Source organism: Rhizobium sp. WYCCWR 11146 (genome assembly GCF_013591995.1).
Classification (GTDB): Bacteria; Pseudomonadota; Alphaproteobacteria; order Rhizobiales; family Rhizobiaceae; genus Rhizobium; species Rhizobium indicum.
The window spans coordinates 177,661-222,794 of record NZ_JACCEY010000037.1 but is presented as its reverse complement, the minus strand read 5'-3'; the positions used below and the strand labels follow the sequence as shown (position 1 = coordinate 222,794).

48 protein-coding genes, 1 tRNA gene and 2 pseudogenes (1 of these 51 running past the window's edge) are annotated in these 45,134 nt (G+C 60.7%); 21 read left to right on the top strand and 30 right to left on the bottom strand.

Features of this window, described 5'->3' with window-relative positions:
• Window positions 1–144 precede the first annotated feature (144 nt).
• On the bottom strand, window positions 145–1,143 hold the full coding sequence (locus tag HX899_RS28730) for an AraC family transcriptional regulator (protein ID WP_246697195.1): 999 nt from the start codon (window positions 1,141–1,143) through the stop codon (window positions 145–147).
• Window positions 1,144–1,311: 168 nt separating this feature from the next.
• Here HX899_RS28730 and HX899_RS28725 point away from each other — a divergent pair, with 168 nt between their 5' ends.
• Window positions 1,312–2,082: an alpha/beta fold hydrolase gene (locus HX899_RS28725; RefSeq protein WP_181293966.1), complete on the top strand. Its 771-nt coding sequence runs from the start codon at window positions 1,312–1,314 to the stop codon at window positions 2,080–2,082.
• Between the two features lie 155 nt (window positions 2,083–2,237).
• Here HX899_RS28725 and HX899_RS28720 read toward each other — a convergent pair.
• From HX899_RS28720 to HX899_RS28690, 7 genes and pseudogenes are all read right to left on the bottom strand, one after another.
• Window positions 2,238–2,691, bottom strand: a pseudogene (locus tag HX899_RS28720) (GFA family protein).
• Between the two features lie 86 nt (window positions 2,692–2,777).
• Entirely contained in the window at window positions 2,778–3,545 is a 768-nt protein-coding gene (locus tag HX899_RS28715) for a S9 family peptidase (RefSeq protein ID WP_181293965.1), read from the bottom strand.
• A gap of 147 nt (window positions 3,546–3,692) precedes the next feature.
• Complete coding sequence (locus tag HX899_RS28710; RefSeq protein ID WP_181293964.1) at window positions 3,693–4,289, bottom strand: hypothetical protein; 597 nt, start codon at window positions 4,287–4,289, stop codon at window positions 3,693–3,695.
• A 346-nt stretch (window positions 4,290–4,635) separates the two neighbouring features.
• On the bottom strand, window positions 4,636–5,709 hold the full coding sequence (locus HX899_RS28705; RefSeq protein WP_181293963.1) for an ABC transporter ATP-binding protein: 1,074 nt from the start codon (window positions 5,707–5,709) through the stop codon (window positions 4,636–4,638).
• A 22-nt stretch (window positions 5,710–5,731) separates the two neighbouring features.
• Window positions 5,732–6,580, bottom strand: coding sequence for a carbohydrate ABC transporter permease (locus HX899_RS28700; protein WP_003539503.1), 849 nt, complete (start codon window positions 6,578–6,580; stop codon window positions 5,732–5,734).
• Window positions 6,573–7,511, bottom strand: a complete 939-nt coding sequence (locus HX899_RS28695) for a carbohydrate ABC transporter permease (RefSeq protein WP_181293962.1) — start codon at window positions 7,509–7,511, stop codon at window positions 6,573–6,575. The genes HX899_RS28700 and HX899_RS28695 overlap by 8 nt, the downstream gene beginning before the upstream one ends.
• A gap of 82 nt (window positions 7,512–7,593) precedes the next feature.
• Window positions 7,594–8,898, bottom strand: coding sequence for an ABC transporter substrate-binding protein (locus HX899_RS28690; RefSeq protein WP_180194223.1), 1,305 nt, complete (start codon window positions 8,896–8,898; stop codon window positions 7,594–7,596).
• A 202-nt stretch (window positions 8,899–9,100) separates the two neighbouring features.
• Between HX899_RS28690 and HX899_RS28685 the strand changes: the two genes are divergently transcribed.
• The 3 genes from HX899_RS28685 to HX899_RS28675 are packed head-to-tail and all read left to right on the top strand — an operon-like array spanning window position 9,101 to window position 12,095.
• On the top strand, window positions 9,101–10,300 hold the full coding sequence (locus HX899_RS28685) for an ROK family transcriptional regulator (RefSeq protein WP_003539497.1): 1,200 nt from the start codon (window positions 9,101–9,103) through the stop codon (window positions 10,298–10,300).
• A 34-nt stretch (window positions 10,301–10,334) separates the two neighbouring features.
• On the top strand, window positions 10,335–11,435 hold the full coding sequence (locus HX899_RS28680; RefSeq protein WP_181293961.1) for a Gfo/Idh/MocA family protein: 1,101 nt from the start codon (window positions 10,335–10,337) through the stop codon (window positions 11,433–11,435).
• Window positions 11,436–11,453: 18 nt separating this feature from the next.
• Window positions 11,454–12,095 carry a ThuA domain-containing protein gene (locus tag HX899_RS28675; RefSeq protein ID WP_003539493.1) on the top strand — a complete coding sequence of 214 codons (642 nt, stop codon included), beginning with the start codon at window positions 11,454–11,456 and terminating at the stop codon, window positions 12,093–12,095.
• 213 nt (window positions 12,096–12,308) lie between these two features.
• Here the strand turns inward: HX899_RS28675 and HX899_RS28670 are convergent, their stop codons facing one another.
• Together HX899_RS28670 and HX899_RS28665 are read right to left on the bottom strand one after the other, a co-directional pair.
• Entirely contained in the window at window positions 12,309–12,785 is a 477-nt protein-coding gene (locus HX899_RS28670) for a DUF2938 domain-containing protein (protein ID WP_138329529.1), read from the bottom strand.
• A 111-nt stretch (window positions 12,786–12,896) separates the two neighbouring features.
• The gene (locus HX899_RS28665; RefSeq protein WP_181293960.1) at window positions 12,897–13,421 is read right to left on the bottom strand and encodes a MarR family winged helix-turn-helix transcriptional regulator; all 525 of its coding nucleotides are present in this window, start codon (window positions 13,419–13,421) and stop codon (window positions 12,897–12,899) included.
• A 44-nt stretch (window positions 13,422–13,465) separates the two neighbouring features.
• Between HX899_RS28665 and HX899_RS28660 the strand changes: the two are divergent.
• Window positions 13,466–14,963 (top strand): annotated as a pseudogene (locus HX899_RS28660) (FAD-dependent oxidoreductase).
• 173 nt (window positions 14,964–15,136) lie between these two features.
• Here the strand turns inward: HX899_RS28660 and HX899_RS28655 are convergent.
• The 3 genes from HX899_RS28655 to HX899_RS28645 form a co-directional block, all read right to left on the bottom strand.
• Window positions 15,137–15,403 carry a hypothetical protein gene (locus HX899_RS28655; protein WP_138389242.1) on the bottom strand — a complete coding sequence of 89 codons (267 nt, stop codon included), beginning with the start codon at window positions 15,401–15,403 and terminating at the stop codon, window positions 15,137–15,139.
• Window positions 15,403–15,573 (bottom strand): hypothetical protein, encoded by a 171-nt coding sequence (locus tag HX899_RS28650; RefSeq protein WP_162039352.1) that lies wholly within the window; start codon window positions 15,571–15,573, stop codon window positions 15,403–15,405. The genes HX899_RS28655 and HX899_RS28650 overlap by 1 nt, the downstream gene beginning before the upstream one ends.
• Window positions 15,574–15,680: 107 nt before the next feature.
• Window positions 15,681–15,938: a DUF982 domain-containing protein gene (locus tag HX899_RS28645; RefSeq protein ID WP_011651896.1), complete on the bottom strand. Its 258-nt coding sequence runs from the start codon at window positions 15,936–15,938 to the stop codon at window positions 15,681–15,683.
• A 548-nt stretch (window positions 15,939–16,486) separates the two neighbouring features.
• Between HX899_RS28645 and HX899_RS28640 the strand changes: the two genes are divergently transcribed.
• Window positions 16,487–17,314, top strand: a complete 828-nt coding sequence (locus tag HX899_RS28640; RefSeq protein WP_181293959.1) for a nickel-binding protein — start codon at window positions 16,487–16,489, stop codon at window positions 17,312–17,314.
• A gap of 184 nt (window positions 17,315–17,498) precedes the next feature.
• Here HX899_RS28640 and HX899_RS28635 read toward each other — a convergent pair whose 3' ends face one another.
• Window positions 17,499–17,789, bottom strand: coding sequence for a DUF982 domain-containing protein (locus HX899_RS28635; protein WP_012757379.1), 291 nt, complete (start codon window positions 17,787–17,789; stop codon window positions 17,499–17,501).
• 1,049 nt (window positions 17,790–18,838) lie between these two features.
• Between HX899_RS28635 and HX899_RS28630 the strand changes: the two genes are divergently transcribed.
• Window positions 18,839–19,576, top strand: a complete 738-nt coding sequence (locus tag HX899_RS28630; protein WP_181294015.1) for a hypothetical protein — start codon at window positions 18,839–18,841, stop codon at window positions 19,574–19,576.
• A gap of 18 nt (window positions 19,577–19,594) precedes the next feature.
• Here the strand turns inward: HX899_RS28630 and HX899_RS28625 are convergent, their stop codons facing one another.
• Both HX899_RS28625 and HX899_RS28620 read right to left on the bottom strand, forming a co-directional pair.
• Window positions 19,595–21,088, bottom strand: coding sequence for an FAD-dependent monooxygenase (locus HX899_RS28625; protein ID WP_181293958.1), 1,494 nt, complete (start codon window positions 21,086–21,088; stop codon window positions 19,595–19,597).
• A 332-nt stretch (window positions 21,089–21,420) separates the two neighbouring features.
• Window positions 21,421–21,591, bottom strand: coding sequence for a hypothetical protein (locus HX899_RS28620; RefSeq protein ID WP_181293957.1), 171 nt, complete (start codon window positions 21,589–21,591; stop codon window positions 21,421–21,423).
• A 146-nt stretch (window positions 21,592–21,737) separates the two neighbouring features.
• Here HX899_RS28620 and HX899_RS28615 point away from each other — a divergent pair, with 146 nt between their 5' ends.
• Window positions 21,738–21,965 (top strand): hypothetical protein, encoded by a 228-nt coding sequence (locus HX899_RS28615; RefSeq protein ID WP_181293956.1) that lies wholly within the window; start codon window positions 21,738–21,740, stop codon window positions 21,963–21,965.
• An 88-nt stretch (window positions 21,966–22,053) separates the two neighbouring features.
• Here the strand turns inward: HX899_RS28615 and HX899_RS28610 are convergent, their stop codons facing one another.
• The gene (locus HX899_RS28610) at window positions 22,054–22,257 is read right to left on the bottom strand and encodes a CsbD family protein (protein ID WP_012757373.1); all 204 of its coding nucleotides are present in this window, start codon (window positions 22,255–22,257) and stop codon (window positions 22,054–22,056) included.
• Window positions 22,258–22,511: 254 nt separating this feature from the next.
• Here HX899_RS28610 and HX899_RS28605 point away from each other — a divergent pair, with 254 nt between their 5' ends.
• The 3 genes from HX899_RS28605 (at window position 22,512) to HX899_RS28600 (ending at window position 23,580) form a co-directional block, all read left to right on the top strand.
• The gene (locus HX899_RS28605) at window positions 22,512–22,706 is read left to right on the top strand and encodes a hypothetical protein (RefSeq protein WP_138329540.1); all 195 of its coding nucleotides are present in this window, start codon (window positions 22,512–22,514) and stop codon (window positions 22,704–22,706) included.
• Window positions 22,707–22,833: 127 nt separating this feature from the next.
• The gene (locus HX899_RS35290; protein ID WP_138329542.1) at window positions 22,834–23,034 is read left to right on the top strand and encodes a hypothetical protein; all 201 of its coding nucleotides are present in this window, start codon (window positions 22,834–22,836) and stop codon (window positions 23,032–23,034) included.
• A gap of 240 nt (window positions 23,035–23,274) precedes the next feature.
• Window positions 23,275–23,580, top strand: coding sequence for an ATPase inhibitor subunit zeta (locus tag HX899_RS28600; RefSeq protein ID WP_138329544.1), 306 nt, complete (start codon window positions 23,275–23,277; stop codon window positions 23,578–23,580).
• A gap of 189 nt (window positions 23,581–23,769) precedes the next feature.
• On the opposite strand, the gene HX899_RS28595 is transcribed toward HX899_RS28600, so the two are convergent.
• Window positions 23,770–23,845 (bottom strand) — tRNA-Lys (locus HX899_RS28595).
• Window positions 23,846–24,098: 253 nt separating this feature from the next.
• Here HX899_RS28595 and HX899_RS28590 point away from each other — a divergent pair.
• From HX899_RS28590 to HX899_RS28555, 8 genes are all read left to right on the top strand, one after another.
• Window positions 24,099–24,848, top strand: a complete 750-nt coding sequence (locus tag HX899_RS28590; RefSeq protein ID WP_181293955.1) for a cytochrome c biogenesis CcdA family protein — start codon at window positions 24,099–24,101, stop codon at window positions 24,846–24,848.
• A 238-nt stretch (window positions 24,849–25,086) separates the two neighbouring features.
• Complete coding sequence (locus tag HX899_RS28585; protein ID WP_181293954.1) at window positions 25,087–25,857, top strand: SDR family NAD(P)-dependent oxidoreductase; 771 nt, start codon at window positions 25,087–25,089, stop codon at window positions 25,855–25,857.
• A gap of 251 nt (window positions 25,858–26,108) precedes the next feature.
• Window positions 26,109–26,903, top strand: coding sequence for a potassium channel family protein (locus tag HX899_RS28580; protein WP_138329548.1), 795 nt, complete (start codon window positions 26,109–26,111; stop codon window positions 26,901–26,903).
• Window positions 26,904–27,246: 343 nt separating this feature from the next.
• Complete coding sequence (locus HX899_RS28575) at window positions 27,247–28,038, top strand: SDR family NAD(P)-dependent oxidoreductase (RefSeq protein WP_181293953.1); 792 nt, start codon at window positions 27,247–27,249, stop codon at window positions 28,036–28,038.
• A gap of 141 nt (window positions 28,039–28,179) precedes the next feature.
• Window positions 28,180–28,401 (top strand): hypothetical protein, encoded by a 222-nt coding sequence (locus HX899_RS28570; protein ID WP_180193656.1) that lies wholly within the window; start codon window positions 28,180–28,182, stop codon window positions 28,399–28,401.
• Window positions 28,402–28,522: 121 nt separating this feature from the next.
• Window positions 28,523–29,011: a cupin gene (locus tag HX899_RS28565; protein WP_181293952.1), complete on the top strand. Its 489-nt coding sequence runs from the start codon at window positions 28,523–28,525 to the stop codon at window positions 29,009–29,011.
• A gap of 210 nt (window positions 29,012–29,221) precedes the next feature.
• On the top strand, window positions 29,222–30,157 hold the full coding sequence (locus HX899_RS28560; protein WP_181293951.1) for an MBL fold metallo-hydrolase: 936 nt from the start codon (window positions 29,222–29,224) through the stop codon (window positions 30,155–30,157).
• A gap of 220 nt (window positions 30,158–30,377) precedes the next feature.
• Window positions 30,378–31,340 (top strand): AEC family transporter, encoded by a 963-nt coding sequence (locus HX899_RS28555; protein ID WP_181293950.1) that lies wholly within the window; start codon window positions 30,378–30,380, stop codon window positions 31,338–31,340.
• On the opposite strand, the gene HX899_RS28550 is transcribed toward HX899_RS28555, so the two are convergent.
• Genes HX899_RS28550 through HX899_RS28525 form a run of 6 tightly spaced genes read right to left on the bottom strand, consistent with a single transcriptional unit; the run spans window position 31,308 to window position 36,733 of the window.
• Window positions 31,308–32,519, bottom strand: coding sequence for a UbiH/UbiF family hydroxylase (locus tag HX899_RS28550; protein WP_181293949.1), 1,212 nt, complete (start codon window positions 32,517–32,519; stop codon window positions 31,308–31,310). The genes HX899_RS28555 and HX899_RS28550 overlap by 33 nt on opposite strands.
• 38 nt (window positions 32,520–32,557) lie before the next feature.
• Window positions 32,558–33,070 (bottom strand): DUF934 domain-containing protein, encoded by a 513-nt coding sequence (locus HX899_RS28545; RefSeq protein ID WP_138329556.1) that lies wholly within the window; start codon window positions 33,068–33,070, stop codon window positions 32,558–32,560.
• Window positions 33,071–33,080: 10 nt separating this feature from the next.
• Window positions 33,081–34,751 (bottom strand): nitrite/sulfite reductase, encoded by a 1,671-nt coding sequence (locus HX899_RS28540; protein ID WP_181293948.1) that lies wholly within the window; start codon window positions 34,749–34,751, stop codon window positions 33,081–33,083.
• 8 nt (window positions 34,752–34,759) lie between these two features.
• Window positions 34,760–35,074, bottom strand: coding sequence for a DUF2849 domain-containing protein (locus HX899_RS28535; RefSeq protein ID WP_181293947.1), 315 nt, complete (start codon window positions 35,072–35,074; stop codon window positions 34,760–34,762).
• A 2-nt stretch (window positions 35,075–35,076) separates the two neighbouring features.
• Window positions 35,077–36,513 carry a siroheme synthase CysG gene (gene cysG, locus HX899_RS28530; protein ID WP_138329560.1) on the bottom strand — a complete coding sequence of 479 codons (1,437 nt, stop codon included), beginning with the start codon at window positions 36,511–36,513 and terminating at the stop codon, window positions 35,077–35,079.
• Window positions 36,497–36,733 (bottom strand): hypothetical protein, encoded by a 237-nt coding sequence (locus HX899_RS28525; RefSeq protein ID WP_181293946.1) that lies wholly within the window; start codon window positions 36,731–36,733, stop codon window positions 36,497–36,499. Before HX899_RS28525 ends, cysG begins: the two co-directional genes overlap by 17 nt.
• A 49-nt stretch (window positions 36,734–36,782) precedes the next feature.
• On the opposite strand from HX899_RS28525, the gene HX899_RS28520 reads away from it, so the two are divergent.
• Both HX899_RS28520 and mazG read left to right on the top strand, forming a co-directional pair.
• Window positions 36,783–37,370: a deaminase gene (locus tag HX899_RS28520; protein ID WP_138329564.1), complete on the top strand. Its 588-nt coding sequence runs from the start codon at window positions 36,783–36,785 to the stop codon at window positions 37,368–37,370.
• A 49-nt stretch (window positions 37,371–37,419) separates the two neighbouring features.
• Window positions 37,420–38,265 (top strand): nucleoside triphosphate pyrophosphohydrolase, encoded by an 846-nt coding sequence (gene mazG, locus HX899_RS28515; RefSeq protein ID WP_171598829.1) that lies wholly within the window; start codon window positions 37,420–37,422, stop codon window positions 38,263–38,265.
• Between the two features lie 181 nt (window positions 38,266–38,446).
• Here the strand turns inward: mazG and hflX are convergent, their stop codons facing one another.
• The 6 genes from hflX to HX899_RS28485 form a co-directional block, all read right to left on the bottom strand.
• Window positions 38,447–39,772 (bottom strand): GTPase HflX, encoded by a 1,326-nt coding sequence (gene hflX / locus HX899_RS28510; RefSeq protein ID WP_012757348.1) that lies wholly within the window; start codon window positions 39,770–39,772, stop codon window positions 38,447–38,449.
• Between the two features lie 77 nt (window positions 39,773–39,849).
• Window positions 39,850–40,092 (bottom strand): RNA chaperone Hfq, encoded by a 243-nt coding sequence (gene hfq / locus HX899_RS28505; RefSeq protein WP_003539403.1) that lies wholly within the window; start codon window positions 40,090–40,092, stop codon window positions 39,850–39,852.
• A 112-nt stretch (window positions 40,093–40,204) separates the two neighbouring features.
• Window positions 40,205–41,068, bottom strand: coding sequence for a D-amino-acid transaminase (locus HX899_RS28500; protein ID WP_138329568.1), 864 nt, complete (start codon window positions 41,066–41,068; stop codon window positions 40,205–40,207).
• 64 nt (window positions 41,069–41,132) lie between these two features.
• Window positions 41,133–42,497, bottom strand: a complete 1,365-nt coding sequence (locus tag HX899_RS28495; RefSeq protein WP_003559163.1) for a sigma-54 dependent transcriptional regulator — start codon at window positions 42,495–42,497, stop codon at window positions 41,133–41,135.
• Window positions 42,487–44,757, bottom strand: a complete 2,271-nt coding sequence (locus HX899_RS28490) for a PAS domain-containing sensor histidine kinase (protein ID WP_138329570.1) — start codon at window positions 44,755–44,757, stop codon at window positions 42,487–42,489. The genes HX899_RS28495 and HX899_RS28490 overlap by 11 nt, the downstream gene beginning before the upstream one ends.
• Window positions 44,758–45,070: 313 nt before the next feature.
• A protein-coding gene (locus HX899_RS28485; protein WP_138389253.1) for an aldo/keto reductase crosses the window boundary here: on the bottom strand, window positions 45,071–45,134 show its end. 926 nt of this gene lie beyond the right edge of the window; 64 of the gene's 990 nt are visible here — the last part of the coding sequence; the start codon falls outside the window, past its right edge; it ends in the stop codon at window positions 45,071–45,073.

Genomic DNA, 45,134 nt, shown 5'->3' with positions numbered 1-45,134 from the left:
GGCCGCCCGCCGGGGTGGCCCGGCGGCTGCCCGGTTCGCACCAACAACGGACATCGGCTCGGCTTGGATAGACGACCGCTACGGGGCCGGAAGCGACGCGTCTGTTATCGGGGCGAGTTCATGCATTGCGCCGGATCTACACCATCATCGATCCTGAATAGTTGTCGATTTGGCATTCATGGGCGCAAAACCAAACTGTGCCTTGAAAGCTCGGCTGAAGGCTGCTTCGGAATCATAGCCGACTTGCCTGGCGACCGACCCAACCTTGGCATCAGGCTGGCGCATCAAGCCCAAGGCGAGCGTCAGCCGCCAGCGGCTGTGGTAGGAAAGTGGCGCTTCTTTCACCAATGCTGTAAATCGCGCCGCGAAGCCGGACCGGGACAGGCCCGCCACCCGAGCCAGATCGAGCACGGTCCAGCGCCGATAAGGTTCGTCGTGGATGGCCTTGAGCGCGCGGCTGATGCGCGCATCCCCGAGCGCTCCAAGCCAGCCGACATTGCCGCCCCGCTCGATCCGCACCCAGCTACGCAGGATACTGATCACCAGCACGTCGATCAGCCGTGAAATCATGATGGACGCGCCGGGATACACCTCCTGGGCTTCCTTCATCATGAAGTAGCCAAGGCCCTCGGCCCATCCGGCGGTCTCGCCGCTGGCTTTTGGAATGTGAATGACCGACGGCAGTGCCGATACGAGCCAGGGCACGGAAGCGCTTTCGAACCGAAAGGCTCCGGCGATAAGCTTGGTCTGTTGGCCGCCTCCGCCGTAGGAGACATTGAGTTTTTCGGCGGTAACCTGCGCCGCCATCAGGGCTGCCAAGTCAGCCTCAGATGCACACTCGCCATCGCTCAAGCCGTGCCCAAGGCCTCGCGGCAGCATGATCAGATCGCCAGTTGCCACCTGCAAGGCATGGCCCTGATCGTTTACAACCGTCAGGCCCCCTTCGAGCACGATGAAGAAATAAGCCGCTCCTGGATGAAAGCGTAGCGCCCATGGTTGGCTGAGCTCGACTGTAAAGACGATTTCGCCATGCAGGCTGACCATGGCCAAAATCTGGGAGAGCAGATCCACACGAGAGGCGAGCATGATCGCATTTTTGGACGATGGAGCATGCATTGCGGGGCTCTGGTCATGGTGATCCATCTCGGTAAGCCCTAGTTTGGTTTTGTCTTTAAAGAGGAATTATCTGGCAGTTCAAGTGTTTCCGCGAAGGCAAGGCCATCCTGGTCTTCCTGCCGTCGTGTAGGTGACAGCATTGCAGATTATCCGAATTAAGCAATCGCGCTGATGCGCCCTATAGGAGCTCCCCAAATGAAATCTCTTCTTATGTCCGCCCTAATGTTAACGACCGCCATGCTTGGTGCTGCACCCGCAAGGGCCCAGCCGGCTCTCCCGGATCAAACAATTAAGAATATCGTTCTTGTCCACGGCGCCTTCGTCGACGAAACCAGTTGGGACGGCGTCGCTGCAATCCTGACCGCCAAGGGCTACAAGGTGACTGCGGTAAAGAACCCATTGACCTCGCTTGCTGACGACGTCGCTGCCACCAATGCGGTGCTGGATGCGCAAAATGGCCCGGTTGTTCTGGTGGGCCATTCCTGGGGTGGCGTGGTGATCGGCGAGGCGGGCGACAACGCCAAGGTGGCATCACTCGTCTATGTCTCGGCCTTTGCGCCCGAGAAAGGTGAAACCATCACAGCATTGGCAGCCAGCGGTCCGGCAACCCCCGGAGCGGCGGCCATTCGGCCCGACGCAAAGGGTTACTTGAGCATCGATCCTGCAGTGTTCCCCAGTGCAGTGGCGGGCGACCTGCCCAAGAAGATCGGTGAACATCTGGGAGCGCACCAGATGCCGATCAACCACACTGCCTTCGATGCGCCTGCTGAGGTCGCGGCATGGCACGACAAGCCAAGCTGGTACGTCCTGAGCTCCAAGGACCTCGTCCTTGATCCCCACGCACAGGCTTTCTTTGCCGAACGGATGAAGGCCAAGGTGACGACGGTCGAGGGTAGCCACTCCTCGCTGGCCTCGCACGCAAAGGAAGTAGCTGCGGTCATAGAAGCGGCCGCAGGAGCAAAGTAGCCCTCGTCAACCGATGCTATCGCCCGCCTAGCGGTGGTCGGTAGCATCGATGTCCAACGATCCCAGTCGCAGGGCGGCGAATAGCTCGAGCAAAGCCCGCCACTGCCAACGCGCCACGGCCTCGGACGCCGCACTGGCAACCGCCGGATTGGGACTCAGCCATCACGCCCCCTCGCCGCCCATGAGGCGGTATCGTGATCGGGGTGCTGGTTGGTGCTCTCCTTGATCGCCGCGGCCCAGTCGGCGCCGTTGTTTTCGGTCGCACCGGTATTTTCTATGCCCGTGATCGTATCGAACCATGCCACCATGTTCTCGGTGCAGGTATTGGCAAGCGGCGAGAAGGCATGCGGATCGTCAAGCGAACCGATCATCAGGTTGATGCGACCGTTTTCAAGGTGGTGGAAGAACAATGGCGTGCCGCAATTGGCGCAGAAGCCGCGCTCGACAAGCTCCGAGCTCTTCCAGACGCTCGGTTTGCCGCGTGTCCAGCTGAGCGCATCATCGGGCGCGGCGACTAGCGCGGCAAAGATGTTGCCCGAGGCTTTCTGACACATGCGGCAATGCACCGCACTGGCGGCCGCCACTCATCTCCATCTCGATGCGTTTCATTTTTCTCCTCCTTCAAGAGGCGGGTTTGGGATTAATCTCTTTTAGGTTTTCGTCACTTTCCCGCTGCCCGAAGCTGTCATGCTGCCTTAGTGGTACGTCACGACAGGATTGAACACCCTTTGCAGGAAGGGCCTGAGAGCTGCCTGCATGTGGTTCCTTGGAATTTGATGTCCACAGTCAAAGACGTGGAGCGTCGCCAGGACGCCGGCATTGGACAGAGCTTTTGAGAAGCGTTCGGCTTGGGCAACAGGAGCACGATCGTCATGCTTTCCATGCAGCAACAGCGTCTCAGACCGAACGTCGGGCGCATGATGCAATGCAGAGCGAGCCAGAAAGGCCTCTCTCGATAGGCCCGCCTCTTTCTCGATAGCCCACCGCAAACCGTCTGAACTCTCGCGATAAGCGACTTCAAGATCATAGACGCCGCTGGCTAGAATGACTGCTCGCAGATCAGAAACCTGGGTGGCGACCATGGCCGATGCAACGGCACCACGACTGTTTCCATAGAGAACAATTCTATCAGGATCGACGGAAGGTTGGCCCCGCAGGAAAGCGAGAGCAGCTATGATCGCTTGCTGGGTTTTGGGACCGCAGAAATCTGGAGGGCCATCTGACGCCCCAAAACCAGGCTGCGAGACTGCCGCCGCAGTGATATTCAAACCAGAACAGAACCGAAGCAACGCGCCGCTGTCGACCGCCTCTATCCCTCCAAGCAGACGGCCACCCTGATTGCCGTGGACAAATAGGATTGCTCCTGCGGGGGGTTCGCTTGCGGCTTGAGCTTGAAAAAGCTCGACCGTGGCTCCGTCACCCCGGTCAATGAGATATCGCGTTACTACCGGCATAACCACCATCAGGATTTCGCGTGCCGGACAGACAATAGTGCAACTTCTGGCATTGGCAACGTCCGGTGACGGCGGATATGGTTGAGAAACCAAATGGCTTAGCCGCTCATCCGTCCGTTTCGGTCTTTTTGAGCAAGTGGGTGCTGGCTGTCCGCCCTATTCATTGACCACCGAGTAGGCAGCAGCAAGTTCCTTGGCCAAGGCTTCAAGGGCTTCCGAGTAAGCTACGTCAACACATTGAAGTTTGGCGTCTCGCGCTGCCTCTAACATTTCCCTCTTGTCGCGGATCGAACGCTCCACAAATTTCTCGATGACCAAAGCCGCCGATTGAGTGGCATCCTTGTAGCCGGCTTCTTCCATCATGCGGGCACGTAAGAAGTCGTCTTCTGCGTACAGAAAGACAGCTCTGACGAGGTTTGGATCGAGTGTCGTCATGTATTCGGGCCGTAGTGCTGACCCTTCAAGTATGAAGGGCTTCAAAAGCCGCCTCTGATTTTCGATGATCTGACATATATACGGCCACATATTCTCGTGATGCACCTTCAAAAACCAATGCACGGTATCATCGGAGAGACGTGAATAATATTCAGCTACCTGGGGACGGAGCGTCGGCCACGGTCTACCGGGGTGGCGGCCCAATTTGTCGGTGGAAATGAGTTCCCTACCAAGCGAGACAGCCAAACTCTTTGCCAGTGTGGATTTTCCAACATGCGAACTGCCACCAATCAAAATCCCCAAGTGGTGTTGCTGCATTCTCTGACCTCCAATATCGCGATCAATTGGTGACTGATATTCGCAGTTGATGACTGCTCTTGGCGAATTGCCACGCTCCACGGCTGGTGGCGTTGCCGTGCGTTCGCGGAGCCATTTCTAGAAGGAAATCCTCAGATAGAGCGCAGCTGGTGGTTTAAAAGTGCCGGAAGCTGGCTAGACCCGCATCATCAGTCCGTAGCCGGTGGTGCCACGGACTTGTTCATCTCAGAAATGATTGCGATCACTTAGTTACGGGTCTTCTGCGAGGATCGACCCCGGCAAAGGTGGCGACAGCACAGATTTCGGCGATCTCCCAGGCCGAGGATTCGCATGCCCCTTCTTGCGTCTACAGCGCCACGCCGGTGCCGCGGTCGAAGACGTGCACCTGATCACTCGTAATACTTGCCTCGAACACGGCGCCGTAACGGGCGGGATATTCGCCGTCGACGATGGCGGTTACTTGCTGTCCGGCAAGGTCGAAGACGACATGGGTCTGGGCGCCTGTGGGTTCCACCAGCATCGTCCGGCCGGCAAGCGGCGTGCCGCCTGATATGCCGGGAACGAGATGTTCGGGGCGCAGGCCGATGGTGATGGCCTGGCCGGCCCTGACCTTGCGGTCGGGCGCGATGCGGATTGCCGTGCCGTCGCTGAGACGAGCGGCAGGCCCACCATTTTCGCCGTCGACCGTGCCTTCGAGCATGTTCATCGCCGGCGATCCGATGAAGGCGGCGACGAAGAGATTGGCCGGTTTCCTGTAGAGTTCGAGCGGCGTCCCCTCTTGCTCCACCCTGCCCTGATTGAGCACGACGATGCGGTCGGCAAGCGTCATCGCTTCGATCTGGTCGTGGGTGACGTAGATCGAGGTCGTCCTGACCTTCTGGTGCAGCGTCTTGATTTCCGAGCGCATCTGCACGCGCAGTTTGGCATCGAGGTTGGACAGCGGCTCGTCGAATAGGAAGACGGCGGGATTGCGCACGACGGCGCGGCCCATGGCGACGCGCTGGCGCTGGCCGCCGGAAAGCTGGGCCGGCTTGCGGTCGAGGAGGTTGGCGAGATCCAGCATGCGGGCGGCTTCGGCCACCCGGGCCTCGATCTGGGGTTTGGCAACGCCGGCAAGCTTCAGATTGAAGCCCATGTTTTCAGCAACCGTCATGTGCGGGTAAAGCGCGTAGGATTGGAAGACCATGGCGATGTTGCGTTCGCGCGGCGTCATGGCGTTGACGACTTTGCCGCCGATGGCGATGTCGCCATCGGTGATCTCCTCAAGGCCGGCGATCATCCGCAGCAGCGTCGATTTTCCGCAACCGGACGGGCCGACGAGAGCGACGAATTCCCCATCCTCAATATGAAGCGAAATGCCGTGGATGACATCGACGGCGCCATAGGTCTTGCGAATATCGGTCAGTTCAACGGATGCCATGATGGTACTCCAACGGTTCGGCTCAGGACTTCACGGCACCGGCGGTCAGACCGGCGATGATGTGTCTCTGGGCGACGAAAAAGACGATGATGGTGGGAAGGATGGTCAGCGTGATGAAGGCCAGCACCAGCTGCCACTCCGTGCCGTATTCGCCGCGATAGACCATGATGCCGAGCGGCCAGGGATATTTCGATTCCGAGTTCAGCATGATCAGCGGCAAGATGTAGCTGTTCCAGCTGCCGACGAAGGAGATGATACTGACGGTGGCGACGATCGGCCGCGAAAGCGGCAGCGAGATATGCCAGAAGAATCTGAGATAACCGCAGCCGTCGACGAAAGCCGCCTGAAACAATTCTTCCGGAAGGTTGCGGAAATAGTTTCGAAACAGCAGGATGCTCATGCCAAGGCCGAAGGCCACCTGCGGCAGCACCACGCCCCAATAGGTATCGAGCAGTCCGAGATCGCGGATGCGGATGAAGAGCGGCAGGATCGCGGTTGCCGCCGGAAACATCAGGCCGAGCAGGAAATAATTGAGCAGGAAGGACGATCCGAAAAAGCGGACATGGGCGAAGGCGAAAGCCGCCATCGACGAGACGATCAGCGTCAGGAGGACGGTGAGCGAGGCGATCACCAGAGAATTTCCGATCTGCAGCCAGTAGCGCTCGCCGAAGAGGATATCGGTGTAGTTCGCCCATTGCCACTCCGTCGGCAGGCCGAAGGGATTCGTGCGCAGGTCGCCCAGCGTCTTGAAGCCGCCGAGCGCCGTCGTCAGCAGCGGCACGAGCACGATCGCGGCAATCAGGCTCAGCGACACATAGAGATAGACGCGTGTCGACGTGCTCATGCGGATGGAAGAGCTCATATCAGTCATGGCGCATGAATATCCTTTTGTAACCGAAGGCGAGCGTCACGCAGATGATGAAGAGCACGACGCCGACGGCGCTGCCGAGACCGACCTGCATGCGCATGACGCCATAGGTGTAGAGAAAGGTGACCATCGTCTGGGTGGAGTTGGATGGCCCGCCGCCGGTCAGCGGCATGATCATGTCGAAGAGCTGCAGCGAGCCGACGACGGCAAAGAAGATGGAAAGACGCAAGGTCGAGCCGAGCAGCGGCAGCGTGACGTAGCGAAACTTCTGCCAGCCGGTGGCGCCGTCGATTTCGGCTGCCTCCAGCACGCTCTTGTCGACGGATTGCAGGCCGGCGATGAACGGCATCATGTGGAAGCCGAAATATTTCCAGACGATCACCCCAAGCACGGCGTAGATCGCCACGTCCTTGTCGGCGAGCACGTAAGGGTTGGCAAAGCCGAAGAAGTTGGAAACGGCGGCAAACAGGCCATAGTCGCCATCATAGACGAAGCGCCAGATAAGGCCCGCGGCAACGTCCGCCAGCACATAGGGCAGGAAGAAGATGAGGCGGTAGCCGACGACACCCGGAATGCGGTGCGCCAGCATGGTGGCCAGCCAGATGGCAAGCGGCACCTGGATGCAGATCGAGATCACGATGATCAGGCCGTTATTGACCAGCGCCTGGGTGAAGGCCGCATTTCGAAACAGGACCTGGAAATTGCGCAGCGCGATGAACTCGGTCGGCGTGCCGTAGCCGTTCCACTTGTAGAGGCTGTACCAGGCCGCCTCGCCCATCGGCATGATGACGAAGAGCGTGAAAAGCAGCAGCGCCGGCGGCAGGAAGATCAACAGCACCGCTAGCCGGTCATGGGCGACCGAGCTCTTGCTGTTTGCGGCTCTTTTTGCCGGCCTTGCGGCCGTGGTTATCGACGGGACTGAAATATTGGCCATTGTTCCTGCTTTCGGCATGTCGGCAGCAATGCTGGCGCTCCAGCTCTTCACTGGAGCGCCAGGAAGGGTCTGCAGGCGCTGGTTATTGTTCCAGTTCGAAAGCGTCCTGGATCATCTGGGCGCCGTCCTTGGAATTCATCTGCCCGGAGACGATTTCCACCGACACGTCGTTGACGACGCGGCCGACCGCAGCGCCAAGATCCTGGTCGAAATAATTCTGATGCCAGGTCGAGCCGGCCAGCTGTTTTGCCGATTCGGCAAGCAGCGGGTTGGTGACGCCGTCGCCGGCGCCGACGGCAACGGGCAGAAGCATGCCGGCCTTGGCCATCGCCCGCTCATTGTCGGCATTGGTCAGGAAGGCGAGGAAATCGAGCGCTTCCTTGGAGGCCTTCTTGGTGACAGCCCAGCCGTTCAGACCGCCCAGCGTATCCGTCGGTTTACCGGCGCCGCCATCGACCGCCGGGAAGGCGAAGCGGCCGATATTTTCGGGTGCGAGACCCTTGCCGTCACCGGCATTCTTGCGCTGGTTGGCCTCGGTATTTTCAAAGCCGAGGATGATCGCAGCCTTGCCGTCACCGAAAACGCCGAGCGCCTGCGGCCAGGTCGAGCCGAGATAGCCGGGCTGGAACGGTTCGAGCTTTCCGAGTTCGGCGAGATCGTCGCCGGCCTTGATGATCGCAGGATCGAGGAAACCTTCGCCCTGGCCGGTCTTTGCCGCTTCGAAGACCTTCTGTCCGCCTTCGCGCATGACGAGATAGCTCCAGTAGAAGTGGATCGGCCACTTCTCACCGCCGCCACCGGCGATCGGCACGATGCCGGCGGCCTTGATCTTCTTCACAGTACCGAGAAAATCAGCCCAGTTCTTGATGTCCTCGGCCTTCACACCGGCCTTGGCAAACAGTTCCTTGTTGTAGAAGAAGCTGACCAGACCGACCTTATAGGGAACAGCCCAGGTCTTGCCCTCGAATGTCAGGCCGCTGACCGAAGCCGGGCTATAGGCGCCGCGCAGTTTGCCGCCATCGGCATCCAGTGCCGGTGTCACATCCTGGAGGGCACCGGTTTCGGATTGCTGCTTCAAGACGCCGCCGCCCCAGCTGAAAAAGAAATCCGGCACGTCGTCAGATTGCAGCAATGTCGGAAGCTTGGCCTTGAAGGCCTCGTTTTCGAGAAACTGCATCTGGATATCGACGTCGGGATGCTGGGCTTCGTATTTCTTAACGATGTCTTCCCAGGCCGCGACATATTTCGGGTCGAGCTCGAGATGCAGCCATTTGACGACTGTCGCCGCCGAGGCAGCACCTGCTCCGGCCAGCAACATGCCGGCAGCCGCGGCCATGGATGCGATACGCCTGCCGCCAAAAGCGGCGCTCTTGAACCTAAAAGTCATGATTTTCCTCCCAGGGGTCCTGTCCTCACAATTTTTCCCCTATGCGGATTAATTCAACGGAGCTTTCGCATATTGTCAACCCAATGCCTCTATTTTTATCAAATGCGCTTGACAGGACCGCTGAATTCCCTGCTATTTATTTCGTAACCCGTTAAAAATATTTGGGTTCCGCCCCAACGAAACGCTCGCCTGGCTAGTTCCAATGAAGACCGCAGATCCCGAATTAATGCGCGCGATCAATCGCTTGAACGTGCTCGATACCATCAGGCGCCATGGTCCGATCTCGCGGATAGAGATCAGCGAGCGTACCGAACTCTCCACTACCACCGTTTCGGCCATCACCGCCTCATTGCTCGACGACGGGCTGATCCTGCCGCGTCACGAAGGCGATATCCGCAACGAGGCGGTGCGCGGTCGGCCGCGGGTGATGCTGGAGCTCAATCCCGATGCCGCCCGCGTGGTCGGCGCCAAGATCGCCGCCAACAGGATGGTCTTCGTCGTCACCAATTTCCGCGGCGATGTGCTGTCGAAGCTCGCCTTGCCGATCCGCATCGACCGGCAGCCGATCGGCGTCATCGCCGATCTGGTCGAGGATGGCGTCAGGCGCTGCGTCGTCGATGCCGGGCTTTCGCTGGAGGATGTCGACAGCGTCTGCCTCGGCTTTCCCGGCGTCATCGAGCACCGCACCGGATATATCCGCAGCAGCCCGATCTTTCGCGACACCAATGTCGATTTCGCCGCCGAAATGTCGACGCGGCTGGCAACGCCGACCATTGTCGAAAGCGACGCCCACGCCATCACGCTTGGCCATCACTGGTTCGGAAAGGCCCGCGATCTCGAGGATATGGTGCTGATTTCGCTGGAACAGACGCTGGGGCTCGGGGTCCTGCACGGCAACAGCCTGTTTCGCGGCGCCGGCGGACTCAGCCACAATCTCGGCGACCTCGTGCTCGGCATGGGACCGAACGGCGTCGTCCGGCTTTTCAGCCAGGCCGGCGAAAGCGCGATCCTCGGCGAACAGCAGGCCGACGGGCGTTTTGCCGAAGCGATCCGTCTCGGCCGCGGCATGAACCATGCCCAGGCGCTGATCAAGGCCGATGACGACCGGCTGATCAGTGCCGCGATCCGCGCCGGCGAAGCGGTAGGTTTGACCATTGCCAACATCGTCACGCTGTTTGCGCCGCCGCGGGTCATCCTGGTCGGATCGAGCCTAGCGCTCGGCGAACCCTTTCTCAATAGCCTGCGCGATGCCTATGCGCTCGCCATTCCGCCATCGCTGCGCGGGGTGAGCGAACTCGTCTTCGACGATTCGACCGACGATTTCTGGGCGCAAGGTGCGGCGGCGGTGGCGCTCTACGAACTCTACGAATCGCCCTGGAGCACGACAGGGCCGGCGCTCTGACGGGCGTCACAATCAAGACTCAATGGAGGAATTCATGGACAAGGTCGGTATCGGCATCATCGGATGCGGCAATATTTCGGGCGCCTATCTCACGGCGATGGCATCCTTTCCCATTCTCGAGATCCGTGGCGTCGCCGATCTCAACCGGGAGTTGGCAGAAGCAAAGGCTGCAGAATTCAACGTTCCCGTCAAGACCGTCGAGGAGCTTTTCGCCGATCCCAAGGTCGAGATCATCGTCAATCTGACGATCCCGAAGGCCCATGTTGCCGTGGCATTGCAGGCGCTTGAGGCCGGCAAACATACCTATTCGGAAAAGCCGCTCGGGATTAATTTCGCGGAAGGGAAAAAATTGGCGGAAGCCGCAAAGGCGAGGAATCTCCGCATCGGCGCTGCCCCCGACACCTTCCTCGGCGGCGGCCACCAGACGGCCCGTGCGTTGATCGACCAAGGCGTCATCGGCCAGCCGGTCGGCGGCTCGGCAACCTTCATGTGCCCGGGCCATGAGCGCTGGCATCCGAACCCGGCCTTCTATTACGAGGTTGGCGGCGGGCCGATGCTCGATATGGGTCCTTACTACATCACCGATCTCGTCAATCTTCTCGGGCCGGTTTCTCAAGTTGCGGGTTTTGCGACGACGCCGCGATCGGAACGGCTGATATCAAGCGAGCCGCGCAACGGCGAGCGCATTCCCGTGCATGTGCCGACCCATGTCACCGGCATGATGGCCTTTGCCAATGGCGCCGTCGTCCAGATCGCCATGAGCTTCGATGTCGCCGGCCACAAGCATGTGCCGCTGGAAGTCTACGGAACCGAGGGCACGCTGATCGTTCCCGATCCGAACAAGTTCGCCGGCCCTGTGGAATATCTGAAGAAGGGCGGTGCGTTCGAGGACCAGCCGGTCACATCACCCTATGCCGACGGCAACTACCGCTCGCTCGGCGTCGCCGACATGGCGCATGCGATCCGCTCCAACCGGCCGCATCGCGCCAATGGCGATCTGGCGCTGCATGTGCTCGAAGTTATGGAAGCGTTCCACACCGCTGCCGCAACCGGCCGGACGGTCACGATCACCACGGCAACGGAGCGCCCTGCCCCCTTGTCCGATTCCATCGTCGACGGACGGCTGACGAAATAAGTTTCAGGAGGAAAGACTATGCGTGAAGCACTGATCGTTTGGGGCGGCTGGAGCGGGCATGAGCCGCAGGAGTGCGCCGAAATCATCAAGACCATGCTCGAGGAGGACGGCTTCAAGGTCTACCTCGAACACGGCACCGAGGCGCTTGCCGACCCTTCCGTCCATGATCTCAGCCTCGTCGTGCCGATCATGACGATGTCGAAGATCGAGAAGGAAGAGGTCAAGAACCTCGCGACCGCGATCGAAAGCGGCGTCGGTATCGCCGGCTATCATGGCGGCGCGGGCGATGCCTTCCGCGACTCCGTCGATTACCAGTTCATCATCGGCGGCCAGTGGGTGGCTCACCCCGGCAACATCATCGACTATACCGTCAACATCACCCGCCCTGACGATCCGCTCATGGAGGGTATTGCCGATTTCCCCTATACGTCAGAGCAATATTACATGCATGTCGACCCGTCGAACGAGGTTCTGGCGACGACCAAGTTCACCGGCGAACACGCCTACTGGATCGACGGCGTCGTCATGCCCGTCGTCTGGAAGCGGAAATACGGCAAGGGCCGCGTCTTCTATTCCTCGCTCGGCCACCAAGCCAAGGAGTTCGACGTTCCCCAGATGAAAACCATCTTCCGCCGCGGCGCCAACTGGGCTGCGCGGTAGGCTAGGCTGTTGAGGCGGATGCCGCATGAGGAGGGGCCAAGACATGGAGCCCTCTGGCAAGGGTTGCCCCTCATCCGCCTGCCTGCACCTTCTCCCCGCTTGCGGGGCGAAGGGGGATGCCGCGACCTCTCCGTTCCTCGCCAACTTTTCGCAGGGCACGTCCCCACGCCCCGTTTACGGGAAGAGGGTTAGGGTGAGGGGCAGCCCGCGATCTCAGCGGATGATCAATGCCGTCCCGTAGAGCCCCAGCGCAAAAACCGTATGAGCCAGCAGATTGAAGCAGCGGACCTTGTTCGGGGTCGGATGTTTGGAGGCGGCCCAGCCGATGCCGAGGCCGGGCTGCAGCAGGAACCACCCTGCCCCGACGGTGACGATGCCGAAGATCCAGGCGGGAAAAAATGTCGGGGCCGCCAGCCAGGCCGAGCCCATGATGATGGCGAAGATCAGCCCATAGAGGATACCGACGGCGTAATGGCTGATCCAGCCGAGCGCCAGTTCATGGGCATAGGGCTCGGCGTCGGCAATGCTGTCGTGAAAGACCTTGCCGCGGCGAAGGTGCCAGAACCAGCGTCCCACAGGTGCCCAGTTGGGCGCCGACTGGCCGAACTGGGTGAGCAGGATCGCCCAGAGGTCCATGAGGATGGTTGCGCCGGCGCCGATCACCAGGCCGCGCCACAGAATATCGAACATTGGGAATCACCGGAAAACGTTGCGATTGCAGGACGCTACAAGATCATCGCCGACGCGCCGGCGCAATGGCTCCGGTGAATTCAAAGGCCATATAAGGAAAGGATTCCGAGGCTAATCCGCCTGCGGTCCGCCCTCGCCCTCAGTTTCTCCCGCGCCATTGCCGATATCGCCACTGATATCCTTGGCAAATTTCCGCATGAGCCGCACGAGTTCATTGAAGTCATGTTCCTCCCAGCTCTCGAAGATGGCGCGGCCCATCCGCTCGCGGGCGACGTCGATGCGATCGGTCATGGCCTTGCCCTTCGGGCTGATGACCGCCTCGCGCACGCGGCGGTCGGCGGCATTGCCGCGGCGCTCCACCAGATCGAGACTTTCGAGCTTGGCGACCTGGCGGCTGACGGTGGTGTAGTCGCGCCCGGCGCGGTCGGCGAGTTCGACCACGCCGATGGGACCGAGCCGTTCGATCGTGACCAGCAGCGGAAACAGGGCGCGATCGAGCGAAATGCCCGCTTCGCGGACCATCTGCTCGTCGCGCTGCGGGCGGTTCATGACGCTGACGATCTCGATCAAAGCCCCATGCAGTTCGCGCAATTTTCCGCTTATATGTGTATTTTGCACATTCTTTGTTGACGTCATGCCGATTCTCCTATTATGTGCATAATACACATATGGAGAAGCCAATGACAGAGAATTCCACAGTCGACGTGCTGATATCAGGCGCCGGGGCTGCCGGCCTGACGCTGGCAATCGAGCTGGCGCGGCGGGGCGTATCCTTCCGCCTGATCGAAAAATTGAACGACCCGTTCCGCGGTTCGCGCGGCAAAGGTATTCAGCCGCGAAGTCAGGAGGTGTTCGAGGATCTCGGCATTCTCGACCGGATCGTCGCGCTCGGCGGCACCTATCCCCCGGCAGCGGGAATATCGTGACGACGGCAGCGTCAGCGAATCCGACGCCGTGGTGGGTGGGGAGCCGACGCCGACCGAGCCCTATCATCTTCCGCTGATGGTGCCGCAGTTCCTGACCGAAGGCGTGATGCGCGAGCGGCTGCTCGAGCTTGGGCATCGCCCAGAGTTCGGATGCGAACTCATCGGCTTCGAACAGGATGAGGCCGGCGTGACTGCGCGACTTAAGGGCACATCCGGTGAAGAGGCCGTCCGCGTGCGTTGGCTCGTCGGCGCCGATGGCGGCCGCAGCTTCGTGCGCCACGCGCTGGATATCGGCTTTCCCGGCAAGACGCTCGGCGTGCGCGCCATGGTCGCCGATGTCATTCTGACAGGGTTGGACCGAGACGTATGGCACCGCTTCGGCGATGGCGACATGCAGCGGCAGATGGCCATTTGCCCGCTCGCGGCGACGGATCTGTTCCAGATCCAGGCACCCATCCCGCTCGAAGGCGAGGTCGACCTCTCCGGGGCAGGCTTGACTGCCCTGGTGAAGGAACGCACCGGCCGCGACGACATCGAGGTCCAATCAGTCTCCTGGGCGTCAGCCTTCCATATGAACGCCCGGCTTGCCGATCGCTACCGGCTCGGCCGCGTGTTCCTGGTCGGTGATGCCGCCCATACACATCCACCAACCGGCGGACAAGGTTTGAATACCAGCGTTCAGGACGCCTATAATCTCGGATGGAAACTGGCTGCGGTCACTGCCGGTGCCCCCGACGCGCTGCTCGACAGCTATGAGGAAGAGCGCCGCCCGGTCGCCGCCGCCGTGCTCGGGCTGGCGACCAATCTTCTCGACGCCATGAAGCGAGGCGATATGCGGCGCGGCCGCGATGTGCATCAACTCGATATCGGCTATCCCTCCTCCTCCTTCGCGCTGGAAAAGCCGGAGCGGAACGCCGGCCTGCTTGCGGGCGACCGTGCGCCCGATGCGCCGCTGAAAGGTGTCGCCGGCCAGCCGACGCGTCTGTTCGAACTGTTCAGGGGGCCGCACTGGACGCTGCTGGGCTACGAGGCCGAGCAAGCCGCCGTGCCGCCGCGCCCGGGCCTGCATATCCACAGGATCGGCGAGCGTGGAGATGTCATCGATGAAGGCGGGCATTTCCATGATGCTTACGGCCTGACATCGGGCGACTGGGTGCTCGTGCGTCCGGACGGTTACGTGGGCGCTATCATTGCGTCTGCTCACGCCTGGGCTCTGGAAGCCTATCTCGCAAATGTCGGCCTTGCTGCGTAAGCGGCAACTCAAAGCGCCACGGTCTCGGCGCGTCTGAAAACAGGTGTGCCGTAGCCAATCGCCACGCCGAGTAGCGCGCTTTCGTTTGCTAGCCGCCGCACAAGGCCCAAGAGAGCCTCATCCTGAGGAGCGTTGGAGGATGCCGCACCATAGACCAAGCGGCATCGAATCTTTCAGAGAGCATCCCGCTCGTATCGCGGCGCCCATCCGCGGGCCATCCCGCGGCTCATCACGCTTTCCGCCAGCGCCAATTGCTGGCGGAGATGTTTGCAGTCATCGAGCAGCGAGCGTATCGCCGCCTTGGCATTGTCGTCATGCCAGGCAAGCACGGCTTCGACTTCCCAGGCTTGATCGGGCCAGGTTTGGTCCGGCCAGGCTTGACCAGGTCCAGTTTGTTCGGGGCGTGCCCGATGGGGTTCCAAGGTTTTTGCCGGCTGCATCAGTTCAGCGCCAATGGCAATTGAACCGGCCGCGGCAAGGGCGGCAGCGGCCGGCTGAGTTCGACCTTTCTCTGCCAGGCGGCACGTCGCTGTTGATCTCGCTCGCGGGCTGCGCGGGACGCTTCGACAAGCGCGAGGGCGTTGGCGATCACCTGTTCCGTATGCGTCATGATCATCTCCAATGTTCCTGTTTTGTTCTAAGTTAGAACTTCGGCAGGAAAAGTCAAGCGTCGGGACGATCTGGCTTTGAGGATAGGTGGGGAAGCGCGGAGCGTATTCAGTCCGCCGCTTCTATGACGGCAATGCCGGCCTCCTGTGCCGCCCTGATGAAGGCGGCCCGCACGTGTTCCGGTGGGAGATCGCCGATAATCGCATCCAGGCACGACTTGACGGCCTCGAAATACTCTTCGCCGTCGTCTACCGGCCAGTCGCGCAGGAGCGTGCGCGCGGCGTCCCACACAGAGTTAATAACGGCATAATGGCCGAGCCCCATTGAGGCCAAGCCAACCGGTCGAAAATGTGCCGTCTGTCTCACTTTGCTACAGCTTTTCCCAATTTCGGTGGAGCTCATGGAATACGATGCAATTTGCGTGCCGTTGGCAAGCCGCCTACCGGCCGAAGCGTGGCTTTTGATCATAGAACAGGATGATTTTAGACTAGGTCGGCCTAAAATCTGAATCCTGTTCTACATTATATAGTTAGAGCATGACGTCGCCCGAAAACCGCTCACACTTTCGGCATCATGCTCTCGTCAATCATGGCCGTCACAGACGTGTTTCTCCATCCCTCCCGGATCCGGCAACAGCCGCGCTTGAGAACATGGAACGCCTGAAGACCCCGACAGCTCCCCCGACCAGTCATTAAGCGACTGATTATGGTAAATATCGGGCTTACATCCCACGTCCGCTGATTAAAACTCAGTCTTTCCTTTTATACTCTATAATGATTACAGCAACTCATATGCATTGCTGGAAGCAAGAACCTCTCTAATCACTCATGGATTGTGCCAGAGGTGGACGGAGTTTCATCCGGGTCGTACAATGCGATTTATCCTGCACGCGCCGGATCTGGGAGGAGCGCGCGATGCCTATTTTCATGGATCGACACTTTCTTGAAGGAACGTCAGCGGCTGACGTTGCTCAGGCACATCGCATGGATCTCGATATCCAGGACAAGTACGGCGTCAAGTTCCTGACCTACTGGTTCGATCAGCGGCGCGGGACCGCCTTTTGCCTCGTGGATGCGCCGGATGCCGAAACTGCGCAATGTGTGCATCGCGAGGCGCACGGCTTCGTCGCCGGCGAGATCGTCGAGGTCGCCTTGTCAGCGGTCGAGGCTTTTCTTGGCCGAATCCATGACCCTGAGCCGGCGCCCGGCCAATCTTCCGCTCAGGTGGATCCCGGCCACCGGGCAATCCTCTTTACCGATATCGTCGAATCGACAGCGATGACATCGCGCCTCGGCGACCGGATTGCGACCGAAATGGTCCGAGCCCATGACTCTATCGTGCGCCGATGCCTCAGCCAGAATTCAGGTCGGGAGGTGAAACACACCGGCGACGGCATCATGGCCGCCTTCGCCGCGACAACGGCAGCCGTCGAATGCGCCATGGCGATCCAGCGGGAATTCGAGCGTTACAACGGCGGAAACACCGAGCCTATCCATATCCGCATCGGACTGGACTGCGGCGAGCCGGTCGAGGACAGCAACGACCTCTTCGGCTCGACCGTGCAACTTGCCGCGCGACTATGCTCGGCAGCCTCCAGCGACCAGATCCTCGTCTCGGAGAATATTTTTCGGGAGTACGGCGCCGCCGATCTCTTCGCTCACGCAACGCGCCGACGGTTCAAGGGGTTCTCGAAGCCCATGCTGGTCTTCCGATGCGACTGGGCCAATGCCGGCGTAAACTAGGATCTGTTGGATCCGACACCCACCAAACTGCCGGCTGCCTCCTGGCAGGGCTTGCCGCGGCGCTTTGTGGCCAAGAAATAGGCGATCATACGATCTGTTGATATGGAAACCAGAACGCGCCGCAACTGATGTGACGGCGCGCCCTCCCTGCCATGCAGACAGCCCCCAACAGGCCTATATCTGACTAAGCGTTACCAATTTGATGGTTCATCGGTCCGTCGAATTTGGGGCCACCCTCGACCTTCGCAAGGACGCCAGCCATGTTCAGGAACCGCCGGAAATTCTCGCGCGCAGCGCTCAGCGGGAAACGCCCGTTGGCCGCATCTCTGCACGCCTTCAACAGCGTGTCATATGCCAAACCCCGTTTGTCCTCCGGCCACCCGTCCAGAACATCGAAGATTTCATCGAGGCACGTGACCTCATCGATGATATGTTGACGATGAAGCAGAATCGGATCGAACCGAGTTGACGACATAGTATCCTCCCATTTATATTACTTTTTTATGGTGTAATTTTACTCAAAAACCACAATCTATTCAAGTCGAAATCGCGTCCGCTTGACTATTAACGTCGTGAAACTACTTCCATAACGACAGAATAGCCCGACCAGGCTAGACTTACGTGACTTTAATCATCGACTGAGGCGCGACGCATCACGATTATAGATTGATTGATCAATCGTGCGAATGTTTCGGCTCAGGTGAGCGTGATCTAGCGGGCCAGAAGTTTTCGTATAGGCTCGCGTTGGCATGGTAGATTGCGACCATGACAAGCTTATGAGGAGACGTTCAGATGAACCGATTTTTTCCATTGGTAGCGGGAGTGCTGATCGGTGTGTCCGCGTTCACGTCTTCCTGCACGTCGCCTGCAAGGCAGGATCACCAGGACTTTCAATATCAGCGGAATACATCGGTAAACCCGGCATGTGCGGATGGGTTCAGACCCAGCAATGCTCGCTCGTGCAGCTATTGAAAGGCATAGAGCCGGAAATTGGGCGGCACGCTACAGCAATTGGACCGGTTGGGAACTCCAAGCCCTGCCTCACCGTTAAGTGATCGGGTCACAACGGCCCGACACTCAACAGGAGAACGGTTTCCCATGAACAATTTGATCTGGCTTGTCGGCGCTGTCGTTATCGTGCTCGCGATTTTGAGTTTCTTCGGCTTCCGCTGATTACAGACGTTGCTTAAGTAAAGTGCGGCGGCTCAACCGCGCCTTCTCCTGCCGGCGATCAGAGGGACGATGAAATCCTCTGCGCCGATGGATCCATAGGGATTGAGAGCGCTCGTCCTACTTGGCGGGGCTGGGCTGACATTTGCACGTCGAGCGGCGTTTTGCCGAGTGCTGCCGCAATGTCTTTCGCCAGATTACTCAAAGCGTCGGGCTCGAATCGAGACTACCGCCGCTTCTTCGACTATCCGCAGAATGGCGTGTGATCAGCGCAAAAAGTGGATGATCACCCCCTCGGTCTTCCTTTACAGTCAGCCGTTTCGACCTCTCAAGGCAGATGGTAAAGGACAATCGATGGCTGGTCTTGTGGGTCCGGATGAAGCGGCTCAATCGGAAAAGCAGACTGCAAAAGGCGATCGGCCGGAGGGCTTGGCGCGGGATGTTACAGCCATCAAGATCGGCGACTGTCTGCTCGGTTACAAAGCCGTCCAGCGCCGCATGCGGGCCAGCCGTTGGAACCATTTCCGCGGCCGGATGCGCGAGATCGAAAAATTGATCAGGCATCGCCATGGAGACATCGTGCCCGAGGCCGATGACGCATTGATTTACGTCGAGGTGATCGCCGGCCTCGCCCTTGTCGAATTCAAGGAAGAGTTTGTTGAGGTGGTCCTCGGCTGGGCGGCGCGATGGCTTCCCTGGGCTGGGAAAGCCGACATAGAGGACGTCATCTACGAGCGGACAAAGGTGCGCTTTTCCGACTTGTCCGCCGACGCCCTCGGCCATGCTCTGCACTTAAGCTACGCAGAACGGAGCGCCCTCGATATCCGCACAATCGGTGCATTCGATGTGCCGAAACGGAAGAGAGCAAAACTTCAAAAGGAAAAGCGGCGGCAGCGGGACCGAAGCCGAAAAGAGGAGCAGCGCCGTGCCGACGGCGCGCTTTCCAGAGCCGATTATCTCGCCAATTCTTTCAGCCAAGTGCGCCCCTGGGAGGCTTTCGGCATCAGCCGCCGGACATGGGAACGCCGCGGCAAACCGATGCCGGATGCCGCGACGATATCGGATTGCGCTCTGATCTCGCTCGCCGCTTAGTCAGCGCTTTTTCGGTGTTTAGCCGAGTGGACCGAACCAGCTATTCATCGCCTCTTGCAAACCATCCTGCATCCTGTCACCCACCCAGGCCACATATCCGTCGGGCCGGATCAACACTGCCGTTGGCGCGGAGACCAAGCCCAGCGCCGGCAGTTCCCAGGCGCCGTCATATCCGGCGTCGACCAACTTGATGCGGTCCGACCACGGCCCGATTTCGAAGCTGCCGGGCGGGCCGAGGTTCAAGAACACGGGCCGCGCATCCTGGAGCAGCGTAAAGAGAGGCAGAGGACCATCAGGCGTGGTGAGATCGAGGTCAGGCATGCGGCGGCCGAGCAGCGGATGCCCCTCGCCGAACTCGTAATGGATCGCCAATCCGGACATTTCGGCAGCGATCCGTTTGCGCGGCTCCTCCATGCCAAGCAGCTCCGTTACCACGTCACGCAAGGCTTCGGTGCGATCGTCGGTCCGCTGCAACGCCACCTGCGCCATTGTCATGCGCAACACGCGGGCAGCAACCGGATGCCGCTCGGCATGATAGGTGTCGAGCAAGGCGTCAGGCGACGTGCCTTTCACCACCTGGGCCAATTTCCAACCGACATTGACGGCATCCTGCACACCGGTATTCAGGCCTTGCCCGCCGACCGGAGAATGCACATGGGCGGCATCGCCGGCGAGGAGTACCCGGCCCTTGCGGTAGGCCGTCGCCTGCCTGGACATGTCGGTGAACCTGGAAATCCAGTTGACACGATGGAGTCCGTAATCCGTTCCGAAGGCGGCAATGAGCGCTTCCTTGAGATCTCCGAGCGTCGGCTCTATCGTCGCGCCGGCATTCTTCTCGGGCACCATCAGGCCGATCGGACCTTCTTTGGCAAAGACGATCTTGCCGTCTTGGATTTCGTACTCCTCTCTGCCGAAGGCATAGATACCAAGGGCGGTGCGATGGATGCCCAACGGCGGCTCCTCTTCCATCTCTACTTCGGCCAGAATGTTGCCGGTCGTCGGATCCCATCCTTCAAACTCGATGCCGGCAGCCTTGCGAACCAGACTGCGGCCTCCATCGCAGCCGACGAGATAGCCTGCCCTGAGCAACGCGGCATCGGAGAGTTCAATGGTGACGCCGGTATCGTCCTGCGTGAAACCCGTTACCTCGAGGCCGCGATAGATCGGCACCGCCAGCTCGCTGACCCAGCCGGCCAGAATGCGCTCGATATGCTTCTGCCGCAGCGCCAGCCCGTAATTGTGCCGGGTCGGAAAATCGCTGATATCCAGACGCGTGACCGCAAACCCCGTGACCTGGGCTACCTGCCCTTCCGCGAGGAACCGGTCGACGATGCCGCGCTGATCGAGAACCTCGAGCGTGCGCGCACTCAGACCGCCGGCACGCGTACCGGCAAGCCCCTGGTCAGGGCGGCGCTCGACAATGGCGACGTCGACGCCCGCCAAGGCCAGCTCGCCTGCCAGCATCAGGCCTGTCGGCCCTGCCCCTGATATCACGACTTCATGTTCCCTCATCCGCAAACTCCCCTGTTCCGACGCACTCTTTCAGGATTCCAGACAGAGCTCGCCCCCACTGCTTCTCCCCAATCTCATCGCTTCTGCGCAGATGCCGATTTTCTCTGTCGCAGGTTGTTCCTCCTATAATAAGAGTTCTATACTGGTTGGAAGGACTTGCGACAGGATGTCGGGCTTGCTCTCCAAAGCCCTATTGGCTGCCACTTGCGGGTCTCTTGCTGAGGAGCCCAAGCGTTTCAATACGACCTAACCGGGTGGGCGCTGGATGCGGCAGGCGCCGTCCGTGGTCGTTGCTCTCGAAGCGGATCAATCAATCCTCGGAAAGAGGTATCTTACTGCGGAGCCGGAGCTTTTTGCGGAATCGTCTCGGCCGCCGGTCGCTCGGACGGATCGGCGGGATGGCCATAGATCGTGTAGGCGGCGCCTGCCAGCACCCCCTGGACGAGAAGAGCGAGCACGTACAACATCATTCCGCGGATGGCTGTCTTCGGTGTCTTATCCATGAGGGATCTCCAGGATTGCTCAGCGGTCAAATTCAATGCGAGCGCTTTTGGTTCCGACGCGGCGGTTGTTCACGTGAGTAGCATTCACGGAACGATCAGGTCCGGATTTTGTTTAATCCGCATCGTCATCGCTAGCGGAGGCCATCATGTGGGCAATCTTCACCGGAGCCGCTCTCATCATCGGCGGACTTGTTTTTCTCTTTACCTCGGTGCTTGGTCGAAGACCGAGTGATCCGCATAAAACGCCGCAAGGCGGCACCACGCTGGAACCACGGCGCCAAGGCCTCAGGTTCCTTGGGATATCGCAAAACTGGCCGGCGCTCGCCGTTATCGCACTCGGCGCCCTTCTCCTGGCTTTTGGCGGATATTCATGACATCCGACAGTCATCAGCCGGCTTAACTCCTTCGGCAGCAAAAACCCGGCTTTCACCGGGTTTTTGTTCAGTCATACCAAGTCTGGCATTACCAAGTCTGGCGACCAGACCAGTCATCGATGTCACGTTTAATACGGTCCTTTTCGATGCCATACCGCTCCTGGATCTTGCCTTCCAGTTGGTCGCGCTTGCCGGCGATCTGGTCGAGATCATCGTCGGTGAGTTTGCCCCACTGCTCCTTGACCTTGCCCTTCGCCTGCTTCCAGTTTCCTTCGATACGATTCCAATCCATGGTGGATTTCTCCTGTTGTTGATGAGGAGAAAACGGATCGCAGTGGAAATTGGTTCCTGAGTCTCAGCGGATTTCCGCGAGGCTCAATTCCAGCGGTAAAGACGCAAGGCGCTGCCCATGTCAAACATCCACACCCCAATGAAGAAAACCATAAATAATTCGTGAAGAACGAATAGATGTATGAAATATTTATCTATGCATAAAGAAAACACTCCCCTCCTCTTGTGTTATACTGCTCCACAGGGAGAACAACAATGGCACTCGATGTATTCGTGAACCTCTACAATTTAGGTGGCTTGGACGCACTTAACGTTTCTCTGCGAAGCCTGTCAGATGACGACAGGCTTGGCGCTTTACTGTCGCTTGAGAAGATGGGGTACGAAGTGATCTGGAATGCCCAGAGAAAGCCGGCGTCTGCCTATGTGTGGAGCGGGCCGAACGAGAACTAGTTGTCAGATTGGGACAAAGACCTATCCCGAAAATAGGCGCGAGACCTCACGACCTTGTGTCTCCCTTCATTCGCTTAAAAAGCAGATGTTCCACCCTCCTATCGATCCGAAGGAAGTGAGAGCGATCATGATCCTATCCCAGATAGCCGAAGCACAAACAGTGTTGGGCGACGAAGAGGTTGCCCTCTGCCAGAGAGTATTCGACCACATCAGTTCAGTGCGACGAATCACAACAGACACCGAGCGTGAAGATCTGGCTCGGCGGGTTATCCATTCGTACCAGCATGGCGTGAAGGATGAGGGCGCGTTATTGCGACTGTTGATCTAGGATCGCTTCTTTCCGTGAAATTTATACCGGCGCTTGCCAACCCGTTCATGATTGCGAAAAGCGATGCTTCGTGAGGCTCTCGCTTGCGGCAGGTGCGGATAGAATCCCGTGCACACGATGTCCAAAGAGATGATGACTTCGTCGTGAACGCCAATCATCACGTTAAATCAGATGGTGTGGCGTTTAATGTGCTAAAAATACTCTGTAGGCGGAGATGACACAAATCAGGGAGAAACAACGATGGCCGACTTAGGAGACCGCAAAAAGGCGATGGAGGATCAATACTTCCAAGACGCCGAGAGGTCCATCAAGCTCAAATCTCGCATGGACAAGCTTTTGGCGCAATGGATTGCAGGCCTCATTGGTCGGGATGATGTTGCGGGCTACGGCGCTGAAATCACTGATGCCCGCTTTAAAGGGGGTGGAGACGCTGGAGTTCTCTCGAAAGCTATGGCGGATCTTCAAGCGGCTGGTCAGAACGTCAGCGAGCAGGACGTGGCAGCAAAGATGAGTGAATTTCTGGTCGAGGCCGCTGGACAGCCTTAAGCACCAAGCGACCTGCACTGCGGGCGCGTTTCGTACGATATGTAGCCGTCGGCCTCACCAGCCGGCGGTTTTTTACATGCCCATGTGTCATGTGCCGTAAAACTGCGTCATGTGCCGTAAAGTGCGTAAAAGGGCCCCAATCACTGACGCCCTTTACACATACTACAGTATTGATATTGCTTGAAATTTTGGTGAGAGCGTCGGGGTTCGAACCCGAGACCTACTGATTAAAAGTCAGTTGCTCTACCAGCTGAGCTACGCTCTCCCTCTCCGCGGGTGTGACCACCCCGGCTGGAAGTGGGCGGAACATAGGCAGGCGACCCATTGCGGTCAACCGAAAAATTTGCCTTTTTCTGCGCCCGGCACATTTCTTGCGGGCGCAAAGACAAATGGCTTGCGTGCAAAGACCGATGTCCTGCACGAGCGAAGACAGATTTCTTGCGCGCGCAAAAAGGTGATTGGCAATCGCTTGGCTGCAAAGCTAGGAACATCACGCAGATTGCAGCCGGAGAGAATGCGTGTCGATTGCCGATATTTCCCTGTGGAGCGCGCTCATTGCCGGGGCGCTTTCCTTCCTGTCGCCCTGCGTGCTGCCCCTCGTTCCGCCCTATCTCTGCTATATGGCCGGCATTTCCGTCGAGCAGTTCCGCGGCGGCGGTGCGGTGGCGGTGGCGCCCGACGTCAGGCGCGGCGTCTTCTTCTCGGCTCTGCTGTTCACGCTCGGCTTTGCCACCGTCTTCGTGGCACTCGGCGCCGGTGCTTCGAGCATCGGCATGGCGCTTCGCCAGCATCTCGACCTGCTGTCGAAGATCGGCGGGCTGATCATCATCGTCATGGGGTTGAATTTCCTTGGCCTTTTTCGAATCGGGGTGCTGGCGCGTGAGGCGCGCTTCCAGGGCAGCGGCAAGCCGGCGACGCTGACAGGCGCCTATATCATGGGCCTTGCCTTCGCCTTCGGCTGGACGCCCTGCATCGGCCCGGTGCTCGGGGCCATCCTCGGCATTGCCGCCTCGCGCGAGACGGTCGGCTCCGGCGCCGGGCTGCTCGCCATCTATTCGCTCGGCCTTGCCATCCCCTTCTGGATCGCCGCCGGCTTTTCCGGCGCCTTCATGCGCTTCCTGTCGCGCTTCCGCCGCCATCTCGGCACGGTGGAAAAGGTGATGGGTCTGTTCCTCGTGCTTACCGGTCTCGCCTTCCTGTTCGGATGGGTCAGCAATGTGGCGATCTGGTTCCAGCAGACGTTTCCGATCCTGATGCAGATCGGCTAGGCCACCGGCTGCCGATTTTCCAGGCCATGGTGCAGGTGCGTGGGCTCCTCCGCTTCCTCCCGCGCTGTCGCGTCGTGTGTTGAAACCGACGGGCAATGCGGCTTTTTGCGGGGCCCATCGAGAAAAGCGTCCCACGTTGCGGGATCGCCCATTGGTCAAAGGGACAGCGCTCGCAGAACATCTGGCATCCGCACGCCGACGCTGCCATAAATGGAGCTTCATCGAGGGAGGCATCGTGATGCAGAAGAATGCGCCGGACTTCAGCCTTGAGGGCAAGGTGACCTTAGTGACGGGAGCGAGCCGTGGCATCGGTCGAGCTTGCGCACTTGCCTGTGCCGCAGCAGGTTCCGATATTGTTTTGGGGGTCCGCGATGTCGCAGCGTCGGCGAGCCTGGTTGCCGAACTGGAGGGCGCGGGACGAAAGGTTCTGCCCGTTGAACTGGCCATTCCCAATAAGGCCCATATCGCGCAAGCCGTCGACGCGGCGCTTGCGACGTTCGGTCGGATCGACATCCTCGTCAATAATGTCGGCGTGGCTCCGGGCAATCTCGCGGAACTCGTTGAGGAGAAGGATCTTGACGAGATACTCGATGTCAACATCAAGGGTACCTTTCTGATGACGCAGGCTGTGGGCCGCCACATGATCGAACGCAATGGCGGCCGGATCATCAACATCAGCTCACAGGCCGGTACCGTGGCACTGCGCGGCGAGGCAATCTATTGCATGAGCAAGGCGGCGATCAATCACCTTACGCGCTGCCTCGCAGCCGAATGGGCACGCTATGATGTCACCGTAAATACCGTATCGCCGACGTTCATTCACACCGATGGCACAGCACCGTTTCTATCCGATGCCGACAATCGCGAAGCGACGCTCGGTCACATTCCGCTCGGCCGGATCGGTGAAACCGATGATGTGGTGGGCGCCGTGGTCTTCCTTGCATCCCCGGCCGCGAGCCTGATCACCGGCGCGAACCTGCTGGTGGACGGTGGATGGTCCGTCGCCTGAGATCGAGGCGCCCCTGCAGTGCAAGTCTTGTCCAGACGAAAACAACGAATTGCCGGACAAGGATCGCCCTACGTCATCGGCAAAGGCGCTGGCGATGCTGATCTAAGATTTCGACCAGCATCAATAGCTCTCACGCAAACTGGCCACGAATTCGGCCCGGAGCGAAAGAGTGGTCGAGCAGAAAGACTGTCACCGAGGAGTTCGATCTCTTGGCGACTTGCGGACGCCAATGAGGGATCTACATTCCCTGGATGAAAACCTTCGAATCCGACAACGGCTCTCGGCAGAATTCGCTTCGTCAGGTGCTGCGAAGGCTCGATAGGGCCGACGGCAGGCAGGCGGTCACCTTTCGGCTGGTATTTGCTGCCATTGACGTCGCCATTCTCGCCTTCTTCCTGCTCGGCCCGTACCTGCGATCCGGTCCGTCCTATCTGATCATCGACTATGCGATAGCAGTGTGGATCGCCGCCGAGATGGTCGGCCGGGCGGTCGCCGCATACTCTGTGCGCGAGTGGATTCGGCGGCCGATGACCTGGATCGACTTCGTGGTGTTGGCCACGCTGTTGCTGCCGGACCTGCTCTTCAATTTCGCTTTCCTGCGGATCATGCGGCTCTGGGCGATCGGCACGAGTCCGCTGCTCAAGGACTTGCTGCGCAAGGCCGGCTATTTATACCTTCTCGACGTCGTCCGGGCGGTGATCAATCTGCTTGTGTTCCTCTTCATGGCAACCGGGTTCGTCTATACGTCCTTCTTCTACAACAGGGAGGGAAGCGAAGGATTCGTCGATGCGCTATACTTCACGGTCGCGACGGTGACGACGACGGGATTCGGAGACATCACGCTTCCGGGAACGCTGGGCAAGCTCACTTCCGTCGTGACGATGATCGTAGGCATCTCCCTATTCGTCAGGCTTGCTCAGGCAGTCGTGCGCCCTCACAAAGTGACCTATTCCTGCCACCGATGCGGCCTTCAGCGCCATGACGCCGACGCCGTTCATTGCAAGGCGTGCGGAGAGGTCTTGAACATACCGGACGAGGGATCGTGACCGTCGATCCTGGCTAGACGATACGCTAGGAATTCGCACGCAGTCGTCGTCTGAGAGGGCGCCCAGGATCGTATTGGGACAACCAATGAACGTGGATTCTTGCAAGCGAGCCACGTCTTCAGGTTGGAGCACAGCCCCGCAGATGTTGTTGTGCCAGCTCATTGGTTTGCGCCGCCCCGGCGCACCATTTCAAATCGGGTCCGTCGGATTGCAGCCCGCCCATGCCGGGGAGCACGCAGCCGCCGACATCATCCTCTCGCGAGAGGATTATCCGCATCGTGGGCTGTTGCGAGACCGGTCGCCAGTTCATACGTTCTGTCATCCAACCTCACAGGAGCAGAAGATGCAGATCGACCTCACAGGCAAGACCGCTCTGGTTACCGGATCCACCGAAGGCATTGGATACGCAATCGTCCGCCAGCTCGCGAGGGAGGGTGCGGACGTGGTGGTCAACGGCCGGTCCGAAGAAAAGACCGCGAAGGCCGCCGACCGGCTGAAAGGTGAAGGCGCCAAGGGAAGCGTGACCGCGGCGGCAGCGGATCTCGCAACCGCTGGCGGATGTGACGCTCTTGTCGCCCAAGTTCCTCACGTGGACATCCTCATCAACAACGCGGGCATCTTCCAGCCGCTAGACTTCTTCGATGCGGACGACGAGGTATGGGACCGCCACTGGCAGGTGAACGTCATGTCCGCCGTCAGGCTCTCGCGCGCATATCTTCCGGGCATGCAGAAGCTCGATTGGGGCCGCGTCATCTTCATCGCGTCGGAATCCGGCTTTAACATACCGGTCGAGATGATCCACTACGGTGTCAGCAAGACCGCGGACATCGCGGTTGCCCGCGGCCTTGCCAAGCGGATGACCGGCACGGGCGTCACCGTGAACTCCGTCCTTCCCGGCCCCACGCTGTCCGAAGGCGTCGAGGCGATGCTCGCCGAGGAACGTGCGAAGACAGGGAAACCGATCGAGGAGGTGGCGGCGGATTTCGTCAAGAAGCACCGCGCCGGTTCGATCATCCAACGCGCCGCGAGCGTCGAGGAAATTGCCAATCTCGTCACCTATCTGGCCTCCCCTTTGGCGTCCGCCACGACTGGAGCTTCGATGCGCGTGGACGGAGGCCTGATCGACACGCTCTGACGCACTCCACCGACCGGCCACTGCACCGTCTTCGTTGGAAGTTGTCTCCGCGATGCGCTGCGGTGGCGGGCTATTTTGGCGGCCTTTCCAAAGCCCTCCAATTCTCACCCTTTCGCAGACCAGTAGCTTATCGAAAAGACGGTGCTCGAAGTAGCCTTGATCTTTCGCGCGCCTACCATGGTCCGTTGGCCCGGCAAGGTGCCTCCCGGCAGTCTGCAAAACGGCATCATAACCGGCCTCGAATGGTTCCCCACATTCGTGGCCGCCGCCGGCGATCCCAACATCATTGATGAGCTTAACCTCAATGCGTCGTCTCCGAAACCACGGCACGTCAAGGAACCGCTGGCGACCGCCAAGGTTTAGCCTCGAGACCATCAGCGCAGATGAGTTCAATGGAAAACGCAACGAAAGACTTGGGCGAACAACGTCGACGGCTCGATGGCCGTTGCGTCGCGGCAATCGACCACTACCTTGGGAATTCAGCATGAACATCGAGACGATAATTTTCGGGCCGAGCGACTGGGTCCCGAACAACCCGCATCTTCCTGTATTGCTTTACAGAGGGCTGTTTGCCGACGGCGGACCGACCGATTTCGAACGTCGCTTCGCGGCAAACGGTTGGACAGGCATCTGGGCAAACGGTGTCTTCGATTATCAGCACTACCATTCCGGTGCCCATGAAGTGCTGGGGATTGGACTTGGTAGCGCCACGCTGCTGATTGGTGGTCCCGGCGGTCAAGCAATAGCGGTGGCGGCCGGAGACTGTCTGGTGCTTCCAGCCGGGACAGGGCATCAGAATCTCGGCTGCACGTCGAACTTCCAGGTCATCGGCGCTTATCCTAGGGGACAGTATGCCGACATTCAGACTTCGGCTGCTTCTAGCGAAACGCTGACGAAAATCTCGTCAGTACCCTTACCCCACACCGATCCCGTTCAAGGACCATCGGGATTTCTCATCGAGAAATGGCGGTAGCAGGGCTTGCCGCGTTCGCCAATCTGATCGACGCCGCCCCCATCAGCACCACGCCGGCAGCAAAAAGCGAGGCCTGCACCTATGCCGAGGTATGGCTCGGCCTGTCCCTCGACCCACTCGCCCTTATCCCTCGACCCAATCGATCGCAAACACGCCTCCATGTAGCGTCGTCGATGCCGCGCATAGGCGGCCGGTCAGAAGGAGACAGACATGAGCCTCGAGACAAGCATGAGCCAGGAAAACACATTTCATCCCGGTAGACCCCCGCTCGACGAGTTGGTTCCGTCGCGCTATGCGCTGAATATCGGCGAGATTGAGGTGCTGGTGGTCAGCGATGGGGTGCTACCGCTCCCAACCGCGATGCTGGGACACAACATCGATCCCGCCGTCCGAGCGGCCTGGCTGAAAGACATGTTCCTGCCGCCGGACGCCTTGGATTGGGCGCTGAACGTGGTCGTGGTGCGCAGCGGCGACCAGACCATACTCCTCGACGCCGGGCTGGGGCTCGACCCGGACTTGCACCTGCCGAAGGCCGGGCAGCTGATCAAGCGACTGGAGGCCGCCGGCATCGATCTTGCGTCGGTGACCGACGTGGTCCTGACCCACATGCATATGGACCACATTGGCGGGCTGCTCGTCGACGGGGTGAAGGACCAGCTGCGTCCGGACCTGCGGATCCACGTGGCGGCGGCCGAGGTCAAGTTCTGGGAGGCGCCCGATTTCTCCCGGGTCTCCATGCCGCCGGGGTTCCCGGACGCGCTTCGGGCGACCGCCAAGCGGTTCGCCAAAGAGTATCGCAGCCATTTCAGGCTGTTCGATGACGAGTACGAGGTGGCGCCGGGCGTGGTCGTCCATCGCACCGGCGGCCACACCCCCGGGCACAGCGTGATCCGCCTGGCGTCCGGCGGCGACCGGCTGATGTTTGCCGGCGACGCCGTGTTCGCGGTGGGGTTCGAACACCCCGACTGGTTCAACGGCTTCGAACATGACCCCGAGGAGGCGGCGCGCGTTCGGATCCGTCTTTTGCGGGAGCTGGCGGAGACCGGCGAGCAGCTGGTGGCCACTCACCTGCCGTTCCCGTCCGTCGGCCGGGTGGCGTTCGACGGCGATGCCTTTCGTTGGGTGGCGGCCTTCTGGGACTATTAATCGCTTGTTGGGGGTCGTAGAGCGTGTGCTCATCGCGTGAATGAGTCCACGCTCTACTGGTTTGTTTTTGAGCAATTCCGAACGCTAAACCACTACACATTTTCACTCGGAATTGCTCTTGTTTCTGTGCAATTCCGGACGAAAACCGCTACACACTTTTGCTGGAATTGCTTAAGTCAGATCCTGACCCGCCCATCATCCCCGCGCCCTGGAAGACCTCTTGGCCGATATTGTCAGCCTGCTATTGCCGTTCTTCGGCCTGATCCTGATCGGTTACATCGCCGCCAAGGCGACGAAGCAGCCGTCCGAAGCGCTCGGCTGGCTGAATACCTTCATCATCTATGCCGCCCTGCCCGCTCTGTTCTTCAAGCTCGTCTCGCGTACGCCGATCGAGGAGCTGACGCGGGTCGATTTCATCGTCACCGATATCGCGGCGACCTATGCGGTCTTCATCCTGCTTTTCGTCATCGGCCGCGTCGTGCGCGGCAATTCGCAGGCCGATTGCACCATCCAGTCCTTTGCCGGCGCCTATGGCAATATCGGATATATGGGGCCGGGCTTGGCACTCTTGGCGCTCGGCGAAGGCGCGGCCGTGCCGGTGGCGCTGATCATCTGCTTCGAGAACGCGCTGCATTTCATCGTGGCGCCGGCGCTGATGGCCGCGGCCGGCGACGACAAGCGTTCAACAGGCCAACTCGCCGCCGATATCGTGCGGAAGGTCGCGCTGCATCCCTTCATCCTGTCGACGGCGCTGGGCTTTGCTGTGGCCGCCTTGCACATCGACCAGCCGACGGCGTTTCAGCGCTTGGTCGACTATCTCGCCCAGGCGGCAGCTCCCTGCGCGCTCTTTGCCATGGGCGTGACGCTGGCGCTCCGGCCGCTGAAACGGATCCCGGCTGAGATCTCCTATATCGTGCCGGCGAAGCTGATCCTGCATCCGATCGCGGTTTTCATTGCGCTGACAGCGGTTGGTGGTTTCGAGCCGGTCTGGATCCAGGCGGCCGTGCTGCTTGCCTCACTGCCGACGGCGACCAATGTCTTCGTCATCGGCCAGCAATATGGCGTCTGGCAGGAGCGTGCCTCGGCGACGATCCTGATCACCACCGTGTTTTCGGTGGTGACTGTCTCGCTCTGGCTGATCGTGATCCGATCAGGCCTTCTTCCGCTTCAGCTTTTCCCGTAGCGCATCCGGAATATCGCGAAAGCCGCGGCCGGGCTCGATGCCCTCGCGCATGACGATGTTGCGCAGCGGGTGTATGGACGAGAGGATATGCAGGCCGGCGGCCCGCAGCATCTGGACGGGCAGGAAATCCGAAAGCAGCGAGCGGTTGAGGATATCGACGCTTGCCGTGCGCGTCATGATGTCGGCGCGGCGCCTGCGGTCGAAGCTTTCGCCGGCATCGGCCGGCACCGGCAATTCCGCCCTGTCGCACAGGATATCGGCAAGCGCCATGATATCGCGCAGGCTGAGGTTCAGCCCCTGCGCCCCGATCGGCGGGAAGACATGGGCGGCCTCGCCGATCAGCGCGATCCGTCCCTTGCCGAAACGATGCGCCATCATGCCGGAGAGCGGCCAGACCTGGACGCCCTCTTCGACATCAACCTTGCCGAGCATGGATTGCATGCGCGCCTCGACAAGGGCGCTGAGATCGGCAAGCGGCAATTCCATCCGGCTCGCCGCCTCGGCCGGATCCTGCACCCAGACCAGGCTGGAGCGGCTTCCCGGCAGCGGAACCTGGGTGAAGGGGCCATGTTTGGTGTGGAATTCGGTCGAGATATTCTGGTGCGGCAGCGAATGGGCGAAATTCAGCACCATGGCCGATTGCGGATAGGACCAGTTGCGCACGGTGATGCCTGAGGTCTCGCGCAGCTTCGAGCCGCGGCCATCGGCGCCGACGGCAAAATCGGCTGAAAGCGTCTCGCCGCCGGTCAGCGTAATCGAGACAGCCTCGGCCGATATGTCGATCGATTCGGCCATATCGCTGAAACGGGTGATATTGCCCTCGCCGGCGGCAGCTTCTTCGAGAATGCCGGTCAGCGCCCTGTTGGGGAAATTGTAGCCAAAGGCATCGAGGCCGACCTCGGCCGCACGGAAAGTCGTGGTCGGGGCGCGCAGCAGCCGATCGGTACCGTCGACGATGCGCATGCTGGTGAGAGGGGCGGCTGCGGGGCGGAGCTTTTCCCAGAGCGCCAGGCGGTCGAGGAAGCGGATCGATTGATCCATCAGCGCCGTGGTGCGCCGATCCTCCTTCGGAGCGAGGGGTGCCACCAGCGCGACATTGCGACCGCCGCGCGCCAGCGCGATTGCGGCGATCATGCCGGCGAGACCGCCACCGATCACCGCCACTTCGAATCTCTTCATGCTACCGTTCCGTCAAGGTAAAACGGCTGACCAGCCGCTTATGCGGCCGGCTTCGCCTGACGGCGCCAACTATAGCCCTTGCCGGCGTCGGCGTCACGCACCGCCGGCTGATAATGATGGGGAATGGCGGGAAGACGGTTTTCGGAAAGCCGCTTCAGCGCCGTGGCGTTGGTGACGGAAAAGCTGTCGATGCCGACGCGCAGCATCAGCGGCACCTGATCGATCAGCACGTCGCCGACGGCACGCAGCTCATTGATGTAGCCGAGGCGCTGGCGGAGCAGCGAGGCATGGCTGAAGGCGCGGCCGTCGTTGAAAGCCGGAAAGGCGACAGCGACAATTTCGAGGCGATCGAGATAGGGCTCCAGCCGGCGCACGTCGTCGGCCGGCTTGATCAGCACGCCGAGGCCGACATCGTTGCTTTCGTCGGCCCTGGCGATCAATTCGTCGAGACCGAGCAGCGGCTTCTGCTCCTCGGTCGCCTTCACCTCGTCGGTTTCGATCACCCAGGGATCGTTTTCGACAAAACCGGTTTCTCTCCAGATCTTCGTCATCATCCCCTCCTTATGCCGCTTCGGCGGCCGAGCCGTAGAGCGCGGTCTTGAAAGGCTGCGGTCCGACGCGGCGATAGGCGGCGAGGAAGTTCTCGGAATGATCGAGGCGCAGGCCGAGATAGGTGTCGACGATCGTCTCGATCGCGTCCGTCACCCGGTCCGGCTCGAAGCCGCGGCCGATGATTTCGCCGATCGAGGTATGTTCGTCGCCGGAGCCGCCGAGGGTGATCTGGTAGAGTTCGGCGCCCTTCTTCTCGACACCAAGCAGGCCGATATGGCCGACATGGTGATGGCCGCAGGCATTGATGCAGCCGGAGATCTTGATCTTCAGCTCACCGATCTCGGCCTGGCGTTCGGCATCGCCGAAGCGGCGGGAGATTTCCTGCGCCAGCGGAATGGAGCGCGCATTGGCGAGCGCACAGTAGTCCAGCCCAGGACAGGCAATGATATCGGTGATCAGGCCGGCATTGGCTTCGCCAAGATTGATGGCGACGAGGCCGCGATAGACGGCTTCGAGATCGGCAAGCGCCACATGCGGCAGGATGAGGTTCTGCTCATGGCTGACGCGGATTTCGTCGAAGGCATATTCCTCGGCAAGATCGGCGATCGCATCCATCTGCGCATCCGAGGCATCGCCCGGAATGCCGCCGATCGGCTTCAGCGAGATCGTCACCATGCCGTAATCGGGGTTCTTGTGCGGCTGCACGTTCTGCTGGACCCAGCGGGAGAAACCGGAATCGGCCTTCTTCCAGCGGGCGAGGTTTTCCCAGCCTTCGGCGCGCTGGGGCAGCTCAGGCGGCGCGAAATAGGCAGCGATCGACTGGACGTCCTTTTCCGGCAGCTTGAGCTCGGTATCCTTCAGAGCGGCGAATTCGGCTTCCACCTGGCGCGTCAGCTCCTCGGTGCCGGTTTCGTGCACCAGGATCTTGATGCGGGCCTTGTATTTGTTGTCGCGGCGGCCGTGCAGATTGTACACGCGCACGATGGCCGTGGTGTAGGAGAGCAAGTCTTCTTCAGGCAGGAAGTCGCGGATCAGCTTGGCGATCATCGGCGTACGGCCCTGGCCGCCGCCGACATAGACGGCAAAGCCGATCTCGCCCTTGTCGTTCGTCTTCACGTGCAGGCCGATATCATGGACCTGGATTGCGGCGCGGTCACGCTCGGCGCCGGTGACGGCGATCTTGAACTTGCGCGGCAGGAAGGAGAATTCCGGGTGGACCGACGACCACTGGCGCAGGATTTCAGCGTAAGGACGCGGATCGGCGATCTCATCGGCGGCAGCACCGGCGAAGTGATCGGCGGTGACGTTTCTGATGCAGTTGCCCGAGGTCTGCAGGGCATGCATTTCGACGCTCGCGAGGTCTGCCAGCGCATCTGGAATATCCGACAGCTTCGGCCAGTTGAACTGCAGGTTCTGGCGCGTGGTGAAGTGGCCATAGCCGCGGTCATAGGTCCGGGCGATATGGGCGAGCATGCGCAGCTGGCGCGAGCTCAGCGTGCCATAGGGAATGGCGATGCGCAGCATGTAGGCGTGGAGCTGCAGGTAGACGCCGTTCATCAGGCGCAGCGGCTTGAACGCGTCCTCGGCGAGCTCGCCGGAAAGGCGGCGCTGGACCTGATCGCGAAACTGCTCGACGCGCTCGGTAACAAAGGCATGGTCAAATTCGTCGTAACGGTACATCGTCTTCCTCAGACTGCAATGAATTCGGGATCGGCAGGAGCGTAGCCCGGGGCATATTCCATGGTCGGGCCCTGTGCGCGGATGCGCTCACGAAGGCGAAGCGGCCAGAGAATGCCGTTGGTTTCCTGAACGTCGACGACGGCGACGTCAACGACCTCGTTGTCGGCATAGGATTTCTTGCCGACCGCCTCCAGCGCCGCAACGGCCTCGGCATGACGGGCAACGAGCGCCTCCTGCAACGAGGTGGACCACTTGCCGTTCGCATCCAGCCAGACGGCAATGCCGTCCGTCAGCCGGTTGGCGGTCAGAACCTTGTCACCCATATTCAGCTCCTTGCAAGTTCCTCGAGCCGGGCGTTTGCGCGCACCAGTGGCTCGGACAGTTCGAAATTGGCGCCGGCGACCGCATCGCCGATGATGACCATAACAGGCCCTGTCAACTCGTCGCGGTGCTGCAGATCGGGCAGATCGGCGAGCGTGCCATGCAGCAGGCGGCGATCTGCGCGGCTGGCATTTTCGATGACGGCAACGGTGGTTTCGGCGGGGATGCCCGCCTGCATCAGCCGCTCGGCGACGGAGGCGGCAACCGTGCGGCCCATATAGACGGCGATCGTCGCGCCGGAAACGGCAAGGCTTGCCCAATCGGGCAGCACGTCGCCTGTGAGATCATGGCCGGTGGTGAAGACCAGCGAGGAGGCGACGCCGCGCAGCGTCAGCGGCAGCTCGAAATCGGCAGCGGCGGCGAAAGCCGAGGTGATGCCAGGCACGACCTCATAGGTGATACCGGCAGCACGCAGTGCGGCCATCTCTTCCCCTGCCCGGCCGTAGACCAGCGGATCGCCGGATTTCAGACGGACGACACGCTTGCCCTGGCGGCCGAGCTCGACCAGCAGGTCGTTGATTTCTTCCTGGGACTTCGAGTGGCAGCCCTTGCGCTTGCCGACAGAAAGCCGCTCGGCATCGCGGCGGCCCATATCGACGATCGCCTGCGGCACCAGCGCGTCATAGACGATGACGTCGGCTTCCATCATCACGCGCTGAGCGCGCAGCGTCAGCAGATCCTCGGCACCCGGACCGGCGCCGACCAGCCAGACGTGGCCGGCGACCTTGTCCATCGCGTGCAGCAGCCGGTCGGCGGCATGGCGGGCCTGCGGCAGGTTGCCGTTGGCGACCGCATCGGCAACGGCACCGGAAAAGAAGCGGCGCCAGAAGACCCGGCGGGAGACGCCTCTGGGAATCAGTTGTTCGACAGCCTTGCGGTAGCTCGTCGCCAGCCCGGCAAGGCGGCCGAGCGAGGGCGAAAGAAGCTGGTCGATCTGCGCGCGGATCATCTGCGCCAGAACCGGCCCTGCCCCTTCGGTGCCGATCGCAACGGCGACGGGCGCGCGGTTGACCAGCGCCGGCGTGAAGAAATCGCAGTAATCGGGCTGATCGACGGCATTGGCCGGAATTCTGGCAGCGCGGGCGGCATCGACGATGCTGCGGTCATCAGCTTCATTGCCGGTTGCGGCGAAAACGAGCGCTGAACCCTCGGCCTGTTCGGCTGAGAAGGCAGCGCGCACGGTCTCGATCCGGTTGGCGATCAGGAAAGCGTGGTAATCGGCTTCCGGCCGGTCGGCATAGGCGACAATCCGCGCCTTTGTGTTCAGCAGCAGCCGCACCTTGGCGAACGCTTCGTCACCATTGCCGAAGACAGCCGTCTTCTGGCCTTCCACGCGGAAGAAGGCGGGAAATACCGAAAGCTGTTCAGTCTTGGAAGGCATCATCAATCCACTTCGAGGTTGCCGGAATATGCCCTTGATCGACAAGGGATTGAAGGAACAGAAATTCGAAAGCCCAAGCAAGCAGGTATTCTTTTGCTCGTGCTGTCAGTGATTTGAGAAAAGTCACCCGTGCGGCCAAAAAGCCGCATATTCCCCAGCCCGCTTGCTGCGGTGCAGTATAAAGCCTGTGACAAAAGACGTCCACCGGTGCTTGACGCATTTCACTCGCGCCGCCAAGGCGATAGACTGAGGAAAACTGGAGTGTCCTCATGCCTGATAAGACCATTGCCTCCCGCCTGCTTCAGGTCATGGAAGACGATATCCTGCCGCTGACGGAGCGTGGCGTTTCGCTTGGCAACAAGGTGTTCGGTGCGGCGATCTTAAGGAAATCCGATCTTTCGCTCGTCGTCGCCGAGACCAATAACGAGCTGGAAAATCCGCTCTGGCACGGCGAAGTGCATACGCTGAAGCGTTTCTACGAGCTTGGCGACAAGCCGCCGACCAAGGATCTGATCTTCCTGTCGACGCACGAACCCTGCACCATGTGCATGTCGGCGATCACCTGGGCCGGCTTCGACAATTTCTACTATTTTTTCAGCCATGAGGATTCGCGCGACGCCTTCGCCATTCCGCACGACCTGAAGATCCTGAAGGAGGTCTTCGGGCTTGAACCCGGCGGCTACCGCAGGCAAAACGCCTTCTGGAACAGCTTTGCCATCGCCGATCTTGTCGAGACCGAAGAGGCTCAGCTGAAGACCGCGCTGAAGACGCAGACCGCCGGCATCAAGGCGCGCTACGACGCGCTGTCGTCCAGCTACCAATCGTCGAAGAGCGCCAACGATATTCCCCTGAATTGAGGGCCGCTGAACTGGCCCACCGAACTGAAGCCCGCTGAACCGAGGCAACATGGAACCTTCCAAAGACATTTCGCGGCTGATCGAGATCATGGCGGCGCTGCGCCATCCCGAAACCGGCTGCCCCTGGGACATCGTGCAGAACTTCGAGACGATCAAGCCCTATACGATCGAGGAGGCCTATGAGGTCTCCGATGCGATCGAGCGCGGCGATATGGACGATCTCTGCGACGAGCTGGGCGACCTGCTGCTGCAGGTGGTCTTTCACGCCCGCATGGCCGAGGAGGCCGGCGAATTTTCCTTCGGCGACGTGGTCAACGCCATCACCGCCAAGATGATCCGCCGCCACCCGCACGTCTTTGCCCGCTCGGCGGCGGATACACCGGACGCGGTGAAGATACAATGGGACGAGATCAAGCAGGCGGAGAAACGCGAGCGCGCCGAGCGGCGGTCACGGCGCGGCATCACCGAGGACTTCAACAGCGGCTTCCTCGGCTCCGTGCAGCGCAGCTTCCCGGCCTTGACGGAAGCCCTGAAGCTGCAGGAACGCGCAGCCAAGGTCGGCTTCGATTGGTCAGCGCCGGAGCCGATCCTCGACAAGATCGAGGAGGAGATCGGCGAATTGCGGGCAGCCCTTCGCGAAGGCGATCAGGCAAAGGTCAGCGACGAACTCGGCGACCTGATCTTCGCGGTCGTTAATATCGGCCGGCATGTCAAGGCGGATCCGGAACAGGCAGTGCGCGGTACGAATACGAAATTCCGTCGTCGGTTCAGCCATATAGAACAGGTTCTTGAAGCAGAAGGCGAGACGCTGAAAGACGCGACGCTGGAGCGGATGGAGGAAATCTGGCAGGCGGCGAAGGCGATCGAGCGGGCTGTGACGTCGGGGGCTGAGTGAGTTATCGCCTGTCCGGTTCGTGCAGATGGCTGCCCCTCACCCTAACCCTCTCCCCGTAAACGGGTAGAGGGGACGTGCCATACCAGAAATGCGCGGGAGCCGAGACATTGCGGCTTGTCCCTTCGCCCCGTTTACGGGGAGAAGGTGGCGGCAGCCGGATGAGGGGCTGGTCTCGCCGACCTTACCGCTCCCAATCTTCCTTTGAAGACTTCTGGCCATTGCCGATGCGGCGCTCGAGTTCGGTCGCCTCGGTTTCGGACAGGCGCAGATCGAGGGTGATCGTGCCGTCTTCATTGTCCTCACGGCCGTCGACGATCGCGTGATCGTAAAGCCAGGGCAGCAGCGCCAGCTTGTCGACCGGAAGGCGGATCGTCGCCACGGTCATTACGCCGGACAGCCTGCGGCTGATCTCTTCCATCAGCGTATCGACGCCCTCGCCGCTGACGGCGGAAACCGCCACCACGTTGCTGGCGCCGGCCGATTTCTGCACCATGGTGTCGTGCACCTCGGGCTCCAGCCGGTCGATCTTGTTCCAGACCTCGATCAGACGCTTTTCGGCTTCGGCCTCGTCGATGCCGAGATCGTTCAGGATGCGCATCACGTCGGAGCTCTGCGCCTGGTTGTCGGCATCGGACATATCGCGGACATGCAGGATGAGATCGGCTTCCAGCACCTCTTCCAGCGTCGCCCGGAAGGCGGCGACCAGATGGGTCGGCAGGTCGGAGATGAAGCCGACGGTGTCGGACAGGATGACGGTGCGGCCGTGCGGCAGTTTCATGCGCCGAAGCGTCGGGTCGAGCGTGGCAAAGAGCATGTCTTCAGCCAGCACGCCGGCGCCGGTGATACGGTTGAACAGCGTCGACTTGCCGGCATTGGTGTAGCCGACCAGCGCCACGATCGGATGCGGCACCTTGCGGCGCTTGGCGCGGTGGAGCTGGCGGGTGCGCACGACCTGCTCCAGCTCGCGTTCAAGCTTGATGATGCGGTCCTGCAGCATCCGCCGGTCGGCTTCGATCTGGGTTTCGCCGGGGCCGCCCATGAAGCCGCCGCCGCCGCGCTGGCGTTCAAGGTGGGTCCAGCTTCGCACCAGACGGCCCTTCTGATAATTCAGATGGGCGAGATCGACCTGCAGCGTGCCTTCCTTGGTGGAGGCGCGGCGGCCGAAGATTTCGAGGATGAGGCCCGTCCGGTCGATGACCTTGGCGTTCCATACCTTTTCGAGGTTGCGCTGCTGCACCGGCGTCAACGGATGATCGACGATGACGAGCCCGGAATCGCGCTCGTCGAGCAGCGCCTTGATCTCCTCGATCTTGCCGGTGCCGAGCAGTGTGGCCGGTCTCGGATCGTTGACCGGGACGATAGAGCCGTTGACGACATCGAGGTCGATCGCCTGGGCAAGGCCCGTCGCCTCTTCGAGCCGGCTTTCCGGTGTGCGGGTCGAGGCCGATTCGCCCTGGCCGCCGCGACTGCGCGATTTCAGAACCGGCACGACGACAGTCGCGCGCATGTCGTCCCTGTGCTTGGCGGCCTCAGGGATGATCGAATCGTTCTTGGTATCGCGTGTCGAAATGACGGCTGATCCTGTTAGGACGCTGCTTCTTCGCTCTCGAACATCTGCATGGGCTGGCCCGGCATGATCGTCGAGATCGCATGCTTATACACGAGCTGCGAATGGCCGTCACGGCGAAGAAGAACACAGAAATTGTCAAAAGACGTAACAACGCCCGTGAGTTTCACGCCGTTGATCAGAAAGATTGTCAGGGAAATCTTTTGCTTGCGAACAGTATTGAGAAATAAGTCCTGAAGATTCTGAGAACGTTCCGCCATCGCGCCGCTTCTTTCTTTATTGCCGACCTGATCTGGCCGGTAGAATATCAATCAACCTCACCATGCAAAGACCGGTGGCATCCTCATTCCACCTGTCCAGCAAATCTTGGTATCAAATCGCAATCTTTTCCGCAACGTCGAAAAAGGCCTCGCGGACTTTCTGCGAAACGCTGCCCGGATGGCCGTTGGCAATGGCCTGGCCATCGACGGAAACGACCGGAAAACAAATGCTTGTGGCTGCAGTGAGGAAGACCTCGCGGGCTGCGAGCATCTCCGAAACGGAGAAGTTCCGCTCGGCGATCGTCAACCCCAGCTTGGCTCCGACATCGATCAGAGTGGTGCGGGTAATGCCGCGCAGAATGCCGTGTTCGGCCGGGCGTGTGACCAGCGTTCCGTCCGGATCAACGATCCAGACATTGGTCGCCGCCCCTTCCTTCACCATGCCGTCGCCGTCGACATAGATCGCTTCCTGGGCGCCGGCCTCCTTGGCCTGCTGGCGGGCCATGGCATTCGGCAGCAGGCCGACGGACTTGATATCGACGCGGTCCCAGCGATTGTCGACAAGGGTGATAGCCTTGATGCCGTTGGCGTTCTTGGCGGCGATGATCCTGGCATCGGTGCTCTTGGCGGTGATCACGAGTGAGGGCGGCGTTCCCTCGGCCGGAAAGACGTGATCGCGGCGGGCGACGCCGCGTGTCACCTGCATGTAGAAAAGCCCGTTGCGGACATGGTTGCGGCGCAGCGTCTCGCGAATGACCTGCGTCAGCGCCGCCCGGCCCATCGGCCAGGCGATGCGCAACTCACTAAGCGAACGGTCGAGACGGTTCAGATGGCGCGTGAGGTCGACGATATAGCCGTGGCGCACTTCGCAGACCTCGTAGACGCCATCGGCAAACTGGTAGCCGCGATCCTCGATATGCACGCTGGCATCGGAATGCTTGACGTAACGGCCATTCACATAGGCAATTCTCGGCATGGGAAACCTGGTCTTCCGGGAAGCAATATAGGCGGCGGCGCGGGGTCGGCCGCGCCGGAAACGATCAGACGCCGAGCGACTTCAGCTTGCGGTGCAGCGCCGAACGCTCCATGCCGACGAATTCCGCGGTGCGCGAGATATTGCCGCCGAAGCGGTTGATCTGGGCGATCAGATAGTCCTTCTCGAACATCTCGCGGGCTTCGCGCAGCGGCAACGTCATGATGTGATAGTCGTTCTTGGCGGACACCTTCGGCAGCATGTCGCCGAGATCGGTCGGCAGCATGTCGGCGGTGATCGGCGCATCCGGGCCGTCGGTGCGGGCAAGGATCATCAGCCGCTCGATATTGTTGCGCAGCTGACGGATGTTGCCGGGCCAATCATGCGCCTGCAGCACGGCCATGGCGTCGTCGCCGATGCGGCGCGGACGGATGCCGGCCTGCTCGGAAATCTGGCGCATCAGCTGGTCGACAAGGAAGGGAATGTCCTCGCGCCGTTCGGCAAGTGCGGGCACACGCACCGGCACGACGGCAAGGCGATGGTAGAGATCCTCGCGGAACCAGCCCTCGGCGATGCGGCTCTCGAGATTATAGGCCGTCGAGGAGATGATGCGAACATCGACCTTGACACGCTTGGAACCGCCGACCCGCTCGAACTGCTGGTCGACCAGGACGCGGAGGATCTTGTTCTGCGTCTCGCGCGGCATTTCGCCGACTTCGTCGAGATAGAGGATGCCGCGATGGGCTTCCTCGAGCGCGCCGATCTTGCGCGCCTGGCCGGGCGTGCCCTCGGTGCCGAACAGCGCCACTTCCATGCGTTCGGGCGTGATGTTGGCGGCGTTGATCGCAACGAAGGGGCCGTTGGCGCGAGCCGACTTCTTGTGGATCATCCGCGCCACCAGCTCCTTGCCGGAGCCCGACGCGCCGAGGATCATGATGCGGCTGTTGGTCGGTGCAACCTTCTCGATCGTCTGGCGCAGCTGCGAAACGGCAACCGATGTGCCGATCAGCTCCAGCGCGTCCCCGGTGCGGCGCTTCAGATCTGAGACCTCGCGCTTCAGCTTCGAATTCTCCAGCGCGCGTTCGGCGATCAGGATCAGCCGGTCGGCCTTGAAGGGCTTTTCGATGAAATCGAAGGCGCCGCGCTTGATCGCCGAGACGGCGGTCTCGATGTTGCCATGGCCTGATATCATCACGACGGGCAATTCCGGATGGCGGGTCCTGATCTCGTCGAGCAGTGACAGACCATCGAGCTTGCTGCCCTGCATCCAGATATCGAGGAAGATCAGCCGCGGCACGCGATCGGAAATCGCCGCCAGTGCGCTGTCGCTGTCGTGGGCCGTGCGCGTCTCGTGCCCTTCATCCGAGAGAATGCCGGAAACGATCTCGCGAATATCGTGCTCATCGTCGACGACGAGAATATCAGAGGCCATAAACGCTTTCCTTGTCATTGGCTGCGGGGGCAGAAGACGTCGGATCCAGGCGTGGCAGATGCACGCGGATCATGGCTCCTCTTCCCCGGTCAAAATCGGCGGGCGCATCATGCAGCTCGAGCTGCCCGCCATGTTCCTCGATGATCTTCTTGACGATGGCGAGGCCGAGGCCGGTGCCCTTCTCGCGCATCGTCATATAGGGTTCCAGAATGCTGTGGCGGTTCTCCACCGGCAGGCCGCGGCCATTGTCGATCACGTCGACGGTGAAGCGGTCGCGGCCGGTATCGAGTGCGGCGCGGACGAGAATCTTGCGTTCGTCCCGCTCGTCGCTCGGAACGGCCTCGATCGATTCGACGGCATTCTTGATGAGATTTCCGAAGGCCTGGCCGAGCATGCGGCTGTCGAACAGGCCCTCCAGCGGCTGGTCGCCGAAATCCTGCTCGAAGGTGACGTGATGGTTGCCCATCTCACGCAGGAAGATCGCGTCGCGCAGGATATTGCGCAGGTCGCTCGGCTCCTTGGTCGGCTTCGGCATGCGGGCAAAGGCGGAGAATTCGTCGACCATGCGGCCGATATCGCCGACTTGGCGGATGATGGTATCCGTGCACTGGTCGAAGACGGTCCGGTCACCCGGGTCGATCTGCTTGCCGTAGCGGCGCTGGATGCGCTCGGCGGAAAGCTGGATCGGCGTCAGCGGGTTCTTGATCTCATGGGCGATGCGCCTTGCCACGTCGCCCCAGGCGGTCGAGCGCTGGGCGATGACGAGATCGGTGATGTCGTCGAGCGTGATCACGTAGGATTCGCTCATGTCGCGCACTTCCTCGCGGGTAACCTGCACGCTCAGCGTCCTCACCGTACCGCCGCGCACGAGGGCGATCTGCTTGCGGAAATCGCCGCGATAACGCACCGCCGCCTCGGTCAGCACGTGATCGACCTCTGGCGCGATGTCGACCAGCTGCTTTCCGAGCATCTCGTCGGCCGACAGCGACATCAGCGTTTCGGCCGAACTATTGACGATGGCGATGCGGCGGTCCTGCTCGACGCCGATGACGGCGGCGGTGACGCCCGACAGCACCGCCTCGATGAAGCGACGGCGGTCATCGACCTCGTCCTTGGCCTCGAGGATCTCGTCGCGCTGGGTGCGGATTTCCGAGATCATCTTGTTGAAGGTGCGCGAGAGATTGGCGACGTCGCCATCGACGGCATGCACCGGCACGACGATATCCATATTGCCCGATGCAACGCTGTCGGCGGCGGTGATCAGCAGGCGGATCGGCCGGACGATGCGGTCGGCGACGGCGATTGCGGTCCAGATCGCCGCCAGGAGCACGATCAGCGCGAAGCCGATATAGAGCACGGCAAAGGCGACCTGCAGCGAGAAGCGGTTGGCCTCCATCGAGCGGTATTCGGTGGCGTTCTCCTCCATCATCCGCATGGCGCCCATGACCTTGGGATCAACGGCGCGCACCGTATAGAGGAAGGTGCCCTGGATGGCGTCGAGCTTGATGATGGCGCCGACGAGATTGGTAACGCCGGGCGGGATCAGCGTCGGCTGGCCGGCGGCGGCCTTTTCCAATGCGTCCTGCGGAATGGCCGGCAGCGGCTTTTCGGTGGCGATATCGGCCTGGACGATCACCGAGCCGTCGCGCTCCACGAGGAAGGCGCCGAGCAGGCCGCGCCCCCTCGCCTGGCGGGTCATCAGGTCGGCAAAACCCGTCCTGTCGAGGCTGTAGAGCGCGCGGTTGCGCTCCAGGTCGTTGGCCATGGAGACCGTCTGCCCCTGCAGGTAGCTGGCATTCTCCATCATATAAGCCTGGCCGATATTGCGCGACGAGCTGACGATCGACTGGGTGCGCAGGGCAAACCAGCGGTCAAGACCGGCATTCAGCGTGATGCTGGCAAAGATGGCGACGAGGATCGCCGGCGTGATCGCCACGATCGAAAAGAGCACGACGATGCGGATATGCAGGCGGGCTGCCGCACGGCCGCGGGTGCGCGCCTTGAGCAGCCTTGCCACCTCGCGGCCGATCAAGGCGAGCAGCGTCAGGACAAAGAAGGAATTGACGATCACCGAGGTGATGACGACATGCGAGGTCGGGGCGATCGGCGTCAGACCGAGCAGCACGAACAACGTCGCCGTGGCGCAGAGAAGCGCGCCGCCGGCGAGCACGAGGCCGGGCACGGCAAAAAGGGCGCGGCGGTCGGTCACCGTCGTCACCGTCTCGCCCGCCGCCGCCGGCGATACCCCATCCTGCGTCATTCGGCCTCTCTTCAGGCGGCACCCGCCGCCCTCGCCATCCGATCGAAAACCAAGCAACGCCGGCTTAAAAAAGCCAGCGCCGTAACGACTCGATCGGGAGCGAATGTCCAAAACCCTTGCGTGACCTTTAAGCAACGCATTGTGGCGAAAATGCAACGCGTGTCGTCACATTGTCAAGCCGTGCTTCCCTCGGCGAGCCTTAATCTGACCCGTCGAGGGAAGTTGTTTCACCTGAAGCGCGTCGCAATCTTTCAGATCGCTCCTCGCGCTTTAGGTCTTTGTTTTTACGCATGTCGTTATCGCGCGACATGCTTTAGAAGCGACGTGGTCCTTCCGGTTTATTTCCGACGATCGTGTCGATCCGGTCCAGCACGTCA

What these genes read in the sequence shown, in the direction of transcription:
- HX899_RS28730 (WP_246697195.1), bottom strand. Translation starts at nt 1,143, where the DNA reads ATGGATCACCATGACCAGAGCCCCGCAATGCATGCTCCATCGTCCAAA.
- HX899_RS28725 (WP_181293966.1), top strand. Translation starts at nt 1,312, where the DNA reads ATGAAATCTCTTCTTATGTCCGCCCTAATGTTAACGACCGCCATGCTT.
- HX899_RS28715 (WP_181293965.1), bottom strand. Translation starts at nt 3,545, where the DNA reads ATGGTGGTTATGCCGGTAGTAACGCGATATCTCATTGACCGGGGTGAC.
- HX899_RS28710 (WP_181293964.1), bottom strand. Translation starts at nt 4,289, where the DNA reads ATGCAGCAACACCACTTGGGGATTTTGATTGGTGGCAGTTCGCATGTT.
- HX899_RS28705 (WP_181293963.1), bottom strand. Translation starts at nt 5,709, where the DNA reads ATGGCATCCGTTGAACTGACCGATATTCGCAAGACCTATGGCGCCGTC.
- HX899_RS28700 (WP_003539503.1), bottom strand. Translation starts at nt 6,580, where the DNA reads ATGACTGATATGAGCTCTTCCATCCGCATGAGCACGTCGACACGCGTC.
- HX899_RS28695 (WP_181293962.1), bottom strand. Translation starts at nt 7,511, where the DNA reads ATGGCCAATATTTCAGTCCCGTCGATAACCACGGCCGCAAGGCCGGCA.
- HX899_RS28690 (WP_180194223.1), bottom strand. Translation starts at nt 8,898, where the DNA reads ATGACTTTTAGGTTCAAGAGCGCCGCTTTTGGCGGCAGGCGTATCGCA.
- HX899_RS28685 (WP_003539497.1), top strand. Translation starts at nt 9,101, where the DNA reads ATGAAGACCGCAGATCCCGAATTAATGCGCGCGATCAATCGCTTGAAC.
- HX899_RS28680 (WP_181293961.1), top strand. Translation starts at nt 10,335, where the DNA reads ATGGACAAGGTCGGTATCGGCATCATCGGATGCGGCAATATTTCGGGC.
- HX899_RS28675 (WP_003539493.1), top strand. Translation starts at nt 11,454, where the DNA reads ATGCGTGAAGCACTGATCGTTTGGGGCGGCTGGAGCGGGCATGAGCCG.
- HX899_RS28670 (WP_138329529.1), bottom strand. Translation starts at nt 12,785, where the DNA reads ATGTTCGATATTCTGTGGCGCGGCCTGGTGATCGGCGCCGGCGCAACC.
- HX899_RS28665 (WP_181293960.1), bottom strand. Translation starts at nt 13,421, where the DNA reads ATGACGTCAACAAAGAATGTGCAAAATACACATATAAGCGGAAAATTG.
- HX899_RS28655 (WP_138389242.1), bottom strand. Translation starts at nt 15,403, where the DNA reads ATGCAGCCGGCAAAAACCTTGGAACCCCATCGGGCACGCCCCGAACAA.
- HX899_RS28650 (WP_162039352.1), bottom strand. Translation starts at nt 15,573, where the DNA reads ATGACGCATACGGAACAGGTGATCGCCAACGCCCTCGCGCTTGTCGAA.
- HX899_RS28640 (WP_181293959.1), top strand. Translation starts at nt 16,487, where the DNA reads ATGCCTATTTTCATGGATCGACACTTTCTTGAAGGAACGTCAGCGGCT.
- HX899_RS28635 (WP_012757379.1), bottom strand. Translation starts at nt 17,789, where the DNA reads ATGTCGTCAACTCGGTTCGATCCGATTCTGCTTCATCGTCAACATATC.
- HX899_RS28630 (WP_181294015.1), top strand. Translation starts at nt 18,839, where the DNA reads ATGGCTGGTCTTGTGGGTCCGGATGAAGCGGCTCAATCGGAAAAGCAG.
- HX899_RS28625 (WP_181293958.1), bottom strand. Translation starts at nt 21,088, where the DNA reads ATGAGGGAACATGAAGTCGTGATATCAGGGGCAGGGCCGACAGGCCTG.
- HX899_RS28620 (WP_181293957.1), bottom strand. Translation starts at nt 21,591, where the DNA reads ATGGATAAGACACCGAAGACAGCCATCCGCGGAATGATGTTGTACGTG.
- HX899_RS28615 (WP_181293956.1), top strand. Translation starts at nt 21,738, where the DNA reads ATGTGGGCAATCTTCACCGGAGCCGCTCTCATCATCGGCGGACTTGTT.
- HX899_RS28610 (WP_012757373.1), bottom strand. Translation starts at nt 22,257, where the DNA reads ATGGATTGGAATCGTATCGAAGGAAACTGGAAGCAGGCGAAGGGCAAG.
- HX899_RS28605 (WP_138329540.1), top strand. Translation starts at nt 22,512, where the DNA reads ATGGCACTCGATGTATTCGTGAACCTCTACAATTTAGGTGGCTTGGAC.
- HX899_RS35290 (WP_138329542.1), top strand. Translation starts at nt 22,834, where the DNA reads ATGATCCTATCCCAGATAGCCGAAGCACAAACAGTGTTGGGCGACGAA.
- HX899_RS28600 (WP_138329544.1), top strand. Translation starts at nt 23,275, where the DNA reads ATGGCCGACTTAGGAGACCGCAAAAAGGCGATGGAGGATCAATACTTC.
- HX899_RS28585 (WP_181293954.1), top strand. Translation starts at nt 25,087, where the DNA reads ATGCAGAAGAATGCGCCGGACTTCAGCCTTGAGGGCAAGGTGACCTTA.
- HX899_RS28580 (WP_138329548.1), top strand. Translation starts at nt 26,109, where the DNA reads ATGAAAACCTTCGAATCCGACAACGGCTCTCGGCAGAATTCGCTTCGT.
- HX899_RS28575 (WP_181293953.1), top strand. Translation starts at nt 27,247, where the DNA reads ATGCAGATCGACCTCACAGGCAAGACCGCTCTGGTTACCGGATCCACC.
- HX899_RS28565 (WP_181293952.1), top strand. Translation starts at nt 28,523, where the DNA reads ATGAACATCGAGACGATAATTTTCGGGCCGAGCGACTGGGTCCCGAAC.
- HX899_RS28560 (WP_181293951.1), top strand. Translation starts at nt 29,222, where the DNA reads ATGAGCCTCGAGACAAGCATGAGCCAGGAAAACACATTTCATCCCGGT.
- HX899_RS28550 (WP_181293949.1), bottom strand. Translation starts at nt 32,519, where the DNA reads ATGAAGAGATTCGAAGTGGCGGTGATCGGTGGCGGTCTCGCCGGCATG.
- HX899_RS28545 (WP_138329556.1), bottom strand. Translation starts at nt 33,070, where the DNA reads ATGACGAAGATCTGGAGAGAAACCGGTTTTGTCGAAAACGATCCCTGG.
- HX899_RS28540 (WP_181293948.1), bottom strand. Translation starts at nt 34,751, where the DNA reads ATGTACCGTTACGACGAATTTGACCATGCCTTTGTTACCGAGCGCGTC.
- HX899_RS28535 (WP_181293947.1), bottom strand. Translation starts at nt 35,074, where the DNA reads ATGGGTGACAAGGTTCTGACCGCCAACCGGCTGACGGACGGCATTGCC.
- cysG (WP_138329560.1), bottom strand. Translation starts at nt 36,513, where the DNA reads ATGCCTTCCAAGACTGAACAGCTTTCGGTATTTCCCGCCTTCTTCCGC.
- HX899_RS28525 (WP_181293946.1), bottom strand. Translation starts at nt 36,733, where the DNA reads ATGCGTCAAGCACCGGTGGACGTCTTTTGTCACAGGCTTTATACTGCA.
- HX899_RS28520 (WP_138329564.1), top strand. Translation starts at nt 36,783, where the DNA reads ATGCCTGATAAGACCATTGCCTCCCGCCTGCTTCAGGTCATGGAAGAC.
- mazG (WP_171598829.1), top strand. Translation starts at nt 37,420, where the DNA reads ATGGAACCTTCCAAAGACATTTCGCGGCTGATCGAGATCATGGCGGCG.
- hflX (WP_012757348.1), bottom strand. Translation starts at nt 39,772, where the DNA reads ATGCGCGCGACTGTCGTCGTGCCGGTTCTGAAATCGCGCAGTCGCGGC.
- hfq (WP_003539403.1), bottom strand. Translation starts at nt 40,092, where the DNA reads ATGGCGGAACGTTCTCAGAATCTTCAGGACTTATTTCTCAATACTGTT.
- HX899_RS28500 (WP_138329568.1), bottom strand. Translation starts at nt 41,068, where the DNA reads ATGCCGAGAATTGCCTATGTGAATGGCCGTTACGTCAAGCATTCCGAT.
- HX899_RS28495 (WP_003559163.1), bottom strand. Translation starts at nt 42,497, where the DNA reads ATGGCCTCTGATATTCTCGTCGTCGACGATGAGCACGATATTCGCGAG.
- HX899_RS28490 (WP_138329570.1), bottom strand. Translation starts at nt 44,757, where the DNA reads ATGACGCAGGATGGGGTATCGCCGGCGGCGGCGGGCGAGACGGTGACG.